At 35.8% G+C, this 57,671-nt stretch carries 45 protein-coding genes (1 of these 45 cut by a window edge); 12 read left to right on the top strand and 33 right to left on the bottom strand.

Going from position 1 to position 57,671, the window contains the following annotated elements; all coding sequences use genetic code 11:
* The 14 genes from CC92_RS22375 to CC92_RS0101005 form a co-directional block, all read right to left on the bottom strand.
* On the bottom strand, window positions 1-47 hold the start of the coding sequence (locus tag CC92_RS22375) for a hypothetical protein (protein WP_155998300.1). 103 nt of this gene lie to the left of the window's left edge; 47 of the gene's 150 nt are visible here — the first part of the coding sequence; its start codon is at window positions 45-47; the stop codon falls past the left edge of the window.
* A gap of 100 nt (window positions 48-147) precedes the next feature.
* Entirely contained in the window at window positions 148-366 is a 219-nt protein-coding gene (gene csrA / locus CC92_RS0101070; protein WP_029502243.1) for a carbon storage regulator CsrA, read from the bottom strand.
* Window positions 360-827, bottom strand: a complete 468-nt coding sequence (fliW, locus tag CC92_RS0101065) for a flagellar assembly protein FliW (RefSeq protein ID WP_029502244.1) — start codon at window positions 825-827, stop codon at window positions 360-362. Before fliW ends, csrA begins: the two co-directional genes overlap by 7 nt.
* 115 nt (window positions 828-942) lie before the next feature.
* The gene (gene flgL / locus CC92_RS0101060; protein WP_029502245.1) at window positions 943-2,475 is read right to left on the bottom strand and encodes a flagellar hook-associated protein FlgL; all 1,533 of its coding nucleotides are present in this window, start codon (window positions 2,473-2,475) and stop codon (window positions 943-945) included.
* A gap of 71 nt (window positions 2,476-2,546) precedes the next feature.
* On the bottom strand, window positions 2,547-4,388 hold the full coding sequence (gene flgK, locus CC92_RS20640) for a flagellar hook-associated protein FlgK (RefSeq protein WP_029502246.1): 1,842 nt from the start codon (window positions 4,386-4,388) through the stop codon (window positions 2,547-2,549).
* A 138-nt stretch (window positions 4,389-4,526) separates the two neighbouring features.
* Entirely contained in the window at window positions 4,527-6,395 is a 1,869-nt protein-coding gene (gene flgK / locus CC92_RS0101050; protein ID WP_029502247.1) for a flagellar hook-associated protein FlgK, read from the bottom strand.
* A gap of 37 nt (window positions 6,396-6,432) precedes the next feature.
* Window positions 6,433-6,948, bottom strand: coding sequence for a flagellar protein FlgN (locus CC92_RS0101045; protein ID WP_051650649.1), 516 nt, complete (start codon window positions 6,946-6,948; stop codon window positions 6,433-6,435).
* Between the two features lie 104 nt (window positions 6,949-7,052).
* On the bottom strand, window positions 7,053-7,322 hold the full coding sequence (gene flgM, locus CC92_RS0101040; RefSeq protein ID WP_029502249.1) for a flagellar biosynthesis anti-sigma factor FlgM: 270 nt from the start codon (window positions 7,320-7,322) through the stop codon (window positions 7,053-7,055).
* 494 nt (window positions 7,323-7,816) lie between these two features.
* The gene (locus CC92_RS0101035) at window positions 7,817-9,076 is read right to left on the bottom strand and encodes a diaminopimelate decarboxylase (protein ID WP_029502250.1); all 1,260 of its coding nucleotides are present in this window, start codon (window positions 9,074-9,076) and stop codon (window positions 7,817-7,819) included.
* A gap of 432 nt (window positions 9,077-9,508) precedes the next feature.
* Window positions 9,509-10,681: a CDP-glycerol glycerophosphotransferase family protein gene (locus tag CC92_RS0101030; RefSeq protein WP_029502251.1), complete on the bottom strand. Its 1,173-nt coding sequence runs from the start codon at window positions 10,679-10,681 to the stop codon at window positions 9,509-9,511.
* 141 nt (window positions 10,682-10,822) lie between these two features.
* The gene (gene tagD, locus CC92_RS0101025) at window positions 10,823-11,209 is read right to left on the bottom strand and encodes a glycerol-3-phosphate cytidylyltransferase (protein WP_029502252.1); all 387 of its coding nucleotides are present in this window, start codon (window positions 11,207-11,209) and stop codon (window positions 10,823-10,825) included.
* Between the two features lie 93 nt (window positions 11,210-11,302).
* On the bottom strand, window positions 11,303-12,316 hold the full coding sequence (locus CC92_RS0101015) for a glycosyltransferase family 2 protein (RefSeq protein ID WP_051650650.1): 1,014 nt from the start codon (window positions 12,314-12,316) through the stop codon (window positions 11,303-11,305).
* A gap of 19 nt (window positions 12,317-12,335) precedes the next feature.
* Complete coding sequence (locus CC92_RS0101010) at window positions 12,336-13,442, bottom strand: polysaccharide pyruvyl transferase family protein (RefSeq protein ID WP_029502254.1); 1,107 nt, start codon at window positions 13,440-13,442, stop codon at window positions 12,336-12,338.
* Entirely contained in the window at window positions 13,442-16,381 is a 2,940-nt protein-coding gene (locus CC92_RS0101005) for a bifunctional glycosyltransferase/CDP-glycerol:glycerophosphate glycerophosphotransferase (RefSeq protein ID WP_029502255.1), read from the bottom strand. The genes CC92_RS0101010 and CC92_RS0101005 overlap by 1 nt, the downstream gene beginning before the upstream one ends.
* A 605-nt stretch (window positions 16,382-16,986) precedes the next feature.
* Between CC92_RS0101005 and CC92_RS0101000 the strand changes: the two genes are divergently transcribed.
* The 3 genes from CC92_RS0101000 to CC92_RS22370 all read left to right on the top strand — a co-directional run bounded on the left by CC92_RS0101000 (window position 16,987) and on the right by CC92_RS22370 (window position 21,679).
* Window positions 16,987-18,915 (top strand): DNA gyrase/topoisomerase IV subunit B, encoded by a 1,929-nt coding sequence (locus tag CC92_RS0101000; RefSeq protein ID WP_029502256.1) that lies wholly within the window; start codon window positions 16,987-16,989, stop codon window positions 18,913-18,915.
* A 268-nt stretch (window positions 18,916-19,183) separates the two neighbouring features.
* Window positions 19,184-21,430, top strand: a complete 2,247-nt coding sequence (locus tag CC92_RS0100995) for a DNA gyrase/topoisomerase IV subunit A (protein ID WP_029502257.1) — start codon at window positions 19,184-19,186, stop codon at window positions 21,428-21,430.
* A 99-nt stretch (window positions 21,431-21,529) separates the two neighbouring features.
* A complete protein-coding gene (locus tag CC92_RS22370; protein WP_155998302.1) occupies window positions 21,530-21,679 on the top strand; it encodes a hypothetical protein in 150 nt (49 codons plus the stop codon).
* 130 nt (window positions 21,680-21,809) lie between these two features.
* Here the strand turns inward: CC92_RS22370 and CC92_RS0100985 are convergent, their stop codons facing one another.
* Window positions 21,810-22,031, bottom strand: coding sequence for a hypothetical protein (locus CC92_RS0100985; protein ID WP_029502258.1), 222 nt, complete (start codon window positions 22,029-22,031; stop codon window positions 21,810-21,812).
* 238 nt (window positions 22,032-22,269) lie between these two features.
* Between CC92_RS0100985 and CC92_RS0100980 the strand changes: the two genes are divergently transcribed.
* A complete protein-coding gene (locus tag CC92_RS0100980; RefSeq protein ID WP_029502259.1) occupies window positions 22,270-24,123 on the top strand; it encodes a hypothetical protein in 1,854 nt (617 codons plus the stop codon).
* Window positions 24,124-24,370: 247 nt separating this feature from the next.
* On the opposite strand, the gene CC92_RS21315 is transcribed toward CC92_RS0100980, so the two are convergent.
* The 4 genes from CC92_RS21315 to CC92_RS0100960 all read right to left on the bottom strand — a co-directional run bounded on the left by CC92_RS21315 (window position 24,371) and on the right by CC92_RS0100960 (window position 27,876).
* Complete coding sequence (locus CC92_RS21315; RefSeq protein ID WP_029502260.1) at window positions 24,371-26,188, bottom strand: trypsin-like peptidase domain-containing protein; 1,818 nt, start codon at window positions 26,186-26,188, stop codon at window positions 24,371-24,373.
* A gap of 80 nt (window positions 26,189-26,268) precedes the next feature.
* Window positions 26,269-26,829 (bottom strand): GNAT family N-acetyltransferase, encoded by a 561-nt coding sequence (locus CC92_RS0100970; RefSeq protein ID WP_029502261.1) that lies wholly within the window; start codon window positions 26,827-26,829, stop codon window positions 26,269-26,271.
* 71 nt (window positions 26,830-26,900) lie between these two features.
* The gene (locus CC92_RS0100965) at window positions 26,901-27,380 is read right to left on the bottom strand and encodes a GyrI-like domain-containing protein (RefSeq protein WP_330372708.1); all 480 of its coding nucleotides are present in this window, start codon (window positions 27,378-27,380) and stop codon (window positions 26,901-26,903) included.
* A 31-nt stretch (window positions 27,381-27,411) separates the two neighbouring features.
* Window positions 27,412-27,876, bottom strand: a complete 465-nt coding sequence (locus tag CC92_RS0100960; RefSeq protein WP_029502263.1) for a methylated-DNA--[protein]-cysteine S-methyltransferase — start codon at window positions 27,874-27,876, stop codon at window positions 27,412-27,414.
* Between the two features lie 301 nt (window positions 27,877-28,177).
* Here CC92_RS0100960 and CC92_RS21310 point away from each other — a divergent pair, with 301 nt between their 5' ends.
* The gene (locus CC92_RS21310) at window positions 28,178-29,383 is read left to right on the top strand and encodes an FKBP-type peptidyl-prolyl cis-trans isomerase (RefSeq protein ID WP_051650651.1); all 1,206 of its coding nucleotides are present in this window, start codon (window positions 28,178-28,180) and stop codon (window positions 29,381-29,383) included.
* A gap of 427 nt (window positions 29,384-29,810) precedes the next feature.
* On the opposite strand, the gene CC92_RS0100950 is transcribed toward CC92_RS21310, so the two are convergent.
* Window positions 29,811-30,959, bottom strand: coding sequence for a hypothetical protein (locus CC92_RS0100950; protein ID WP_155998304.1), 1,149 nt, complete (start codon window positions 30,957-30,959; stop codon window positions 29,811-29,813).
* Window positions 30,960-31,397: 438 nt separating this feature from the next.
* Here CC92_RS0100950 and CC92_RS22905 point away from each other — a divergent pair, with 438 nt between their 5' ends.
* From CC92_RS22905 to CC92_RS0100915, 5 genes are all read left to right on the top strand, one after another.
* The gene (locus CC92_RS22905; protein ID WP_051650652.1) at window positions 31,398-32,567 is read left to right on the top strand and encodes a hypothetical protein; all 1,170 of its coding nucleotides are present in this window, start codon (window positions 31,398-31,400) and stop codon (window positions 32,565-32,567) included.
* A gap of 340 nt (window positions 32,568-32,907) precedes the next feature.
* Window positions 32,908-33,495, top strand: a complete 588-nt coding sequence (locus CC92_RS0100935; protein ID WP_029502268.1) for an RNA polymerase sigma factor — start codon at window positions 32,908-32,910, stop codon at window positions 33,493-33,495.
* Window positions 33,492-34,715 (top strand): hypothetical protein, encoded by a 1,224-nt coding sequence (locus CC92_RS0100930; RefSeq protein ID WP_029502269.1) that lies wholly within the window; start codon window positions 33,492-33,494, stop codon window positions 34,713-34,715. The genes CC92_RS0100935 and CC92_RS0100930 overlap by 4 nt, the downstream gene beginning before the upstream one ends.
* A 435-nt stretch (window positions 34,716-35,150) precedes the next feature.
* Entirely contained in the window at window positions 35,151-35,693 is a 543-nt protein-coding gene (locus CC92_RS0100920; protein WP_029502270.1) for a DUF6323 family protein, read from the top strand.
* Between the two features lie 112 nt (window positions 35,694-35,805).
* Entirely contained in the window at window positions 35,806-36,648 is an 843-nt protein-coding gene (locus CC92_RS0100915; RefSeq protein WP_031420076.1) for a DUF6179 domain-containing protein, read from the top strand.
* A gap of 375 nt (window positions 36,649-37,023) precedes the next feature.
* On the opposite strand, the gene CC92_RS0100910 is transcribed toward CC92_RS0100915, so the two are convergent.
* Both CC92_RS0100910 and CC92_RS0100905 read right to left on the bottom strand, forming a co-directional pair.
* Window positions 37,024-37,686 (bottom strand): PHP domain-containing protein, encoded by a 663-nt coding sequence (locus tag CC92_RS0100910; RefSeq protein WP_029502272.1) that lies wholly within the window; start codon window positions 37,684-37,686, stop codon window positions 37,024-37,026.
* A gap of 87 nt (window positions 37,687-37,773) precedes the next feature.
* Window positions 37,774-38,451, bottom strand: a complete 678-nt coding sequence (locus CC92_RS0100905) for a YoaK family protein (protein ID WP_029502273.1) — start codon at window positions 38,449-38,451, stop codon at window positions 37,774-37,776.
* Window positions 38,452-38,944: 493 nt separating this feature from the next.
* Between CC92_RS0100905 and CC92_RS0100900 the strand changes: the two genes are divergently transcribed.
* The gene (locus tag CC92_RS0100900; RefSeq protein ID WP_051650653.1) at window positions 38,945-39,283 is read left to right on the top strand and encodes a TipAS antibiotic-recognition domain-containing protein; all 339 of its coding nucleotides are present in this window, start codon (window positions 38,945-38,947) and stop codon (window positions 39,281-39,283) included.
* Between the two features lie 44 nt (window positions 39,284-39,327).
* On the opposite strand, the gene CC92_RS0100895 is transcribed toward CC92_RS0100900, so the two are convergent.
* From CC92_RS0100895 to CC92_RS0100860, 8 genes are all read right to left on the bottom strand, one after another.
* Window positions 39,328-40,152 carry a helix-turn-helix domain-containing protein gene (locus CC92_RS0100895; RefSeq protein WP_029502275.1) on the bottom strand — a complete coding sequence of 275 codons (825 nt, stop codon included), beginning with the start codon at window positions 40,150-40,152 and terminating at the stop codon, window positions 39,328-39,330.
* Window positions 40,153-40,260: 108 nt separating this feature from the next.
* A complete protein-coding gene (gene rsmH / locus CC92_RS0100890; RefSeq protein WP_029502276.1) occupies window positions 40,261-41,325 on the bottom strand; it encodes a 16S rRNA (cytosine(1402)-N(4))-methyltransferase RsmH in 1,065 nt (354 codons plus the stop codon).
* Window positions 41,326-41,587: 262 nt separating this feature from the next.
* Window positions 41,588-42,508, bottom strand: coding sequence for a Fic family protein (locus tag CC92_RS0100885; protein ID WP_029502277.1), 921 nt, complete (start codon window positions 42,506-42,508; stop codon window positions 41,588-41,590).
* Window positions 42,509-43,263: 755 nt separating this feature from the next.
* Window positions 43,264-43,683 (bottom strand): hypothetical protein, encoded by a 420-nt coding sequence (locus CC92_RS0100880; RefSeq protein WP_029502278.1) that lies wholly within the window; start codon window positions 43,681-43,683, stop codon window positions 43,264-43,266.
* A gap of 229 nt (window positions 43,684-43,912) precedes the next feature.
* A complete protein-coding gene (locus CC92_RS0100875) occupies window positions 43,913-44,281 on the bottom strand; it encodes a nucleotide pyrophosphohydrolase (protein WP_029502279.1) in 369 nt (122 codons plus the stop codon).
* 25 nt (window positions 44,282-44,306) lie between these two features.
* Window positions 44,307-45,890 (bottom strand): DNA/RNA helicase domain-containing protein, encoded by a 1,584-nt coding sequence (locus CC92_RS0100870; protein ID WP_029502280.1) that lies wholly within the window; start codon window positions 45,888-45,890, stop codon window positions 44,307-44,309.
* A 232-nt stretch (window positions 45,891-46,122) separates the two neighbouring features.
* Window positions 46,123-47,658 (bottom strand): glutamine-hydrolyzing GMP synthase, encoded by a 1,536-nt coding sequence (gene guaA / locus CC92_RS0100865; protein WP_029502281.1) that lies wholly within the window; start codon window positions 47,656-47,658, stop codon window positions 46,123-46,125.
* Window positions 47,659-48,261: 603 nt separating this feature from the next.
* Window positions 48,262-49,911, bottom strand: a complete 1,650-nt coding sequence (locus CC92_RS0100860) for a vWA domain-containing protein (RefSeq protein ID WP_031420074.1) — start codon at window positions 49,909-49,911, stop codon at window positions 48,262-48,264.
* Between the two features lie 682 nt (window positions 49,912-50,593).
* Between CC92_RS0100860 and CC92_RS0100855 the strand changes: the two genes are divergently transcribed.
* Window positions 50,594-51,757, top strand: a complete 1,164-nt coding sequence (locus CC92_RS0100855; protein WP_029502283.1) for an FprA family A-type flavoprotein — start codon at window positions 50,594-50,596, stop codon at window positions 51,755-51,757.
* Between the two features lie 212 nt (window positions 51,758-51,969).
* Here the strand turns inward: CC92_RS0100855 and yfbR are convergent, their stop codons facing one another.
* Genes yfbR through uvrB form a run of 3 tightly spaced genes read right to left on the bottom strand, consistent with a single transcriptional unit; the run spans window position 51,970 to window position 57,441 of the window.
* Complete coding sequence (gene yfbR, locus CC92_RS0100850; protein WP_029502284.1) at window positions 51,970-52,551, bottom strand: 5'-deoxynucleotidase; 582 nt, start codon at window positions 52,549-52,551, stop codon at window positions 51,970-51,972.
* 31 nt (window positions 52,552-52,582) lie between these two features.
* Window positions 52,583-55,426: an excinuclease ABC subunit UvrA gene (uvrA, locus tag CC92_RS0100845; RefSeq protein WP_029502285.1), complete on the bottom strand. Its 2,844-nt coding sequence runs from the start codon at window positions 55,424-55,426 to the stop codon at window positions 52,583-52,585.
* A gap of 26 nt (window positions 55,427-55,452) precedes the next feature.
* A complete protein-coding gene (uvrB, locus tag CC92_RS0100840) occupies window positions 55,453-57,441 on the bottom strand; it encodes an excinuclease ABC subunit UvrB (protein ID WP_029502286.1) in 1,989 nt (662 codons plus the stop codon).
* Window positions 57,442-57,671: the final 230 nt, after the last annotated feature.

The raw sequence follows: 57,671 nt of genomic DNA, 5'->3' as shown, positions 1-57,671 counted from the left end.
TTGTTTAAACAAAACGGGGCTATGACTGGTACAACTATTCCCGTCAAAGCCCCTCCCATATATTAAGGATTTCTATGATACAAATCCTATATAGCAAACCATAGTAAATATAACATAAAACTAAAATTGATGTTCCGTAATATATTACTAAAACAACTTACGCAACTCTTCTAAGGAAACGCTTCCATCAACAGCCTCTTTATTAGATTCTTGTATCTGAAGGTATATTTCCTTTCTATAAATTGGAACCGATTTCGGTGCATTGATTCCTATTTTTACTTGATCACCTTTAATTTCTAATATAGTGATTTCAATATCATTACCAAGCATGATGGATTCGTTTAATTTTCTTGATAAAGCTAGCATTCTCCATCCTCCTTAGCTCTATTTTGAAATATCTCATAGACTGGATATTTAACTATATAATTAGGATCTTCAACTACAACCTGGCAGCCCTTTTTATTTGCTGTATTAATAATAATCGGAGCTTTCAGATTTGATGTCATTTTAGTTAAGTCTGAAGGTACAGTTAACGTCAAGAAAACAACGATGTTTTCTTCTTTGATGTCACCTAATGACACCAATAACTCATCCTCTATAAATGGATTATAATTTTCAAGCACGTAGCTAGGTTGAATAATAGGTAACGCAAGGGATACCTCATCCAAACTTTGCAACCAGGAGATTACACTGCTATTCTCGTCCTCTCCATTATAAAGAATGGTATATCGTTTGCAATTCTCAAATCCAAATATCCCATGTTCAAATGTTAGGATCTTATCTTCTTCTAACTCTATTTCACCAAAGTGCTTTGTTGCTATTACCATAAGTACTCTTCCTTTCTACTTTATAGAAAATCTAATAATGAATTCGTAATGAGCTTATCTATTTCTCTATAGGAAATCTAATAACGAATTCTTAAGAATGAGCTTACCCACTTCTCTATAGGAAATCTAATAAAGAATTCTTTACGATCTTAGCAGCGGCAGACAAGGAAGAATTATAAACGGTTTCCTGCGATTTTAATTTGATTACCGTATCTACAAGATCTGCATCCTCATTCTTTGAAAGTAAATCTTCAAAGTCAACTTGTTCCATCGATAAACGACTTTCCGTAAGCTGGATTCTTGCAGAACGGCTTCCCAAATCAGCAACTGCAACATTGATTATATTCTGCTGTCCTTTCACTTCTGTAAGCGCATTTCCAAATGTTTTTTGCATTACTTCGTCTTTTAGAGTTTTTTCCGTAGTTAAAACCTCTAATGCTTGATTTAATGTTGATTTTTGTTCCTCCGTAATATTTCCGCTTTCTAGCATCTTTTTTACTTCAGTAATTTTTTTCTCAACTTCAATCACATCGTTAACTGCAAATATTATATCATCAATGGTTCGTCCTATCCCATGTGTGATAGAATCGCTACCTTGTGTATTAATTGTCATTGATTGGCTAAAGTTTACTTCATAACGGATTTCCTGGTTCTGCTTTGTAAAAGTACGTTCTTCCAAATCATCACTTGTCAGATCCGTCTGAACACAATCAAAATAATGTTCCGGTTTTAAATCGTTTTTCACAAAGGAATTCTTCTCATAAGTAACTTTAATATCCGCTTTATCACGGAATTCCTGATACACATCCTCCGGTAAAATTAATTCTCCGGTATCCGCTAGAAAATAAGCAGTTCCATCTGGTGGTGTATACGCACCCTCATCTGTAGATAACTTGGATTCAATGATACCACCATATTCAGTATACGTTTTATTTCCTTCATCGTCAAGAATTACATTGCCATCAGCATCTTGCTCTGCAAACTCAATCTTTAACTGACCTTCATCCAAACTCTTGACGTTATTATATGCTAGTCTCATACGATGTGCTGTGATATAATTTGGCTTTTCATCAAAACTGGTGTCCCATGGCGCATCTGGATTATACGAGGATAATTCGAAGGAATTTATCGATCTCTGAATGACATCGAGATTCGTTCCACTTAAATTTTCAGTGATCGTATAATTATAATCTGATGTAGTTTCGGAGAAAACTAAACTAGAATCCGTCTTGTAACCACTAAAAACATATCTTCCAGCATAATTGGTATTGCCTTCTTGATAAATCTGATCCTTTAGCTGCGAAAGATTAACTGCAAGACTGTTTCTATCTTCTTCCGTTAAGGTATCATTAGAACCATTCACACAATAGGTATGAATTTTCGTTAGAATCTCATTGATATTACTCAAAGAGCTCTCCGTTAAATCCATCCACGCTAATGCATCCGGAATATTTTTCTCATAATATTGATTAAGTTCTGTAAGATTGGTTCGAAGTTTCAATGCACGTACAGCAATAATAGGGTCTTCCGAAGGACGCTGAATCTTCTTACCGGTGGAGTATTGTTGCTCTAATTTGGACATGCTGTTCTTATTATTGTTGATATTATAAAGAACATTATTTGTCATCATTTTATTTGTAATTCTCATTCTGTTCTCCATTCCTGCACATGATTTCCGTGCTTCTTTAGCGGAAAGTGCGAAGCTTCCTTTCTACACACTTATGCGCCCATGTAATTAATGAGTTTATCATAAATCTGGTCCATAACAGAAATTACCTTCGCAGATAAGTTATATGCATTCTGATAACGAATTAAGCTCATAGCCTCTTCTTCTTGGTCTACGCCACTAATGGATAATCGTTGATTCTGCACTGCATCTAAAATATCTTTTTGGTTTTGAGCAAAATTACCTGCTTGTTTTGCATCGATACCAATCTCTGCTACTAGAGTCTGGATAAATTGTGCTGGCTTTCCTTGACCAAACATTGTAACGTCATCTTTTAATGCTAATAATTTTTCAATATTATCAGCGTTAGCAACGCCATTTTCTATCGATGAGGCTGTCGCTAATTTTTTAGGATCTGTAGCAACTGCCTTAGTTACACCAAAAGCATCTGCAGTGAGTAAATAATAGGAGGCATAGTTTGGCTCATCCACATAATCCCCAGCATAAGCTGCAGTCTTTGAAGTAAACAGATATCCATTTCCCTCATCCGTTGGTGAATTACCAAAAATAAAGTTCTCTCCTGTTACCACATCTACACCATTAAAGAAATCCAAGCCTTGCTCACCATTTAAATCCTGTCCTGATTTATGAACATCATTAAATGCCTTGGCATAGGTTCTGGCAAACTTATTTAGTTGTGCCATATAGTGTGGGATTCCTTTATATTCTATCTGTTCTCCAATATAAGCAGTTTCTTCCGTCACATCCACTTTAACTTCATCATCAAGAGAAAATTCGTAGATAAATTTTCCAGTGTCTTCATCCTTCGTTACCGCAAATCCATTATAACGGTACTCACGATTACCTACTGTGATAACACCATTGGTAGCAATATTTAAATCTTCCACATTGTTTTTATTCGTTGAAGTTACTGTAATCGTTGTATCACCAGCATTTGCTGTTACTTTTCCTTGATAGCCTTCTTTATTATTACCATCACGTACTTGAAGTAAAGCTTTTAGTGTGCCGCCCATGGTTGGACTATTTAAATTCACAGGTTGTCCATTGCTCCAGCAAACATCATATAAACCATTTGCATCCAACTGATTTACTTTGGAGTCTCTTGGTACAACTTTCAGCTGACTCGCTTGATAGGTATCAACAAGTGTTTGCCCATCTAATTTTACGGTATAACTTGTAACACCGACATTATCACCAACAATTCGCTCAGAAACACTTACTGTTGCAAATCCAGATAATTCTTCTACCATTAAAGCTCGTTGATCGCGAAGGTCATTTGCTATGCTACCTCCAACTTCGATCGTATTGATTTGTTTCGTTACAATAGCAATCTGTTGTGCCAGGGAATTCACACGTTCTACTTGATTCTTAATCTCAAAATTACATTCTTCTTGTAAACGACTTAAACTAGTGGAAAGCGAATTCACATAATCACAAGTACTTTGTGCCATATTAGTTACCTGAGTACGTACCGTTAAGTCCTCTGGTTGCTTACTTAATTCCTGAAGGCTATTGTACATATTATCAAAATTAGTCAAAAAGCCTTCTAGCTTTACTTCATTAAAATAATTCTCAATGGAGGTTAAATAATACTCTTTGGTGGAGTATGCTCCATACATCGTATTATTCTTCATATATTTCAAATCATAGTACTCGTCTCGTATCTGATTTACTCCCATGATATCAACACCAGTACCGACCATACCATAGGAACTATGCACTCGAAGAGCGGTTCCAGCCTGTTGTTTTGCCACTTGTCTTGAGAAACCTTCTGTTTCTACATTGGCTATGTTATGAGCAGTGGTATTAAGGCCTGCTTGAGAGGCATACAAACCGCTATTTCCTATGGAGAGTCCAAAAAATGTAGATGGCATTTACTCACCTCTTTCGTCTATTCGAATCCTGTTAAAAATAACAATTCTCTATTGTTTTAGTCTATCTTTCTCTATTCTTTTATCGCACATGGAAAATATGAATTACTATTTTTCATCACACATTGAAAATTCAAAATACTATATTCTAGTCACAATATGCTCAAGCATCTGATCAATCACATTCATATATCTAGCTGCCGCATTATAGGCATGTTGGAATTTAATTAAGTTTGTTAGTTCATCATCTGAAGAAACTCCAAGTACCGATTGACGCTGATTATCAATGCTTGCGACCATACCTTCCTGGCTCTTTACTATCGTATCATAACGCTCACCAGTAGTAGCAATACTTCCAATGAAGGCATTGTAATAGTCATTAAAATTAGATTTTGTTAATGTATTTGGAGATAGTGTCGCAAACGGTTCCTGCCATGCTTTTAACAACTTTTCAGTCGTCTTTATGTCATAATCTCCAGTGTTTGAGTTCTGACTTAATGGCATCTTTGACTTATCCTCGATCATCTCCTGATTTACTACCAGCTCACCAACTGTATATAAGGAGTAATTATTGTTAGGATCTTCCTTATTGTAAACCTTAGCACGAATAATTTCTCCATTTGCCAAGGTAATGTCTTGATAATCAGTATAGCGTGGCATGGATTTACGACTGAATAATTCTGTCCCGCCTTCTCCATTGATACCAATTGGCGCATTTTCATCATCAAAAATTTTAATAACCGTATCATTTTCGTAAGTATACGTATCTCCGTTCGACAGTTCAATGGTTGTTCCTGCTGCAATCACTACTTCTTTATTAGGACATAAGATATCATTAATCGTAGTTACAATACCATGAATCAATTGATCGTACTGAGCTTGTGTTGACATAACAATGGATGGTTCTATTGTTTGGTTATATGTTTTAACATCTTCTTTATACTCTTTTAATGCAAGATTATATGACTCTTCATTGAGAGTACCAAACTCATCCATATAATCATCTTTGTTCGGTGCTATCGGTATATCCGTAGCTTTTGCAACTTTTGTTCCTCTTGCTAAGATTAAACCTTTTAGAGAACCAATATCAGAATTATCTGCTGAGTTCGGTATTAAATCGCGATTGTATACCTCTACCTTGCCATAAGTTGGCCAAACTGGAATTAGCATCTCTGAATTTTCCATGGTACCAGTGGCATCATTGTTAAACTCCTCAGACCCGAGTTCACGCTCTCTAATTTGTGTTACTGTCATGGTTCCCATATGGTGAGTAACATCTTCTGTTACAAATGGAACTCCTTCCGCATTTACAGTAACTCTTCCTTCCGGATTTTCACGATATGTAATCGTTATCATTTGGGACAACTCATCTAATAATTTATTTCTTGAGTCCCTTAAATCATTCGCATTTTCATATCCATTGCTTTCATAAGCACATATTCTATCGTTTAATTCCGAAATCTTATCTCCAATTTCATTAATACGGGAGACAGTGTTCGTTATTTTCAAATTCAAGTTTAACTGGTAATCCCTAAGCTGCTTGAATAAATTCTCAGAACGCTCAATAAAGCTGACACTCGTTTCCACAAGCGAAGCTCTTTTCACTAAGCTATCCGGTTCCTTGGCAAGTTCCTGTAAGTTATTCCAAAAATCTGCTATGGAATCCTGGAATGCAACCCCTTCAAGCTCACCCATTAAGTTTTCAATCTCGGATACGGTTTCATACTGAGAATCATAGAATCCTCGACGCCCAAGCTCTTGGCGATATGATTTGTCTAAAAAAATATCTCTGACCTGGCGAACAGCTGCTGTTTCTGCTCCAAGTCCCGTTTGCATTGGGGAAATATACGATTGTCCTATGGTACGATATTGAGAAGTCTGTAATACTGTTTGTTGTCTAACATAACCTTCTGTTTCTACGTTTGCAAGATTATGACCTGTGGTATTCAGACCGTTTTGACTGACATTTAATCCAGATACGCCTACATATAAGCTACCCATTAGGCTCATGGAATTTCACCTCTCTTTGCATCATATTTCATACTACCTATTGCTTCGCATCAAACATCCCTGTCTGCGCAGCCGGCATCTCTAATTGAGATGCTCCTTTGGTATAATTGGTGCTCCCCGGTGACATCCTTGTACTCTGAATTAAATTCATATTGAATTCAATCATCTCTAGGGACTGTTGAATTAAAGATTTATTTTTTTGATTAAGTTCTACTAATTGATTCAGTGTTGTTGTCAGAGAATCGTGTATTTTCGATAATTCTTTTTGCTCCTCTGGCTGTTTCTCTAACAGTGCAATAATCGTTTTCATGGTCAGTGTTTCCGGCTTACGATTAATCACCGTCCCAATATTTACAATAACCTCTTCTCTCTTGCGCTCCAGAGCATTCACCTTCTCTACAGTTGTTTGCTCTTCTTCTGTTATCTGCTGCAAGGAAGCGAGGTCATTGTCTATAATCACTCTGGTTTTTTTCGCTGCAATCGGTATCATCTCTTGATATAGCTGTTCCTCTGCGCGAAGAGTAGTTATTAATTCCTGTATCAAGCTTGCCAATTGATTACCTCCGATCTTCCTGTATCTAACAGGCTTCTTCTCGTGTTACTATCCTGCGCATATTGAATCTGTTCGCAATTTCAATATTGCTTTGCCAGAATTCACTACTCAAAGAAGTCCTTTATCATCTTGTCTGCTAAATCCTCGAGGCTAATCTCATAATCACCTGATGCAAGTTTCTGTTTAATTTCTTCTACTTTTTCCTGGCGAATATCTGGTGCAGCCGAAACCGCCTGCTTTGCTATCTGAAAATCCTTACCCATCTGTGAGATTTCTACACTGTCCTTTTTATTTCCATCATATGATTTGGATACTTTTCTTGTATCATTTGCTTTATAAAGTTGATTAATTTTACTTAATGCATCAATTCGCATAAAACTCACCACCTAACTAAGAATACTTGATTATTGAAACACGTTCTTTGTTTCAATAATATAACTTCATTACTACCTTATTTATCGGATGTTTTCTTTTTTACTTAATACCAAGTACTAATAATTTTGTTACTATATTTTTACTTCTAACTGTTAAGTAATCTTTCGTAAAGTAATCGGCTTACACCTTATTATCAGCTATTATATCGTACTAATTCGGAGTTTACATTAGAACTTGTAAAGGAAATTACGGAAATTTTTAGTATCAATCAGATAATCTGACAAGGACTGCTAGAATCTCAATTGATACGACAAAAAAATGGCTACAAGAAACTCTGCCTTCCTAATCCTTGGCAAAATTTTTGTAACCACTTCATTTGATTTGCTTATTGCATTTATAAACGTATCATAGAACTAATCCAATCAAACATCGACTATACTGAATAATCATTATGGCAATAGGATTATTCTTTGCAATTCCAAATATTTAAAACTTATTTTTGCTTTAAGATATCGCAAAAATCAAAAGTTGCAAAATAATCCTCTGCAGTTTCTGCTCTACGAATTAATTGAACCGAACCGTCCTCTTTTAATAAGAGTTCCGCAGATTTTAGTTTCCCATTATAATTATAACCCATAGCAAAACCATGAGCACCTGTATCATGAATCACAAGATAATCGCCCTTGTTAACCTTTGGTAACATGCGGTCAATCGCAAACTTATCGTTATTTTCACATAATGAACCTGCCACGTCATACATCGTATCCAGAGGAGCATCTTCTTTTCCTAGCACGGTAATATGATGATAAGCTCCATACATTGCTGGTCTCATTAAGTTTACCGCACAAGCATCAACGCCCAAATACTCTTTATAAATATGTTTTTCATGAATTGCTTTTGTTACAAGGTGTCCATACGGTGCTAGCATAAAACGTCCAAGCTCTGTAAAAATAGCAACATTACCAAGACCATTTGGAACTAAGATTTCTTCATACGCCTTACGAACTCCTTCGCCAATTACCATAATATCATTTCCCTCTTGATCTGGTAAGTAAGGAATTCCTACTCCACCAGAAAGGTTGATAAATGTAATATTCGCATTGGTCTCCTTTTTTAACTCCACTGCAAGTTCAAACAAAGTCCTCGCCAGCGCTGGGTAATAATCATTGGTAACGGTGTTACTTACCAAGAAGGAGTGGATACCAAAATTTTTCGCACCAAGTTCCATTAACTTTTTGTATCCATCGATGAGCTGCTGCTTTGTAAATCCATACTTAGCATCTCCTGGATTGTCCATAATGCCATTACTCACTTCATAAACACCGCCAGGATTATATCGACAACAGATGGTTTCTGGTATTCCGCACTCTTCTTTTAAGAAATCGATATGAGTATAATCATCTAAATTGATAATAGCCCCTAATTCTTTCGCTTTTGTAAATTCTCCCTCTGGAGTATTATTGGAGGAAAACATAATTTCACTTCCAGTAATTCCAACTGCTTCTGACATCATAAGCTCCGTCATTGAAGAGCAGTCACTACCACAACCTTCTTCTTTTAAAATCTGTAAAATAAAAGGATTTGGTGTGGCCTTAACTGCAAAATATTCTTTAAACCCTTTATTCCAAGAAAATGCTTCTTTTAATCTTCTAGCATTTTCTCTAATTCCTTTTTCATCATAAATATGAAACGGTGTACTATGGGTATTTACAATCTCTTTTACTTTCTCAAGCGTAACAAACGGTTTTTTCATATATACCTCCATTCTCGCGCAAGCTTTTGCGCCTGTATGCTTGTTTCATGGATGATATCGAAACAAACTAAAATTTCATCACTCTTTTCATTAAGACTTATATCAATCACTAAAATCTACGATAGTTCCCAAAAAGAACTAATCCCACTTCACTTTATCCTATTTCGTTATGAAACGGAAATAAATCGACATTATTTAACTATCATTATAAGTGCCTTTTTATCATATGTAAAATAGATTATATTAATATCTACCATTCATTATTCGAATAGTAATTATGAGTCGTCAAAGGAAAGGGACTCTTGTTAAGATTTTTCCTATTTTTAAGGCGTTATAAAGAAGGGACCGCCATAATCGTTATTACAGCCCCTCCTTTATGATAAAGCAAAATCTATTTACTAAGATTTTAAGACATCGTACCTCATAGGATGATTATTTCATCACTTTCGATGCTAGAAGTCTAACCGCACGTTTTGCTGCATTTCCATTCTCAAATGTATGATATTTTTCACAAAATGCTTTGTATTTATCTGTGTAATCCTCAGGATAATAGTTCTTAACCATTGAAACAAGTTCTCTTGAAGATGTGAATAATGGACCAGGAGCCTCTTCTACAAAATCAAAATAGAAGCCTCTGAGTTCTTCTTCATATTCCTTCAAGTCATAAACATAAAAGAGTATTGGACGGTATAAAAGACTATAGTCAAACATAACAGAGGAGTAATCTGTAATTAACATATCCGATACCAGATATAACTCTGAGATATCAACCTCTTGCTCCACTACTCGGTAAAAGCCTCGATACTGCTCCACTTGGAGCTTTTCTCGTACCATATAATGATATTTTAACAATATCACATAGTCTTTGTTTAATTGTTCATAGATATAATCGTAATCAAGAGGAGCGCTAAATTTATAGTTTGCTTTATCGTGATATTCATTATCTCTCCACGTTGGTGCATACAGAATAATCTTTTTATCTCTTGGAAGATTCAGTTTTTTCTTTATCTGATCAATATCATAGGAATTATTTTTTTTAAACAAGACATCATTCCTTGGATAACCATATTCCAAAATCTCCCCATGAAAGTCAAACGCTCTTTGAAAGGTTTCACTGGAGAATGGATTCTGAGAGATAAGATAGTCCCAAGTTGCAGTATTTTTCCTAAACTCTTCATGATATTGCTCTAACGTTTCCTCCCCTGCCATGGATAATGACGTCATATCTAAGGCCAACTTTTTTAATGGTGTACCATGCCATGTTTGTAGATAGGTTACACCCTTACGTTTTTTTATGTAGTTCGGAAATCTTGTATCACTCACCCAGATACCGGCTACAGCTAAGAAATAATAATAACGAAAACGGGAAAGCCTTACTTTCCATACTCTCCCAGGAAGCGGCGTATTGGTATCCTCTAGGATAAATATGCAACGAAATTCTTGGTCGAGACCTTCTCTCACCATTTCTTCATAAATACTTTTTGGATTTCCGCCATAACTTCTCCCTAAATTACTCATAAAGCAAATGGTTCGCTTTTGGAGTGGCATAAATCTTAGGATTTTATATACAGCCAATATCCCTTTTTTCATGATTTTCCGTAGCATTAACACTCCTATTCCTGTGCACGTTTTCAGCGCACACTTAAGTTCACTACTTTCAACTATTTCTTCGATGTCTTTTCGCATTGTCATACGATGTTACTACAGTATACAGTAATGTTGCACACTAATATATCGTATCCTTATTTACTTATGCAAATCATTCTTAATTTTTGTTGTTGAAATTCCTTCTGTTCTTGGAAGATATACGACTTCGCAATAATCCTTTAAAAAGTCAAACTGTCCTTTCCAGTCATCTCCCATAACGAACACATCGACCTTATTATCTACAACATCTTTGATCTTTTGTTCCCAATTATATTCTGGTATTACTTCATCCACGTATCGGATTGATTCGAGAATTATCTTTCTATCTTCATAGCTATGATATGCAGTCTTATGCTTTATGGCATTAAACTCATCTGTGGATAAAACAACAATAAGGTAATCTCCCTGTTCTTTTGCTCTTCTTAGCAGATTAATATGACCAACATGTAACAAATCGTAAGTACCGTAGGTAATTACTCTCTTCATATTATTTGTCCTTCCTTTCTAATTCCCATTCTTGTAGTTTATTATCATCTTTCGCAGTATTCATGCTTGGGGCGTCTGATACATTTTCCGACATCATTTCTCTTTATAGCCCTTCTCCGATTTTGAAGCCTCTAAATCACTAGCCAGAAGCGTTTCGCTTTCCTCTTGCTCTTCCTCTGTCTCAACAATGCTGGCTAGATAAATCGGTCGATTTTTTACCTCAATATAAGTTTTGCCCATATACTGTCCCAAAATACCCATGCAGAATAATTGAATCCCACTTACCATCAAAATAATACATGCTAAGGATGGCCAACCACTTGTCGGATCCCCCCATATGATTGTTTTTATTACAATATAAATAATAGCTAATACGGAAAACCCACAAAAAGCAAGTCCTAATATCGATGACATTGCTAGAGGTGCAGTTGAAAACCCTATGATTCCTTCTAGAGAGTATTTAAATAATTTCCAGAAAGACCACTTGGTTTGCCCTGCTGCCCGTTCCACATTCTCATAAGCAATCCATTTGGTATGAAAGCCTACCCACCCAAAGATTCCTTTCGTAAAGCGATTCCTCTCACTCATGGATAAAACGGCCTTTACCATTTGTCTCGTCATAAGACGATAGTCTACAGAGCCTTCCACAATCTCTATTTTACTTAACTTACAAAGAATATCATAGAATTTTCTAGAGAAAAAGGAGCGAATCTTTGGCTCACCATCTCTGGTGACACGTTTCGCTGCCACACTGTCATACCCCTCCAAGACAATTCCATGATACATCTCAATCAACATCTTTGGAGGATGTTGTAAATCAGCATCCAAGATAGCTACGAAATCACCAGACGAATGTTCAAGCCCAGCATACATTGCTGCTTCTTTACCAAAATTACGTGAGAAGGAGACAAGCTTCACTCGCTTGTCTCTTTCTCGTAACTTTCGAATTACCTGTAACGTACCATCGGTGGAACCATCATTAACAAACAATACCTCGAATTCCACTTCATTTTGTAAGCTTTCTGCGACTCTCATGATTTCCTCATAAAACATCGGAAGAACTTCTTCTTCATTAAAACAAGGTACAACTGCTGTTAACCGTTTCATAGCTACCTCCAAGAATCCGTTACTTTTTTATCTCAAGCGCACGCTTTAAAAAGTCAAGAGAGGATGCTCTTAACTCACGTATTCTCTGTCTTAACGCATCCACATCATCAATCTCAAATTGTTTCATATCATGAAAATCTTCGATATGATATAACAAATGAGATTCTAGTCCAACTGATTTAAGCAAATCGCTCGTTCTTGCTCCAGTACTCGTGTGGAGCATGGAGATAAATGGTTTTTCATAGATTAAAGAAAATACTGTTGCATGAAAAGAGTTCGTTATTACATACTCTGCCTTCTCAATTTCACCTAAAAACTCCGCTGCCGTATCCTCATAATAGGAACCAAGCTCATTTCGAAATACTCCAGGTAATTTTCTTTGAATGATTGGTAGACCGATTGCAACAGATAGACGATTAGCAAACTGAACTAGTTCCTTATTTGCTTCCATCATATAAACCATAATATAGCGACCTTTAAACTGGCCTGGTCTTTTTAACTCTTCATAATCTTTTTTCTCAAGCAATAAAGTTGGATCAAGTACCACTTCTACTGGTTTCTCTGTCAAGGCTTCAATGGCTGGTTGTGCACTAGGCTCTCTAACCGAAATTGCAGTATAGCTTTCAAGGCTTTGGCGGAACTGTTCTCTATATTGAGGTAGGATATATTCTCTTCCTACACTGGCTGCATAAGAGATTTTCTTTGTCCCCGGTTTTGCAAAATCAAGGGTATAGGCTGGATCAAACCCACCCGTATGGTCACTGTTCCATACCTGATCACTACCAGTAATATAGGCATCCAAAGATAAATTAGCATTTAATAGTTCCTCATAAGTCGTATAATCACCAATGAGGTGAAATTTTTCACGGATAAATTTATTATATCGTTTATTTTTATATACCTGCGACTTGATACGAGAACGGTAATCTTTCTTCAGCATATACTTTAACTTTTTTTTCGTGGTATCAAGCTTTGGTGCTACATAGAGCTTATCAATAATATTCGGATGGTAATGAATCACCCCCGGTTCTGTTCCAAGATTTTTTAACACTTTTTGAAGAGCCCAAGTCTGAAGACTCGCCCCATAATTATGAGCGTTATGAAATGTTACAACTCCTACCTTCATTATCTGTCGACCTCCTTTAATAACTCTGGTAACTCAAGTTTTGACTCTTCGCCAATCCATACCTTTACCTGATTTTCTTCAAATACGGATTGATTTAATTTTTGTAATTGGTCGGTACCTGCTACATAATCATAACCATCCAAACGATTTATGAAGTAATCCATAAACTTATGATAGTCTTTGTTCTGTGTATATTTGTCATAATCGAATGCTTTCATATTGAAAATCTTTGCTCCATCAAAGGATTTGCACATATGAAATAAAATCTTATCCAATGAGGATAGGTTAATTACGATATCAAAGTTATTATTTCCAAAATATTTTACTCTTTCACGCTCCGCTAATTGGCGAATTAAACCTTCTGTCCTCTTAGAACTAAATCCAAATTTGAAAGACTTAAGACATGCAATACGGTCTTTGATTGTATAATTAACATCAAACATTAACGGTATATAATTAACTTCTTCCCTTAACTTAGAAAGCATAGAAGTTGCCTTACGAATTGTAGATGCTTTTGCACAAAGGAAGATGTCATAACGGTCGGTATCTAACTCATTTAGACGCTCCATTAATTGTTCCGAGGTTGCATTATTCTTAAGTCCACTTACTAAAATTAATACCTTTTTCTTATTCTCTCTTTGAATAGGTTCTAATGAGAAATTTGGTTCTTTGTTAAGAATTAACGTTTCGCATACCTCTTCCGCAGTATCTGCAGAATCTAAACTGCAAAATTCCTCATGGAACTTTGGATATTTGGAGTCCTTCTTAATTTCTTCTGCCAATTGTTCCACCGTATCCGCAATTGGAAATTCCAAATCATTTAAGTCTAAATACATACCACGATTATTTAAATACTCTTCACGGTCATAGGTAAATAAAATAATCTTCTTTTTAGATACCGCATAGTCAAACATAATACTAGAGTAGTCTGTAATCAACAAATCTGTAGCATTTAAGAAATCATAAGTTTCATATTCTTCTGGAAATGGAACGATATGCGTAAATTCCTCATAGTTTACTTCTGATTTTACAAATGGATGAAGTTTAACATATAGTACTTGATCATCACGAAGTAAAGTATCCAGTTCATAAAAATAGTTCATTAATTCTGAAACTTGTTTCTTATTTTCCTTCTTATTCAATAAACCACGCCAGGTTGGCATATATGCCATAACCTGCATGTCTTCAACTCCAAGCTCACTACGAATTGCATCATATCTCTCTGTATTGAAAAAAGCAGAGTTTCTTGGATATCCTGATAACATAACTTTTCCATTAAATAAAGGCGCAAGCATATAATCCTCCACGAAAATATCTCTGGAGAACTTATTTTGATACAAAAGATAATCTGCTAAATAAAAGTTACGCTGAACATTACCAAGTGCATACTCTCTCTTTGGTACGATACGTCCCATCGCCTTTAGTGGAGTTCCGTGCCATGTATTTAGATAAACCTGTTCTGGACGTTTGATATAATAAGGTGGAAAACTAGTATCTGTAATCAGATACTTTGCTGTTGCAAGAACTTTTAGATACTCCTTGCTATCTGTGGTGATGATATCTACATAATCAATCCCATAGCGTGCAAGTAAAGCACTGTATGCGCTAATATTACCTTCTTTCAGAGTAAGCATAATATGAAAATCACTATATTTTTCATCACCCATAGCCTGTAACATCATAAAGATATTACCAGCAACGTCATCGCCATGCTTTGATTCAAATAACACCTCTTTCTCATTGACACTAAATTTTTCATAGTACATGGTGTATCGAACATCATTTGGAAGATGAAGCAGTTTGATTCCTGGAATTCGGTTATAGATAAAACGAACTTTATTCTTTGATTTTGAGAATTTCTTCCACTTTCCCTTAATCTTATCTCGAATTTTCTTCACCTTACGCATGATTTTGACATAAAACAATGGAGTATACTCACGTATGGTTGCAGTTCGAATCATCTTTCCTCTGCTATTATACTTTCTCATCTTTGCTCTAGCTGCACCAGATGCAGTATATAATAAATAACGATTTTCTCTCCACTTTGGAAAATTCTCTTCAAAGAAATCATTACAATTATTAATCATTTCTTTCTTTATATCTAATTTTCCTTTTGTTGCATAATCAAAAATAGCATTATAGCGAACTAAAATATGTCGTACACAAATATATTCAATTTCTTCTTTAAATTCTTCATAATTGCCCTGTTCCTTCATCTGCTTTAAAAAAAGCCTTAATGCAGTAACAATATCTAAGGTCCCCTCACTAAAATTACTAAGGAAACTGCCTTCACTGGCTCTACGGTAATTATAAAGTCTGTCTTCAATGACTCCGATACTTTTTGCCTTTGTCATCAAACAGTACATAATTGCAAGATCTTCAAAACGTAATTTTTCTGGAAAACGTATCGTATCAAATAAACTTTTTCGATAAAGCTTGTCCCATGGGAATGGAGAAATATGTGTCAATTCAAACTTTGTTTCATGAATGTCAAAATTTCTACCAATCACGATTTCAAAAGCTTTTCCCTGTTTCACGGTAAGCGTCTGTTTCTCTTCGTTTTCATAGATATCGTTATAGCGGCAGATAACAACATCATTATTATCTTTTGCTGCTTTTTCATATAACTTTTCACAGATTTCAGGTTCTACGAAATCATCACTATCTACAAACAAAAGGTACTCTCCAGATGCACGATCAATACCATAATTTCTTGCATGGCTAACGCCGCGATTCTCTGTGGTATATACGTGTATCCACTCTGGATACTGCGCCTCATATTCCTTTAATATACTTAAACTATCATCCGTACTTCCGTCATTCACCACGATAAGCTCAATATCCTTCATGGTCTGTGCAACAATACTATCCAAACAATTGCGCAAATAACGACTTACGTTATAAACCGGCATAATTATACTAACTTTACATTGTGCCAATGGAATTTCCTCCTCATTTCAAATCTATTCTATGTTATCGGTTACGAATTTCTGTAGAAAGTTCGTATTTCCTCTATACATCCCTACGATACGACTACAAAGATTTACATTGAACTCATTATATAACCTTTGTAAACCTTATTCAATAGGAAATCTAGGCGTTTTACTTACTCGTAGGTGCATTATTATTTTTTTAAGGGGTGTCTTTCTTCTATTATTTACATACTTTTTCCTTTTTAACGAAAAATGTATTGCTTCCTCTCATTTATAATACCTTTCTATCCTCCTCACATTCATCTTTGCTATAGTATCATATATTTTTTTTAATATATCTGGTAAGTTTAGGTTACAATAAAACCTCGATAACACCATAAGCCACACTTACTTTGCTTGATAAGAACAGATGTTTTATGCTATAATACTAGGATACGGATGTGATTACACATCTCATTTTTCGTTATAACTTCTCTCTTCCTGCTGTTTTGATTAAAGAATCAGATGCGAATAGGTTTCGCCCCTATTTTTAATCACTTATATCACATGAAGTTAGGGATTCGATATATTTTATAAAGTTATAGGAATATAGATATAGAAAGGAATTTACTATGGAGCAATACAATGGCAGTCAAATTGTAGTACTAGAAGGATTAGAAGCCGTTAGGAAACGACCTGGCATGTACATCGGTAGCACTGGAACGAGAGGTCTGCATCATCTTATATGGGAGATTCTTGATAATGGTATTGACGAACATCTAGCTGGTTTTTGTGACCAGATTGAGATTACCTTACAAAAAGATGGAGGAATCTCTATCGCTGATCATGGACGAGGAGTTCCTGTCGACATCCATCCAACAAAAAAAATTCCAACTGCAAGAGTAGTCTATACCATACTCCATGCTGGTGGCAAGTTTGGCAGTTCCGTATACAAAGTATCCGGAGGCCTTCATGGTGTAGGTGCCTCTGTTGTAAATGCACTTTCAACCCGTATGATAGTTGAAATCAGACGCGAAGGAAAGATTTACCGTGATGAATATGAAAAAGGTGGACATCCATGCGTTGAACTAGAAAATGGTATGTTACCTGTTGTCGGAAAATGTAATAAATCAGACACTGGTACCAAAGTAACCTTTTATCCAGATCCAACTATTTTTGAAACAGTAGAATTTAAAGCAGAAACGATCACAAAAAAGCTAAAGGAAATTGCCTTTCTAAATAAGAATCTTTCCATTGTATTCTATGATCAGACTACAGGTTATAAGAAAACTTATTGTGAGGAGTTTGGTATTAAAAGCTTTGTTTCTTATATCAATAGAGACACTTCCGTAATTCACGAAGAGCCCATCTATATTGAAGGAAAGAGTGGGGATATTGAAGTTGAAGTTGCTCTTCAGTATACGAATAGTTTTTCAGAGCAAATCAATGCCTATTGTAATAGAATCAATGTTGTTGATGGTGGTACCTTAGTGACCGGTTTTAAAACTGCTCTAACACGTGTGATGAATCAATACGCAAGAGAACTTGGCGTACTAAAAGAAAAAGATGAAAACTTTGATGGAAAGGACATACGTAATGGACTTGTTGCCATCATTTCAATAAAGCATCCTGACCCTCAATTTGAAGGACAGACCAAAACCAAACTAGGTAATACCGATGCAAAAAGCGCAGTAGATGATGTATTTGCAGGGGAAGTAACCAGATATTTTGATAAAAATGTGGAGATTTTAAAAGCTATCTTAGAGAACTCCATGCGCTCCTACACGGCCAGAAAAGCCAGTGACAAAGCACGTAGTGCAGTGTTAAAGCAATTAAATGATGTTGACACGAAGAGTAAACTTGCTTCCTGTTCTTCCAAAAAGCCTGAAGAATGTGAAGTATATATCGTCGAAGGTGATTCTGCGGGTGGTACTGTAAAAACAGCAAGAAATCGTCGTACACAGGCGGTTCTTCCACTTCGCGGTAAGATTATTAATGTTGAAAAAGCAACGCTCGAGAAAATTTTAGTAAATAACGAAATTAAATCCATGATTGCTTCTTTTGGTTGTGGAATTGGTGATGACTTTGACCTTTCCAAATTACGTTATGATAAAATTATTATCCTAACCGATGCTGATGTCGATGGAGCACACATTAGTACCTTACTTCTTACTTTTTTCTATCGCTTTATGCCAGAACTCATTATGGAAGGCAAGGTATATCGCGGTCTTCCACCACTATATCGTGTGGAATATGAAACTACAGAAGGAAAAAAGAAAAAGAAATTTGAATACATCTATAATGATTTTGAATTGGACAAGTTCCGTAAAACAACAAATCATAAAATAATTCATATTCAACGATACAAAGGACTTGGTGAAATGGATGCAGAACAGCTATGGGAAACAACGCTAAATCCAGAGACAAGAGTATTAGCTCAAGTCTCTATCACAGATACTGTCGATGCAGACGAAACTACGACATTACTAATGAGTAATAATGTACCTCCACGCCGTGCATTTATCATGGAAGAAGCAAAATATGCAAAACTTGATATTTAAGTAAAATACCATTTCATTCAGATAACGTTAGGAATACTACTTATCGCAAGTTTTTGCACTTCTTACTTATAGCATACAATGGTTGTTAGATTTAAAAAAAGAATAATTTTAAACTCTTGATTCATCCGTGTGCTAAGTCACACGATTGGGAGTTATCTTAATTAATATGTGTGCAAAAGCACGCAAATTGGAATTAGGTTGAAAAATAGAAAATGATTTATCAACCTCCAAATTTTATGCATGCTAGAGCATACGGATTGGAGTTAGAATGAAAAAAGAAACGGAAAATATAATACAGTTGGATTTTTCTGAAGAAATGAAAACCTCATTTCGCAACTATGCGATGAGTGTTATTATTGCTAGAGCCATACCAGATGTTCGTGATGGTTTAAAACCGGTTCAGCGAAGAATCCTTTATTCGATGATAGAACTTGGACTTGACCCAAAGAAACCACATAGAAAGAGTGCCCGTATTGTCGGTGATACCATGGGTAAATATCACCCTCACGGTGACAGTTCCATCTACGATGCACTGGTGCATATGACAGAGCCTTATTCCATGCAAATTCCTCTTGTCGATGGCCATGGTAACTTTGGTTCCATAGACGGTGATGGTGCAGCGGCAATGCGTTACACAGAGGCACGTTTATCAGATGGTGCAATGACTTTACTTGATCACCTCGATAAAGGTCTGGTTGAATTTATACCAAACTTTGATGAAAGTGAGAAAGAGCCTACTGTCTTACCAGCGATGCTTCCGAACTTACTGATTAACGGAACTACTGGTATTGCAGTTGGTATGGCAACCAACATTCCGCCTCATAACCCAGGCGAAGTTATTGATGGTGTGATTGCCTATATTGACAATCCCGATATTACTAATGAAGGGTTAATGAAATATATACCAGGACCCGACTTCCCGACCGGCGGAACCATCATTAATAGTGAAGATATTAAGAATATTTATGAAACTGGCGATGGCCGTCTAAAAGTTCGTGCAAAGACTGAAATCGAACCTGGTGAGAATGGTAGAAAAAACATTGTTATAACAGAAATTCCTTATACCATAGCAGGTAATAAAACTAAATTAGTCGAAAGTCTTGTAGATTTGATGAAAGATAAAGTTTTCGACGAGATTTTTGACGTTAGGGATGAATCCTCCAAAGAAGGAATTCGTATTGTAATTGAAGTAAAAAAAGACCGTGATATCGAAAATCTCTTAAATGGTCTTTACAAAAAAACTGCAATGGAGGATACGTATGGTGTAAACCTCTTAGCAGTAAAGGAGCAACAGCCAATTGTATTTCGCTTAAAGAGTTTGATTGGTGAATTTGTATCCTTCCAAGAAGAACTCTATACAAAAGAATACGAACATCTACTAGATAAAGCGAATAAGCGTCTAGAAATTGTAGATGGTTTAATTAGAGCAACCGATGTCATTGATTTAATCATCGAAATCCTTCGTGGTTCCTCTTCCATTAAACAAGCAAAGGATTGTTTAATCCACGGAAATACTACTGAAATTAATTTTAAGACAGAAGCTTCTAGAAAAAAAGCAGCAAAACTCGACTTTACAGAACGTCAAGCCGATGCGATTCTTGCAATGCCATTAAGTAAATTAATTGGGCTTGAAATACTTAAACTACATGAAGAGAATAAAAATTTGTTGGATAGTATCGAACAATATCAGCAAATTTTAGGAAGTAAAAAAGAGCTCTTTAAAGTCATCAAAAGTAATTTAAAAGAATGCAAAAAGCAATTTAACACCCCTAGACATACTATTCTTACCAATATGGAGATTTCAGATTATGTTGAGGAAGTCAAGGTAGAAGATATTTATATCTTAATTGACAAATTCGGCTATACAAAATCCGTTGATAACACCAGTATTTCCCGTGTTTCTGAGGACAGCTTAAAAGACTTTAATCATATTGTTAAAATGAAAAATACCGACCGATTATGTCTATTTACCGCACAAGGTAATATGTATCAAGTAAAAGCAGAGAAGATACCGAAGTGTAAAATTAAGGATAAAGGTACTCTAATTCATAACTTATGTAAAGTAGATAAAGAAGATATCCTTCTCTACATTGCTTTTGAAGATTTATTTGAATCACAACTACTGTTTACCACGAAAAATGGATTTATAAAATTAGTATCTGGAATTGAATTTGAAACGAATCGAGCTATGATTTCTGCAACAAAACTGGAAGAAGAGGATCAAGTGATATCCGTTCTTTGTTTAAGTGCCCATACAATTTCTAATCCAGATTCCAAAGTAATATTGTTGACAGAGGAAAGTCTTTCTCTTGGATTCCCGTTATCTGAGGTTTCAGAATTAAAGAAGACCAGTAAGGGAGTTAAAGGTATCACCTTGGAAAAGAAGGATAAAGTCGCATTTACTACTGTTGCCCTTCCTGAGACCGAAAACTTCAAATTTAATGGAAAAGAACTCTCAGCTAAAAAAGTCCGCAATAGAAAACGTGGAGCTAAGGGCCAAAAGGCTAATTTGTAATATCAATACGGAATGTGATTCCTATGCTATTGTTATTAGAATAAATCTTTTCTTATTGGAGAATAATTCTAAGGTAAATCTTAACATAGGAGGTTCCACATGAAGGATTTTATGGCCTATCAAATGGCAAGTATCACAGAAGAATGCAGACAGAAAATTACCGATTTAGAATATGAAATAAAAAATAAGTTCGGCAGTGATGTCGTCTTAGTAGCATATGAAGAAAAAGAAGCAAGTGTAACTGCTTAAAAGGAAAGTATAGCCTATAAAGAAGAGTGCTAAAAAGGCTATTCTACACTTAAAAGACGAGGAACTTAAAAAGTGTACGCCATAAAAGATTTCTACCTTTTTTGGCGTACACTTTCTTTCTGCTTATTAGCTAATCTCCTTTGCTACTTAGGTGATTGCTTCTTTCCTCATAAAAAATGTTGTTATCTGGAGCGCATTTATTATTTGGACCGTAGCTAGAGCTTTGCTTTATCATCATACCAGAATCCTCTTTTACATGATTTGTACATTCCGATGGGGCTTCCTTTAAATTAGGATGTGTTTTCATAAGCTCTTCCACCTTAGCACTTAACTGCTCTTTCCGATTTGACATGAAAAATTCCTCCTTTCATCAAGTAAGACAGAACACTGTCTTTCTGCTATGAATAAGATCTTTTCATCCAATAGGATTCCTGTTTATCTCATATTGGATAAATTGAATGCTCAATAATAAGCGATTCTAAAATTAGTATTCGAAAATATACGAAAATCATACACAATGCTTGATAAAGAGACCATCTTAGGGTAACATTAAAGTATTACAATAAGACTGTATTTATCGGAGGCTACCAATGAGAAAACAACTTGGCTCACTCATCTTTGCTCTAATATTATCAGGTCTGGTTCAAGGCTGTTCCTATGAACGAGATGCTATTTCATCTACTATAAATCAGGAAAACTTAGAATCAACCAATGTTAATGAGTCTCCTTATCTAACTATGATACCAACTCCAACAATTGCTGTAGAGTACTCAAACTATCTTGTTCCTGAGCTTACCATTTTACCATTGGAAGAATATGATATAAACGAAATTTTAATAGCGATTGATTGTGGTTTCATACCAGAAGAAATTCAGGGAGATTTTGATCAGTTAATTAGCACAGAACAATTCTTGCAGCTCTTAACTCAGCTTATTCATGCAAAAGGTGGTATCACAGAAGATATCTTTCTCCCTAAGGAAGAGGTAGTAAACGAACCGATTACTAGATTAAAAGCCTCAACTTACCTATATGAGGCAGCTTATGCAATGAAGCATCAGGTAAATAATGCTATTTTATCAAACTATTCCTATGATTCGAATGCAATCTCACCATTAAACCTAAATGCCAATAGCTTTTCTGATATAAAATCTCTTTCCTTAACCAAGGAAGAAGAAACAGCACTTAATTATGTAGTAAATCAATGTGATCTTATTAGTGGTTATCGACTTATGGAATATACACCTGATTTTCGTTTTCGGCCAAAGGATGCCTTATCAAGAGCGGAAGCAATTTTGGCGGCTTATCGATTGTACAATTCCATTCCAGATGCTCCGAATATGATATCTCTTGAAGAAGTTTCTACCCATACCATTCCAGAAGATTTATTAACAAAAGACAGTTCTCTACCTGATTTAACAATAGAAAGTGTTCCTTCTTATCAAGGGATTAGACTAAAACATACCTCCTCTTATAATAGCTTAAGTGCTAATTTTTGTAAGACTGATATCGAATATCTAGCAGAACAAGGTTTTAATTTCTTCCAAGCATACATAACTGCAAGTTCCTTCGCTGCCCCATATTTCAATGATGTTAATCCGAATCTCATCAATGAGGTATGTTTAAAGCAGTTAGATCAGCTCATCGCATGGGGTATCGAATATGATGTCCATATCAACTTATGTATTGATGGACTTTTAGGTCACGGATTATCTGTTCTAAATAGTCCAGATGAAACCTCAGAAGTCTTTCTTCTCGATGATGTGGAGGCACTTAATCGAACCGTACAATTTTTTAAACTACTCGAAACACGTTACGCTAATGTACCAAATGAGTTTTTAAGCTTTCAGTTGTTTGATCAACCTGAATTTACAACTTCTATAGAAATCAAAAATTATGTCTTACCAATTGTAAGAGCCATACGTAGCATTAATCCAGATCGCGTTATCTTTTATGATGTTATGGACTCCCCTGATCGCCAAAAACCATTAACTCTTCTTGCAAAAGAAAGAGTGAGTTTTCTTTACTCCCTGACTCAAGAACGGTTTGAAAATAATATAGCAACAATCAGTGAATTCTTACAAGATGAAAATCAGATGGAACATTCAACATGGAGTAAACTCCTTTATCAAGATGTTTCTAAGATAGCACAAAAATACAACGTTGGATTTATGATTCATGGAATTAATACCAATGGGCTGTCACCTCTTTACGTAGAGCATAGATACCTAAACACACTCCTAGATGGTATTCATGAGAACGAACTTGGTTGGTGCTTTGGTGAATTTGGCGGTATTGGAGCTACTGTCTTAAATGGTGATAAATATGATGCTGAGTATATTTGGGATGAAGAGCACAACTGGTATGTTGACGAATCCTTATTAGAATTATTAAAAGAGTACCAGTATCAAACGGATGCTCAGGAAATGCATACAATCACTAAGTAAACTATTGGACAGAAACACTAGCAGATCTAAAAATAGGGTGATTTTATCAATAAATAAGAAGGTATATCACTACAAAAAACTCTTTGTAACTATTTCTATATAGATGTGGTTAAGGCACTATTAATAAATAAAAATCCTAGAAATACAGTTTAGGCAGGGCATACCACCTTCACAGTTTTTCTAGGATTTTTATTTTGCTATCTTTCCCATAGCCTATCCGTTGCAGAATTGACAACTAGAGGTAGCATTATTTTTTAATAGTAAGAACATAAGGTATTGTTGCTATAGTCGCACTATCTTCATAGAAAGGAGTCACGTAATACGTTCCTGCTTCCAATTCTTTCGTAATAAAATATAGATAATAATCTTCGTAAAGATAGCCTGTACTAGAATCTAAAGGCTCTTCTAATGTATTATCCCAAATTCCAAAAACAAAATTCTTACTATTTGGAATTTGGTCTTTTGGAATAAGGAAAACGATACTAACCTTTGCCGCGTTCGAAAGAGTAAATCTATAATAATCTAATTCAGAAGATTGAATAGAACCACTGACTATGTCGCCATCATTTATTTCCTGACAATTGTCTGACGTTCCACTGACACTTACATCTTCTAAAATAATCTTTTTCTCACCTTCCTCACTAATATCTTCTGGAGGTAGCTTACTTAAATACTCTTGATAATAATCTTCAACTGTCCATCCTCCATTTATAACCATATAATTTAGCTCTTCTAAAGCGATTGCAAAATTTAGATTCTGACCATTTTCATACTGCCAGGTATTGATTCCTATCACTTCACCATACTCATTAATCAGCGGTCCACCGCTATTTCCATTTGTTATTGCAGCATTTGTTTGTATGTAATGGATATCGTCCATTCGTCGATTCGCATTGGTTACTATTCCATTCGTAAATGTATCCGTTAGAACGCCTAAGGAACTACCAATCGCATAAACAGATTCTCCTGGAGTTACACCATGTTGATTTTTCTTTAATGGCTCAATCGGAACTGGGACACTAAGCACTACCAAATCAAGATATTCATTCGTTGATAATATATACTTAACATCGTACGAACTTCCATCCTTAAAGTTTACCTTAATGCTTTTTGCACCTTCAATCACATGAAAATTTGTCACAACCTTTCCCGTCTCATAAAAAAAACCAGAACCAATCCCAGTGTCTGTAATTATCTGAACTGTAGCAGCAGAGCAAGATTGATAAACCTCTTTTGCTGTCAGCGACTTTGATTCCTTATTTGGATCTACAACTGTTACCTTAATCTCCGCTTTACTAGCATCGGTGGAAGTAGTCAATGTAATAGTGGAAGTTCCAACTTTCTTTGGAGTAATATATAAGCTTGCGTAATTATTCCCAGAACTATCTTCATGATTTAATTCAATGTTATCATTATCACTTACATAGGTGATTCTCTCATCCTCAGCCCAGTCATTTAGGTAAATTGATATTTCTGTCTTCTCATAGCAAACAATCTGACGTGTTGGTATTTTAAAGCGATTTGTACCAATGCTAACATTGCAACTATAACTCTTACCAGCTACAGTAGCTGTTATTTTAGTTGTCCCCTCAGCTTTCCCAATTACCATACCCTCTGCGGTTACTTCGGCAATGTTTCTTTTGGAACTTTTCCATGTGATTTTATTTTTGGTACCTATAACTTCTAACTTCTCTGCTTCACCAATCTCTAGCTGTAATGTCTTTTTGCTAATGATTGGGTCCTTCACAGTCACCGTACAGCTATACTTTTTACTGTTAAGAGTTGCAGTAATTTTGGCAGTCCCTTTACTTACTGCACTTACCTTGCCACCAGAGGATACTGTTGCCACCTTTTTATTACTAGATATCCAAGTCACCTTTCCTTTGATGTTATTTACTTTTAGCGTATCGGCCTCTCCAACGTATAATGACAACTTATCTTTATTTAGTTTAACAGTTGTTGCTGCTAGCGCTACATTCGCTTCCATCCCAACAAAGAGAATTGGTGTAAAAAGAAATGTAAAAATTAATATCTGTCTTATGATCCACTTGTTTATTGATTTCATAAATATATCCCCCTTATATTAAATTCTCTCCACATCTAAGAATTCTTTGTATTTTATGCTTACTTATCACTCTGTTATTCTCAATTCTTTCTACCCTCTTTTAGCTTGGTAATAGGAATGAAATCTTTTGGCTTCGAAGGATGTTCCTCTAAGATTTTTTCCATCCAGACCATATCATACCAACGATTTAGCTTATAACCACACTTTGTAAAATGAGCTACTGTTTTATATCCAAGATGCTCATGAAAAGCAATGCTATCTGGATTTGGATAAGCAATACAAGCATTCATATTAATGATATTTTGCCTTTTCACTATCTCTTCTAATTCTAAATACAATCTCTTACCAGTACCACTACTTCTTTGATTTTGTTTGATATAAATTGTTGTTTCTACTGCCCAATCGTAAGCAGCGCGCTCTTTAAAAGAAGATACATAGGCATACCCTATAATCTCTTCCTTTTTTATTGCCACCAAATAGGGATATCGAGTCAAAATCTTAGCAATTCTATTCTCAAATTCCTGAACCGTTGGCACGGTGTATTCAAATGTTATAGCTGTCTCTCTTACATAAGGTGCATAAATTTCTAGTAGTTTTGGTGCATCTGAGGTTGTCGCCATACGTATCGTTACTTCTTCCATTGAAACCTTCCTTTCTGCCTCTGCAAGGACTTAGTTTCTTTGTAAAGTCCTATTGATGTAACCTTATGTTGTTATAATCGTCTTACTGGATAAAAGAAATACAGTTGACCATTTTCTTCCGGGCAAAAATAGTCAAACGCTGCACCTACTAAAGAAAGCCCACTTTCTTTTATATATTCTAATCCTCTTACAAATGCTTCTCTGGAATCTCCTATTACCTTTCCATATACATATTCATAAGATGGTACTGTCCATTTCACCCATCCACTAGGACAAATAGCATCCTCGGTAACTTGAGCGCCTGCAAGATAAAGGCCCTTGGTGAAGTTGTCCTCCCAAGGCCTATAAGACCTAGTAGAATCACTCATGAGCCCCCAAATACCAAGCAACACCCCACTCTCATCCTTTAGAGCAAGATGCTCTATCTCTCTAAAATTTCCATTCGCTTCTTCCCATAATTGCTTAATAAATCCTTCCCCATCCTCTGTGGAACCTTCTTTTCCAATCACAGAAAAGGAAGGCATCTGACATTTCTCAAATTCCATACCCATACAATTTACTCCCCCTTTCAATTTATCATACTTATGTACTAGCTTGATTTTCAATCTTTAATAACATCTCTTTCACAGGAATACCAGCTCCAAAACCAACTAAAGAACCACTAGCTCCTATGACCCTGTGGCAAGGCACGATTATTAAAATAGGGTTATGATGATTGGCACCACCCACCGCTCGTGCACCTTTTGGAGAACCGATCTGCGTTGCAACCTCTCCATAACTTCTTGTCTCCCCATAAGGTATTTTCCTTAATTCCTCCCAAACCTTTATTTGAAAGCTAGTACCTTCTAATCGAATTGGTATATCAAAGGTGGTTCTTTTTCCTTCAAAATACTCCTGTAATTGCAGATAGGTCGTTTTTATCAGTTCAGTTTCTCGTATCTGTTCTGGCTCACTTCCTTCAAATACCGATACACCAACTATCCTATTTCCATCCTCTACTATTCGTAATTTCCCTATCTTTGTATTGTAGTAAAAGACATTACTCATATCATCCCCCTAAATCAATTATGATAAATCAATTGGACATTTATTTCATATTTTCTTACAGTTCTTACCTTTTCTTATTATAGAATAGTTCCTATACGAATAGCAATAAGAACCTTACTCTTAGCTATAAATTTTTAGTTTTACATTTCCAGACATTTTTATAAAATTTGTTATAAAAAATTCACACATCATACATAAATATTTGGTATAATGACAAGTACAAGTATTTCATACCTTGTCCCGATTCTTAAAAACCAGAAGGGGAGTCCGTGTATGAAGGGAAGCATAAAGGGAGGATAACATGGAAAAAGAAAAAGAACCCGTAATGAGTTTGAGCAAGGAAAGAAAGATTGCTCGTAAAAAAGAAATTGAACAAATGAAACGTAATGCCGTAATTTCAAAGATTGTATCAATCTGCGTTGTCGTGGTATTATGCGTTGGTCTAGTATCCTATATCGGATATAGCATTTATCGTAGAGCAACCAGAGTTACACCTAACAGCAATTACAGCTCACAGTTAAATGACAATGGTTTTATTGATGGTGTGGAAGCATCCTCTTTACTCAATTTAGTTGATTATAAATCAATCAAAGTTCCACTATCAGAAGTAGAATATAGTGATGAATCTGTTGCAAAAGATATTGAAAAAGCCGTAGAAGCGAAAAAAACTTTAAACAAAGAAACAGATGCTGCTATTGCAGATGGTACCATTGTTAACATAGACTATGTTGGAACTGTTGATGGTAAGGAGTTTGAAGGCGGTAATACAAACGAAAAAGGAGCCGACTTAAAGATTGGTTCTAACACTTATGTTGATGATTTTGAAAAACAGTTAATTGGTCATAAGATTGGTGACGAGGTCACTGTTAATGTAACTTTCCCAGATGACTATGAAAATAAAGAATTAGCAGGAAAAGATGCAGAGTTTAAAGTTGTAATTAACGGAATTTATGATGTGCCTGAGTTTACAGATGCATTTGTAAAGGAGAATTTATCCGAGTATGCATCTAATGTAGAAGATTACAAAAAATACTTAAAAGATACAAATTATGCTAGTAACCTAACTAAATATATTGAAACATATTTAGCAGATAATACTACCGTAATAAGCTATCCAGAAAAGTATGTGAAACAATTAAAGAGCATCATGAAATTTGAAGAACAAAGCTATTATGAGGCTATGAATCAGTATTATCTTGAGAATTTAGGTACTCAGGCATTCAGAAGCTTTGAAGAATATACTGGTATGTCTGAATCAAAATACGATAAGTACTTAACAGAACCAGTACAAAAGCAAGTAAAAGCTAATTTAATTTACCAAGCTATTCTTGAAAAAGAGGGTATCTCCGTTTCAGAAGCAGATTATATATCTTACTTAGAAACTCAAGGTAAGACAAAAGAAGATTATGACAAGGAAGTAGAATCCTATGGTAAGGGTTTTGTTATTCAAAAGATGGTGAAGATCAAGGCTCTTGAATTAGTTAAAGGGATGGTTACTGTAGAATAAGGAAATAGAAGAGGCCAGCATAAAGATTATTGATAATATGTCTTTCATCAAACTCTTAGGTCACTATGTTTTTTATTAATTGTAACATATAACGCTTAGGTTACTTTGTTATTTAATAATCACTAACTTTAGAAGCAAACCCCTTTTGTTAGACAAATATATATATCTAACGAAAGGGGTTAATATTATGCAGTAAAATAGAGGTGCTACACCTAGTGTAACAGCTCTATCTCTAATTTCTTTTATTTCTATGGGTCGCTACTTGAAAGTATTCGTCGTGACTTTATCGCTTTCTGTTTTCTGCATTAGTTTCTTGAATTTATTAGATTATTTTGGAACTTTTCATATAGATCACCTTTTCATGGTTGATTTTCCACTGATGTATCCTACTGCTATCTCATGATTAGGATCAGAGATGGCTGTGATTTCATTCCTCCATTTTTTCTGGTTCATATACTTCACCATTTTCCTCAAATGTTAATATGTAATCAACCTCCGCCTCTTGCTTACAAGCAGCAACTTTTTTAGCACGATAGAATACCTCTTTATATTGCTCCAGTGAGGCAGTATTTTTCTTTATGTACCTTTCATAAGTAATTAAGGTCCGAAGGATAGGAGTACATAATTTCTGGCTCTTAAGTCTCTCTACCACATTACTATAAAAGGTTTGAATCGTATCAGTATCAGCCTGCCGAAGAATTAATAGATAGAGTCGTTCACTGTTAATCCTAATTTTCTTACCAAGTAGCATATCCTGATAGTATTCTTCCATCCTCATCAGTAACTCTTCCGCCTTATCTATCTTTCTTTCCTTTAGATATTTACTATAGAGTATCCATTCCAGATAATAATTAATAGGTTCAGACCATATAGCATTTTCACTAAGTTTCAGATAATTCTCACTGATATCTTCTAGTTTTTTCCCTTGAGAAAACCATGCATTACATTCTAGTTGCTTAAAAAAAGCTTCCTTTGCTGTTTTGTCTCTTATTATAGCTAAAATATTTGCACCATCATTATTGGTGCCTGAAAGTTGTAATGGAACTAAATTAAGTACCGTTAATATCATCCCATAACAAAAGAAAACAAACCACATAATTTCAAGTAGTGACGTTGATACAAAAAAATAAAGCAAACCAGAAAATATTGCCGCTAGAAAGGTAGCTATCCCACCACCTGCGTGATAAATAAGACACGGAGAATCCAGACTCCAATTAGAAGGAGGTATCATCAAGCATTGACCACTTGAACCTGGTACATATCTTTTTTCAATGACGTATTCTTTATCTTTTTTTATAATGCAATATGAAAAAATACGAAATGATTGGAAACGATAAGACGTTATAATACCTCCAACCAAATGTCCTGCTTCGTGTATTATTATGAATAAAATACCTGCCAACCATATAAAAAAGATTGCAGAAAACCAGAAGTTTGAATTCTGTTTAGTAAATAGAACTCTATTGGTTATTAGCCCAATGCCAACTCCTAATATCGTACAGGTAATGAAATAAATGATTCCGCTTTTTATCTGTCTTTTATCCCTTGTATTACGGCGTATAAATAGTTTTTCCACATATTCTTTCGTCCACAAAGGCTTATCTTTAATGAAACACACCTCCAAACTTATTTTTCTATTACTTAAATCACATAACCTTTTTATGCTTTACGAGTCATAAACTCTTGGATGTATTCTCCACTCTTCTCCTATATATATACCTAATTACTAGCTAGTATGCGTGTATTGTCCACACCTGTTCCTAATGTTACATGGTTTGTTTCCTTAGCCATGTACTTTATTGCACTTCTTGGTAATTTTCTTGGTGTCATTGTTGTTGATAAAATGTAAATATTTTTTATTTTGATGCGATAAAATAAGTTTCTCATGCGTTATATCTATAGAAACAGCAAAGAGGCAGTCTGCAGACTATGATCTTTACATTTCATTTAGTTGTAACAAGAAAAGCACGCTTTGCGAGCTTAACCTAGTAATAAATCAGGAGGATTATCAAATATGAAAACAAAAACCGTAAACAAAAAATTATTATCCATTGGAATTATCACAACTACCCTTTTCGTTCTAGTTATGTTTGCTATTTACTTGTTAGCACCATCTCGTTACCTCGCCCTTGATATCAACCCAAGTGTTGAGTTTCGTTTAAACCGCTTAGGTCAGGTAGTATCAGTGCATGCAGTAAATGAAGATGCTAAAGTTTTACTAAAAGATTACCACATCAATGACCATTCCTTAGAAGCAGTTCTTGATGATATTTCAATTCTCTTAGTAAACGCTGGCTATCTCGGAAGTCACAAAGAAAATGACATCTTAATTACCGTAGAGAAAACAAGTGATTCTACAGAAATTTTATCTAAAGTAAATGCAATCATCGAAAAAGTATTGAATCAGAACCAGATTTCAGCTACTATTTTAACCCAAAGTATTGATATTAATCAGGATTTAACACTAGACGCAAATCAAAACCAAATCTCAGCTGGTAAGATGGCAATTATTAAGCGTTTACTTGCACAGGATCCTTCTTTAACACCAAAGGAGTTATCAGAAACTAAATTAAGTGATTTGCTAGCATATGCAGTCCAGAATAACTTAACCATCGAAGAGTTAGCTGACCAGCTTGATGATCTGGATGATCTTTATGGCGATGATATCGTAGAGGCTTTGGAAGAAAGTATCGATGACCTTGAAGACATGGAAGATGCTAATGTAGATGATGAGGACAATGTTGATAATAAGGACGACTTTGATGTAGATGACATGGACGACTCTGACGTGGATGACATGGACGACTCTGATGTGGATGACATGGACGACTCTGACATGGATGACATGGACGACTCTGATGTGGATGACATGGACGACTCTGATGTGGATGACATGGACGACTCTGATGTGGACGACATGGACGACTCTGATGTGGATGACATGGACGACTCTGATGTGGATGACATGGACGACTCTGACGTGGATGACATGGACGACTCTGATGTGGATGACATGGACGACTCTGACATGGACGAGAGAAACTACTTTGATAATAATAACGGAGATGACTCTGACATGGATGACATGGACAACTTTTACGATCACGATGGAGACGGCTCTGGTGTTGACGATAAGAGCGACTTTGATGATAATAACGGAGATGACTCTGACGTTGAGGACTAAAGCACTCTTTAATGAATACAAGAGCAGCTCTGATATTAATAATGGGGATGACATTGCTGACAAAACGGCTTATAATTTAAATACAATCAAAATCGGGATGCTATATCTAACAATAAAACCAGGGAGAAAACAAACTCCTTGGTTTCCAAAGAAAAAACTATATCATCTTAAAAATGAATCTGTGTGCTTCAAAGCACGTCTACAATAACGAAGAAGAGGAAGAAGTATAATTATCATTGAAACAGTATTCTAAGCACCTTATTCCATTCCTCGCTTTCTTATTGTACTAATCCATAGATATCACGAAGCAACTCCGATTCATAGAAAGGAATATAAGTATATGCTGTTTACTATGATTATCGATGGGGAACCAACTACCCCTCGCCCAAAACAATGTAAAATTGAAGAATCTCTGTTTCAAAGAATAGGGAAAGATGACCGTGATGCCTTTGAGGAGCTATATCGCCTTACAGAGAGAGCTGTCTATACTTATGTCCTTTCTATGGTCAAAAATGCCGATGATACTTGTGATATTGTACAGGAAACGTACTTAAAGATTCGTGCCAGTGCACATCTTTATATTCCGCAAGGCAAACCTCTAGCATGGATTTTTACGATAGCTCGTAATCTAACGTTAAGCTATTTTCGAAGCCGTAAGCCTATCATCGACATAGGAGAATGCTGGGAAGAGGATAATGTCACCTATTCTTATGTACAAGATCCTACAGACCGCATAATTCTAAAGAGTGCCTTAGAAATATTAGGGGAAGAGGAAAGAAAAATACTATTACTTCATGCTGTTTCCGGTTTAAAGCATCGTGAAATTGCAAAACTTTTCAAGCTTCCACTATCTACAATACTCTCCCGCTATCAGCGTTCCATACAGAAACTAAAAAAATATCTCTCGGAAGGAGGTGTGTTTGATTGAAGCAACAGGTCATTACATCCTTACAACAAGCCATAGAGTCGCTACCTCACCCTTTAGTGGAACAATTGGCAACTTCTCCTGTTATCAAGTTGACAGAACATGACTTTATAACCCGCCAAGAGCTAACAAAGAAAAAATCCTTCTTTTCATTTAGAAAAATTGCAATTGCCTTTTGCTGTCTCTGCATAATATTTGCAGCCACAATAAACCTTTTACACACAGGCAGTCAAACTCCTTATAGTTTTCTTACTTTAGATGTAAACCCAGGTTTTGAAATCCTTTTAAATCATAAGAATGATATTATTTCCATACAGGGTATTAATGAAGAAGCTAAAGTATTGCTAAAAGATTCTTCTTATAAAAGCTCCTCCATTCAGGATACCTTAAACGATTTAATATTACGATTAGTGGAAGCAAACTATATCACCATAGAACATAATACCATATTATTAACCATTCAATGTAAGGATGAATCTTACCTTGATGAACTTGAGAAGAACCTAACTAATACAATTCAATCAACCTTACACCAAGAAAACATATCTCCAAACCTTGTAATCCAGAAAAAGAAAGAAAATGCTCCTACTTCTCTTCCAAGCAAAGATATTACCTCAGGGAAGCAATACTTTATTAATTCCATCTTATCCAAATATCCAGAACTATCTGGAGAAAAGCTAGAATCTCTATCCTTAGATGAGTTGTTGACTCTGTTAGCATCTGGTTCCTTGCCAGCGTTATCTGATAAAGTAATCCTACCATCAGAAGAAGACGATAAGGATGATATCTTAGATAGCACGGATGAAAAAGAAGATGAGGAAGAATTCGAAGATAACGATGAGGAAGATTCCTCCGATGACGATGATCGAGAAGACAATACAAAAGATACTGATAATGATTCTGAAGACGACTCCTTTGATGACGATGATTTTGACAATGAAGATACAACAGAAAATGATGCAGATACTAGCACTTTTGATGAGGAAGATGAGGATTCCGAGGATAAAAAAAAGGAAGATACCAGAGAAACAGAAGTTGAAGAGGATGAGGATATCAATACAAATGTGAACGATGATGTCGAAGATTCTATTGAGGATACCAGTATTCAAAATGATAACGGTATACAAGATGAAGAAGAATCAAAAAATTATTATGATGAAGATTCTTCCACCGATTCAGAACATAACTCAGATATTGATTCAGATTCCAATGATACGAATTAGGCTACTAACTCTTCTGATAGTTTAGAGGAATAAAACAAAAAAAGTACGCTTCGCGAACTTTTCATTGTCATGAATAAAGAAGGCTACTATAAAATAATAATCCTTAAAGACATTAGGATTACCATTTTGAAGTAGCCTTTTTCCATTGTTCCCTAATAACATTTACTATCTCTTTTATCGAAGAAACTATATAGCTACATAAAATACTCTTCTATCTTACTCTAAGGTAACTTACTACCTATCTGTTCTTTCAACCGTATTACGAGAAGAATATTGCAAAAATCACATTATTTAGACATAAAAAAGGAGAGTTTAAATTGACTTTTAACTCCCTTTTTCTATATATAGCATACCATAAAACCAACATTTTTTCAAGACTTGTAATGATTTTACAGTAGCCGTATAATGAGCTACTACAATCGAAAGGAGTGTTCTATGGATAGTAATCTTTTTGAATTAATTCTTTTGCAAAATAAGAAAAATGAGCTAGCAACACTGATATCCTGCAATGATAAAACGGAGCAATTTGGTTTAACTTTAACGAAAGAGGATGCAGAAGAACTTATGGTTTGCCGAAACGAAAGCCTTAGAAAACACAAGCGAGTGGAATTTAATAATGGTATCTTAGACAAGCTAATTTTCGCCTTTTGCGATTCGCAGTACATGAATCAAGACAACTACGTAGAACTCTTAGAAGAACTCCAGGATGTCTTCTATGAATTTAAGAATGAATCCGAAGATAAATTAACAGACGATGAACTCATCACTTTTATGAAAGAACAGTTTGAATCTGTCTGTTTCGGAGACATTGAATACCTCTCCGGTACCTGTCTTGAGAGATTTTGTACCGCTATTCGAGCTGGATATGAAGGTTATCAAAAGACTGGTGGATTTCATGAATACGAACAATTTTCTGAAGAAGCTAGATGGGATAAAGACCTCTACCTCGAAGTATTAAGGGAGTTATGCTGGAGATAACCTTGAAATTAAATCACCTATCTTCAACACCTTAAACAATAAAAAGTACGCTTCGCGAACTTTTCCTTGTCATGAATTAGATGCGCGCTAATGCACGCAGATGGGAGTTAACATGGAGTATACAATAGAAGATTTGCTACCCATTGTGGCGAAATTAACCGAGAAATATACCTCAAAAGAAAGCAGTTCTGTGACATATGAAACAGCAAGAATGCTTATGGAAACTGTTATTTACTGCATAAATGAAGCGGAAGCTGAGTATGATTCTTCGATCGTAGATGAGAAACAGCCTAACCTTTCCTTGTTATATGAACGAGGTTTAGACCTTGTGATAGAAAAGACAAAAGAAGCAAAGAATCTCTATGATCGCATCATAGATAACTTCGAAAACTATGGCTGTGTAAATTACAGTGATACTATCCTAAAAGGTATGCCTGCTTTCTTCACATGTTATGATGCCAAATTTCATCCACAAAACCATATTCTCACACTAGACTATCCACTCATCATAGATTTACCTAACCTATGCGGTATTGACTTGATATTAGCATATTTAAAAGGTGTCCTCCTGGAAAAACACTTCTTACATTGTTTTGACCGATTTACAATAAGAAATCTATTAATAAATATAATACCAGATTATCAAACACTATACTTTGATAACCTATCTTACCCTGTCTTATTAAATGCAGTAGGCCGCAGCATTGTCAAAAAACCATTAAAAACTCTACTGTTAAAATATAGCGACTGTGATTTGATCAAAGCTTATTTTAATGGAGACGATGTTTATGCAATGGAGCAGAAGATAAAACTATTAATTCAAACCATAGTTTCACCTCTTGGAGATGATATCGCACAAATTTATTTTACTAAGGCAGCGAAGGATTATGCAGCAAGAATTCAAATGGGGATACAATATGGTACTCTCGATCGGATATTTCTTTGTACGGTGTGATTACGAAATACTAACATGCTATTTATTTAGAATGTGTTATCTTATGTATCTTTAATAATATAGTTAATCCCCTTGGAATTAGTAGCTTTCATCATTTCTACTAAAGTAGCTCACTGATAAAGAAGTGACGTTTTTCATCACATCCTTATCAGCGAGCTGTTTTGGGTTTACATTATTAAGATATTGGCTTTTAAGTACTGATTTTGATAGCGGTTTTAGCCCCTCTGCTTATTCAGCTTATTCCATCCAATCAATAATAAACTCATAAAAACTAAGGTAATGATAAATAGAATAACTGTGAGATGATCTAGCATCCCATTTATGTATTATATAGTGGAAATCTCAATTACTAATAGTAATTATAGATGTCGTTCCCTATTTGCAAATTAATCCATACTCTCTGGTAAGCAAAGCATCTCTTAATTCCTTCTCAGTGTAGAGCTTTTGAGGGAATATCATCCCTCCAAATGCCAAATCTCCCAGTTGATGATAATCACTGCCAGAAGTCTTAATTAGATGAGGATATTGATTTGCAAAATCCATAGCAAGGTGGTTTCTGCTATCATGACGTGGATTTCCGTTATAAACTTCAACTCCATCCAGATACTGATGATCCTCCTGCGTACAATAACCTCGATATGGATGAGCCTGAACCACAATTCCTCCTGCTCCCCTTACCTCTTGAAGTAATTCTTTCATCGACAAGGTATAGAGTTTTGGATATTCATAAAGAAATTCTGGTTCTAGCCCGTAAAGTAAAAACTCATTCCTTGATCCCAGAAGGCATGCTTCAATTCCAAAAAATACAGTAATCCCTATCTCTTCCCCCTGATCTTTTGCAATTTTGTAACCGGTTAAATATTTTGCTACTTTCTCCCGGTCGCTTCCTATAAAGCCACTCAAGACATAATCATTAAAATGGTCTGTTATTACAATCCCATCGTAGAATGCTTTTTTATACTCTCTTACACCAGCTGCTGCCCTTACCATCGCACAAGGACTGACCTCACTTGTATGCATATGCATTTCGACCTTCATAACAACCTCCAATCCCGCGCAATTACACGCATATTAGTTTATGAGAAAATGAGTACGACCACTTTAAAAAGTTCACACTCTATAATCTCAATCCATTGCTATATTCTCTTCCTTATAAAAAAACATCATGATAAAACCAATGAGCAGGAATAAAGTGCTGATAATAATGGCTTTTTCTTGTAATAACCTAACACTTACATTTCCAAGAATAGCACCTATTACAAAGAAGCATATGATTGTAAAATACAATATTCCTCGTAATGCCGCTTTCTTCTCTTTTGTATACAGAAATTCACAGATAGCATTCGTTGCAGAACGCAGATTTCCAATACACATTGTAGTAGCGGCCACATTGCCGTTGATTTTTCGAAAGCTTTCTACCTGGATTCCACAAGCAAACGAAGTAATGCTATTCGCTAATAGGTTTAAACTCTGCGGCAGAAAGCCGACAAGAAGCAACACGGCAGCTTCAAAGAGAATTGTAATCTGCCTCCAATGAATCACCTTCTTATCTTTTCGATGCAACTGTACCATATTGGTAAGTGCCAGTCCTAAAACAAATGCTAAGATCGGACAAAGATACTTAAGTGCAAGTTGCCAATTTCCTTCGGAAAGATTGACTCCACATAATAATATATTACCGGTCTGCGCGTTCGCAAAGACCTTTCCTCTACATACATAAGAGTATGCATCCATAAATCCACCCGAAAGTGCTAATATTATCCCTAGTTGTAACGATTCTGAAATCTGCTTCTGCTTTTTCATGCTGACCATTCCTTTGACTTCTTGCTTTTGATTTCTTGCTTTTGGCTCCTTGCTTTTTACATTTCTATGTATCATCTAATTTGGTTAGTGCTAATGAATAAATCCAAATTTTTTCTTTGCATGTATCTATCAGGAGATAGTAGCTGTACATAACTCAGTACCCTTGATTTTTCTTATTCCGTGAATCTCCCTTATTTTATTATATATTCATCATACTTTCAGGTAAGCTAAATAAAAATACGCATACTACCATTTTCTTAACATAAGAAATGATTTCTTTTCTTTCTATACTTATAAATATAGTGATTTAAATATAGTGATTACTATCACATCTTTTCTTATATAATAGAATAATGAAATCACCAACTGCTGTCAATATAGGATAAATAAATGAACTGGCTGTTTCTCTCCTATCCTATGCGAAAATATTAAGGAAGTAACCTATTGAACCTTACATAGGCAGGTGTAATTATATTTTTATAATACAGATGCTATGAAAGCCAATCTTAACAACTTTCCTGAGACAATGGAAAAACTTCAAAATATAAAGGAAAATAGCAACGAATATATTACTAAGTCAAAAGAGTTAATGCAAAAGCTTACAGAAAACTTAACCCGGGATGTAACATCTCGGGAAGTTCAAGAATTAGTAAAAGAAATGATTTCGTTAAGTAGCGAGGTTACCAAAGGAATCGATATGGGCAGTAATTATTGGGATATGGTCATAGAAGGGTATCTTCACAATGAACAGATGATACAGATAAATGATAACTTATATGGAGTAGGGGCCTCTGTGTTTATTGGAAGGGCACTGACGGAGTATTTTAAGTAGTGTTTTGAAAATAGTGCTGGGCATGTTAAAAACCGTTAGATTTTCTAACGTTGTTTTTTAACATGCCCAGCACTATAGATAATAGCTGCAAAAAGAATCAATAGGAAATAAACAAGAATATCCCAGACATCAATTAGAGGCTCCCCGATCTGCTTTAATAATATAAAATTGATTCCAAAGGACAATGGAATTCCAAGTATCAATGCAAGCGAAGCAGATCGATATCTGGACCACTTGGTTTTCACTAATAATCCATATACAATCCACAGATATAGGAAAGAGGCGATGGAAACAGGAATACCAATAAGCATAATGAGACTATCTATCCCGATTATCTGCTCCAACACATAAAGATAGGGGATAGTGAAAAGGCTTGTACTAATTAAGGAGATAAAAACTCCCCTCTTTCTCCAAATAACCGCAGGAATAGCAAGTAACCACACATAAATCATGGAACTGATGGGATACCATGACCAAGTTATTTTACCTGTGATAGCAAAATCGCAGATAAGACAAACCATAGTCCCAAGAACGAAAAGAGAAGTTATCGTTACTGCAAATGCTTTTCGGATATCCCGTGATTTACGCTTTGTTACTTTATCTGCATACTGGATAGTAGACTCAACAATCAAATCTGCATCAGTCGCCGAAGACATAGGTGATTTTTCTCCATTTAATAATTCACTCGTAGTCACTCCCAATAGGTCTGATAGTGTAGATAATAACGAGATATCTGGGCAACTTAATCCTCGCTCCCATTTGGAAACAGCTTTATCGGTAACACCTAGTTTCGCTGCCAGCTCTTTTTGTGTTAGCTTACTCTTTTTACGCTGTTTGAGAATTAATAATGCCATTTTTTCATTATCCATCTTAACGTTTCCTTTCCATTCGCTTATTTACACTATCAGTATAACGTCATATAAACAAACATTTCAACCGACCATTGGTTGAAAATGCAAAGTAAACCAATGGTAGAATTACGCTTTAATCGCCCATCTCATCTTTGTAGAACGGGCACGTGGATTTCTATTACACTCTTCCGCCGATGGACGAATCACTTCTTCTGAAACCTCGCTGTAGATACCTTCTCGTTGTAAATTCTTAAAGGATTTCTTCACTAGCCTATCCTCTCCTGAGTGGAAGGTTAAGATTGCAACCCGCCCTCCTTTTGCTAATACATTCGGGAGCTTTTCTAAGAAACTGTATAATACTTCATATTCGTTATTCACATCAATACGCAATGCTTGAAAGGTTCTTTGACAAGTCTTCTTAATAGCTTCTTTTCGTTCCTTTTCCGGTATGAAAACTAGAACTTTACTTATAAGATCACGAAGTTTCGACGTTGTATCAATCTTATTTCCTCTTTTGATTTCATTTACAATCGCTCTTGAGATTTCTTCTGCATAAGGTTCATCCGAATTCTCAATTAACATTCCCTGTAACTCTGTTTGTGAAATGGCACTTAAACGTTCTGCTGCTGAAATTCCTTTCTCAGGATTTAATCGTAGATCCAGTGGCCCCTCTGTCTTAAAAGAAAATCCTCTGTCTGGATTATCAATCTGCATTGAGGAAACTCCTAAATCCGCCAATACAAAATCAAATAGTCCTGCTTCTTTCACAATCTCATCTATGTTAGCGAAATTAAGCTGTTTGATGGTTAGAATCTCAGGACCAAATCCAAGGTTTAGAAGGCGCTCTCTTGTTTTCACAATCTCAATCGGGTCAACATCAAGTGCATACATATGGCCTTTGGATTCTAGACATTTTAACATTTCCCTCGTATGACCGCCATAGCCAAGGGTTGCATCTAATCCTTTTTGTCCTGGTTTAATTTGCAGAAACTCTAAGATTTCATTCACGCAGATAGAGATGTGCATACCAGCTGGGGTACTGCCCTTTTGAATTACTTTTTCGATGGTGTCTGCATATTTTTCTGGTTGTCTTTCTTTATATTTTTCCTTATAGGTTTTTGGGTGAGTTCCTTTGTAACGGACACGGCGCTTGTGGGGTAGTTCTTGGGTGTCTGTGGGGTGTCCTTTCATAGAGTGTTCTATTAAGGGTTTCTCTTTCTCAATGATGGGGTGTTCTGTTAGGAGTTTCTCTGTTTCTGTTAGGCGTTTCTCTGTTTTGTTTTTATTTTGATTTGTCATAATATCTCCTCTTCGTTTCATAGAATCTTATTTTTCTATCACTATTACTTAATTCTTTCATAGAGTTCTTATTTCTCTCATAGAGTTCTTATTTCTCTCATAGAGTTCTTACTTGCCTATCACTACTAAATTTATTTCTATTCATAAATCTATTCTATCCCAAAATTTCTAAATATCTATCTAGTTCTTCTTCCATATAATCAGCAAGCATATAAATCATTTTACCAGTATTATTCTGTTCATCAAAGTCAGCAAAACATTCATAATATCGTTTTCTATCCGAAAATTTCACATTAATTGGTGGAAAACCCTGCTGCATCAATTCTAAGTTCATTAATAATCTTCCTGTACGTCCATTTCCATCGATAAATGGATGGATTCGCTCAAATTCCATATGAAACCTTGCCAGTCGTTCAATCAAATGGATCTTATTGACTCTCATACCATCTACCCTCATTAACTCTTCCATCTGTACTGGTACTAAAAATGGCTGCGGCGGCATATGTACAGAGCCCATAATACTAATCGGTATCTTGCGATACGCACCACGATCATGAGGTCTATCTATTAAGATTAAGGAATGAATTTCTTTTACTACCTTTTCTGATATTGGAACTTGTTTTGAAACCAGTTCTACAACATATAAAAATGCTTCTTTATGGCCTACTACTTCAAGATGATCTTTTAATGGCTTTCTATCAATTGTGATACCTTCCAGCACTAACGCTGTCTCTTGTAAAGTTAAGGTATTCCCCTCTATCGCATTCGAGTTGTAAGTAAACTCGATTAAAAACTCTTCTCTTAATCGTTCTAGTTCCCCTTGTGTAGGAGGTCTTCTTTTCTGTAACTCCGCTTTCTTTGCATCTATTCGAGCAAATATTTCCCTAAATTCCGTCGGAATGTCTTTCCCCCTTAAAGTTCTTCCGTCCACTGGTTTTAGAGTATCAACAGGTATTCTATAATTTTTTCCGTCTTTTCGAATTCCAGAAATTTTTCCTTCCGAACACAATACTCGAATTCTTCGGTCACTGATATGCCATTTTAGGGATGCTTCTTTTACTGACATGTATTCCATTTATCTCACCTTCTTTCTTATATTGTAACATTCTTTTATACTTGCAATTTGCTTTATACATGCATTCTTACATTCTTTTATTTGTATCTTCTTTTATTCATATCTTCTTTTATTCATATCTACTTATCAACTTTTCTTGATTTCTTTTTTTCTTTATTTCTTCTTCACTTCTATTCTTCTTACTATAACAGTTTATCGGAATATTATCAATTTTTATCTTGAATTATTATTATCTATTATTCCTATTGAGAACTAAACGTAATCAATTATACATTAAATAAATTTAAAACCATATATTCTTAAGCAGTTTTCTATTCTTAGATAATTCATGAATAATTTAAATTTATCTAACAACCATACACTTTATCTATTAACCAAAGAAAAGCAGGAATCTTTAAGATTGATTCCTGCTCGTATATATAAAATGTCATCTTTTGTGCAATTGATTACTTTATAAGCTTTACTTTCCTACTTATAGGCTTTACTTTCTCACTTATAGGCTTTACTTTCTCACTTATAGGCTTTACTTTCTCACCTATCGCTTTGTTTTCTTTCTAAGACATCTCTTTTTTCATAGAATTTTATTATCTTTTTTAAAGGAAGTTTTATATCGTATGCGTTGTATTAAATTTATTTTACATTCAAGAAACTTAATCCGTGGAAAGTACTATATCAGTTCACATTTTTTTCTGTTTTACAAACTATAAAATCAGTACACTTATTGTTGACTCATCTACATTTACAGATACTAAATTCTAACGTTTGTGATTCTTGTCCATACCTTTACCTTTAAACAAAGGGTATTCACCACTTTCCTTTATCTTTTGATATTTTGTTGCATGATTTGCTTTGTAATTATCAACATCCGATCGATCAAGCAATTTTAGCTCTACTAATCTATCGAGAAGTTTGTTGTGTTCATTTATTTCATTTTCCAGTAAGGTATACACTTCGTCTTTTTGCGTTTGACTTAAAGAATTCCATCTTTCTCTTGCCGCTTTCATTTTCTTATCAAATTCGGCTTTTTTATCTTTAGTTTCACTACCGTCAGTATTAATTTCTGTTTGTGTTGTTGATTCCGTTTTTGTTTCGGCTGCTAAGGTTGTAATTGGGTTAAAACTTGCAAGTCCAATCACTCCGGCAATAGCAAAACTACTTAATTTAGCTTTGTTCATTTTGCACTTCTCCTTCCCAAAGCAATAAGTGCACTGATTTAGGAATAGTGTTCCCTGGAGATGTGATTAATTTGTGAACTTTTTGAGTTTAAGAAAATTACATGGATTATATCTTTAGATCAATCTTAATAATTCTTTTCTTGTAACACCTTATGCATTCATTTTTCAGTTAAAGATCGAATCAATAAACAAAATATAGTTAATTCTATAGAGCCTGTCCATTTTTAGTTTATCTTTCATATTCTGTATATTTCAAATTACTACCCTTTGCTTTTTCTACCGGATATTTTAAAGCATTCTTTTTCATTTTTTCATATAGTATTTCTGCCAAATCCATATTATTACGCTGGGCAAACCGAAGAATAAAAAAGAATGTATCAGCTAACTCTTCCTCTATACTACATCTTTTTACAGAGTCATTCAACATGTTCATCATATCTTCTTCACTTTTAAATCGGAATAAATCTAGCAATTCATTTGCCTCTGTTGATATTCCTATTGCAAGATCTTTGGGATTGTGGAACTGATCCCAATCCCTCTCTTCGCAAAAACTTTGAACCTTATCTTTTAAAACTTTAATCGATACATTACTCTCCATTTTCATACTCCTTATTATAAGAAAACTATATTACTTCGATGAACTTCTCCAAATATTCTTTTAAATCATAATTACATACATATAAGTATGTACCTTTTATTCCGCGGGTCATCAAAACATAATAAATATCCTTTATGTACCTTAATAAATCATCATAAGAAGCGGTATGCTTTCCATTTTTGTCAAAGTAATGTTTAGAATTAATCGCAACTTGTTCAGTACTTTTATCATAATAAATATCATTTCCTAAAATCACAAACGCATAATTCAAGTCATATCCTTGGATAGAATGAATACAGCCAACTTCATCAATCGCGGTGTCACAGTGTACCCAACCCTCTGTGCGGTTGTTCCACATTTTTTGCATTCCCTCTATCTCTATATCCTTCTTTGATTTATCCTCTTTACTAATCCATTCCCATGCATACCCTGCAAGCATACGAGATAACCCTTCTTCTGCATCCTTTTGCCTCATTAATTTTTCAAAATCAGAAAAATTAGTTATCATCTTAAATTCATAGTTGTCGAATAGTTTCTTTACGGATACAGTATTATAAAGAATAGATCTAATATACCCAATATAATCATTTCCACCTTTAACACGCATCTGCGTTAATAATCTAAAATATTCCGTTATCCTATTTCGTCGATCTTTCAGCATCTTATCATTAAATCGAACTTCATCAATACCAGAAGGTCCAACCACCTGCATCTTATCATAAAAAATGATTGGACACTCACATTGCGCCAAAATCCAATCTAACTCGTCGCATTCTGTTGTCATTCCAAGTCGTTCACAACTCTTTTTAAATGAGCCCCGATACGAAATATTCTTATATTGGTGTAAACGATGAGCCTCGTCTACCAATAATATATCATATCTAGACTTTGTGACATCAGATGGTGACAAAACATCCGATGCTTTTAAACCATATATACTTCGAAAAAGTTTTTTAATTGTCAGTCGTAATGATGTCTGAGGAATAACAATTCCAATCTTTTTATTGCAGAACTCTTCACTGTCCTTTAAATACTTCATAAGATAAATTGCCACAATAGTTTTACCACTACCAGGCATCCCATTAATAACAATCGATTGATTAAGGTTTTTCTTAAGACGCCCAAGTATGCTTTCAACAGCTTCTCGCTGATCGTCGTTTAATTCCTTAAATGGTGAATATTTGAACAAGTCTGAATTCTCAATTTCTTCTAAGGAGCGTCGCACCAATTTTTCTTTTTGCAACCGCCTCCATAACATTCTGAACTTCTCGTCATATGTTTTCTTTTCATAATACTCTTTATCTGCTAATCCAGCATTTTTATTTGTTATTTCATACATCTCATCAGCTGCAATATATTGAATTAGCTTTGATTCATAGTCAAATGTAACTGATTGATTAAAAAAATTGGCGTATATAAAATGAACTTTATTAAATATCATTTTCTCTTCTATACTTTTGTGCTGAGACATTCGCGTTAAAACATGATTCGACTCACCGATATACGCCTGCTTTCCATTTTCCAAAATATAAAGCATTGGCCAGTTTCTTAAATAGTCTTCTTGTCCAAAGTTCTGATTCTTAAAATCACCTTCTGTAATTTTATACACTCTATCTCCTCCGGTAACTTAATTTGCTTAGCTAATGTAATTATAAACAAAATTATACAATTAAAGCTTCTGTTTTACAACAGGGAGCTAACTGAGTTCCTTATATGTAATAGATAATATTAGTTATAACTTAAAAGTACCTCTTCAATAAAAATTTGAAGAGGTACCATTATTTATAATGTGATCAATATTTACTCGTAACTACTGCTTGTTCGTCATACATGTACTTTGGCTATTCAAACTCAATCGTTGCCGGTGGTTTCCCCGTACAATCATAAAGTACTCTATTAATACCCTTAACTTCATTCACAATACGACTTGAAACCTTACCTAGTAACTCCCAAGGAAGTTCAGCAAACTCCGCTGTCATGAAGTCGGTGGTTGTAACTGCACGAAGTGCAATTGCGTAATCGTAAGTTCTCTCATCACCCATACATCCAACAGACTGCATGTTTGTTAATGCCGCGAAGTACTGGCCGATGCTGCGGTCAAGACCTGCGTTTGCGATCTCCTCACGGTAGATAGCGTCTGCTTCCTGTACTAGCTTAACTCTCTCAGGTGTAACTTCACCGATAATACGGATGCCAAGTCCTGGTCCTGGGAATGGTTGACGGAATACTAATTTTTCAGGAATTCCAAGTTCTAAACCAGCCTTACGAACCTCATCTTTAAAGAGAAGGCGTAGTGGTTCTACGATTTCCTTGAAATCAACATGCTCTGGAAGACCACCTACGTTATGATGAGACTTAATCACAGCAGATTTACCAAGACCGGATTCAATAACGTCTGGGTAGATAGTTCCCTGTGCTAAGAAATCAACGGTTCCGATCTTCTTTGCTTCTTCTTCGAATACACGGATGAATTCCTCACCAATAATCTTACGTTTCGTTTCTGGATCTGATACTCCAGCTAATCTATCATAGAATCTTTGTTGTGCATTAACACGTACAAAATTTACATCAAACTGAGTAGTAAAGATCTGCTCAACTTCGTCACCCTCGTTCTTACGAAGTAAGCCATGGTCTACGAAGATACAAGTTAACTGCTTACCAACAGCCTTAGAGATCATAACTGCAGCTACGGAGGAGTCTACACCACCAGATAATGCACAAAGCACTTTCTTATCACCGATCTTCTCACGTAATGCCTTGATGGATTCCTCGGTAAAGGATGCCATCTTCCAGTCACCACTACATTCACATACTTCATATAAGAAGTTACGAAGCATCTTAGTACCTTCTTTGGTATGAACTACTTCTGGGTGGAACTGTACTGCATAAAGTTTCTTCTCTACCATCTCAACTGCTGCTACTGGACAAGATTCGGAACTTGAAGTAATTACAAATCCTTCCGCAGGAGTCTTAATATGGTCAGTATGGCTCATCCAGCAGATTGTATTTTCTGCAACGTCTTTGAATAATTTTGAAGTGGTATTCACCTTAATCTCTGTTTTACCATATTCTCTTACCTCAGCACTCGTTACAGTACCTCCAAGAAGTTGAGTCATCAGCTGGGCACCGTAGCAGATACCAAGTACCGGAATTCCTAACTCAAAGATACCCTTATCACAGTGTGGAGCATCTTCTGCATATACGCTTGCTGGTCCGCCGGTAAAAATAATACCCTTTGGATTTAATTCTTTTATCTTTTCCAAACTGGTGTTATAAGGCATAACTTCACAGTAAACATTACATTCTCTGACACGTCTTGCAATCAGCTGATTGTACTGTCCACCAAAATCAAGTACAACTACCATTTCCTTATTCACAATTGCTTCCTCCTAATATGCTTTCTCTATCAAATTTAACTTCTATTATAGAAACACTCGAATATACACCTGCTTAGTCAGCTAGATATTTGTTCCAAGAATGACGCGGGAAGAAATATCCAGGTAAAGGAAAATTTATTCCTCTCACACACACAAGCAACACAAACAATGCATAAAAATCGGACGAAGAAAACGAATTTCAATGGATTTCATCTTCATTCTACTAATATGAAGTTTATATTTTCTTAGGCGGCGTCTTCTGACACCTTAGAAATGCTCTTCACACTTATTTCCCAATCTCAAACCATTATTTGTTACCTTCTTATGTTTCCATAAACCTTCAAAATCTATGTCACTCATTTTACAACATTTTTTGCAAATGTTCTAGTATAAAAATATTTTTCCACAGAATCAATAATTTTCATACCAAAAGCACACAGCACTTCGACATAATTTTGGTGATATATAGTCGGTGATTAATTTCTAACATTCTTTTTTCGCTCACAACCCGCTTTTGCTCCTCGCAAAAACGGTTCACTCGAAACAATGTTGAAATTTTTAATCACCGACTATATAGCAGCATTTTTATAAGTGTTAGGAAGACTAATCCGCCTTTGAATAGATTTCGTTTGCTGTCTTTACCAGCTGATAAAACTCTGCGCGATATTCATCTTGTTTATAATCAGTGCTTTCTAATCTAGATAGAACCTTTGCAAATGCCGCATCTCCCTTATACTCGCTATCTTTTAATAACAAGCCAAATTCTGCTACTGCGGAAGCAAATGCCAAGTTATTGGTCAGAGTGTCCGCTAATCCTTCTTCTCCTACCGGTTCTGATATAAGAATTGATTTTTGCTCCCCAGGTTTTTTATATCGAATATTAACAGTTAATAATTCATCCACCAGATTCGTCTGTTCTGTTGTCTGATATTTTAACTCTGTCTCTGGAATCTCCATCTTGGAATCCGTCAACACAAGTTCATATAGCACGGTTACCGAATGTCCCGCTCCTACTTCACCAGCGTCTTTGGCATCATCGTTGAAATCCTCAGTAGCAAGTCTTCGATTATCATATCCTACCAGACGATACCCTTTTACCTTTGCAGGGTTAAATTCAACCTGAAATTTTACATCTGAAGCAACTGTAAGTAAGGTGGCACCCATTTCCTCCACTAATACCTTTCTTGCTTCCATTAAGGAATCAATATAAGCATAATTTCCATTTCCATGGTCAGCAAGAGCTTCCATCTTGTTGTCTTTGATATTTCCAGTTCCAAAACCAAGTACGGAAAGTGCAACACCGCTCTTTCTCTTCTCCTCAATTAAATTAGTCAGCTCGCTCTCACTAGTGATACCAACATTTAAGTCGCCATCCGTTGCTAAAATCACACGGTTATTCCCACCCTCGATATAATTCTCCATTGCGATCTGATAAGCTGTTTCAATTCCTTTGCTTCCATAAGTCCCACCACTTGCTTCTAACTCGGTGATCGCTGTCTGGATTTTTTCCTTTTGGTCACCTTTCGCTCCGCTTAGCACAACCATATCACTTCCAGCATACGTAACAATAGAGATACTGTCTTTTTCAGTGAGATTTTCTGTTAATATTAAAAATGCTCTCTGAACTAATGGTAATTTATTCTCGTCCATCATCGACCCTGACACATCGATTAAAAATACTAGATTCGCAGGTGCGCTCTTTGAAAAATCTACCTTTTCTGTCTGGATTCCAACTAAAAATAATTTGGTATCCGGGTTCCAAGGGCAGTCAGAAAGCTCCGTCGTCACACCAAATGGTGATTCTCCGTCTGGTTGCTTGTAATCATAATTAAAATAATTAAGCATCTCCTCGATTCTTACCGCACCAGTATCCACCATTCTGCCTTCTTTTAACATACGGCGAATGTTACTATAAGAGGCCGTATCCACATCTGCGGAAAAAGTGGAGAGTGGCTGATTTTTCGTCGATTGATACCTCTGTTCTTCCACTTTATTGTATTCTTCAGTTGTAAAGTCCAAATTAACACTGCTATCCATATCTGCTTTACCAGAATCATAAGCTTTTGCTTCCGATTCCGAAAAGGTGTAATTTTTACTAGTCGAAGTATCAAATAGAATATCGGAAGCCATGTTATTCGACTCCTGCCCAGTAGACTTATCCATTTTACTAGCACATGCCATGATATTTGGCAATATTAACACGGTACACAGTATAAGTGCCATTCTTTTTAAAACCCTATTCCTTTTTTTCATAATTCCCGCTCCTCTCCAAACTAAGAAATCATTCTTACACCACCAATCCAAGCACATCCCTATATGGAACAAATGATTACTCTTTATAAAACACTTTAGAAAGCCCTCCTCTAGCTATAAAATGCTAGATTGTTATGAATTAATAGCGCCAGTCATATTAAGTTAATTTTTTATCCTTAGTACCATCGCGATTACTTATTAGACGATGACTATTTACATTTTGTTCCATAGACACCTGCCCTTCATAAACATAAATAAGCCCTTTCATAAACATAAATAAGCCCTTTCATAAACACTGAATTTCATATTCATTTCCCCAGCAAAGAGCAGCAGGTTTTTCCTTCCAATACGCATTTCTAACTTAAAAATAGAAAAATTCTATTCTTACGTTGTAGACCTACTTCATAGTTTAATATTCATTAAGTATTTCTATTTTATTATATAGAACTAAATACACAAAAATTTACGATACATATTCCGTATTTTTTGGTAAAAATAACACATTCATTGAAAGAAACCATAGTATTTTGCTATGTTTGACTATTTACTTTTAAGTTAGATATGATACAATTTAATTAGACTATAAGGTATTGCGCTGTTTTTGAAATACATATTGTCAGCGCTTTCATTACCCTTTGTAATTAGATGTAATGTCATTATATATTTTGTTAGGAGGCTACTTATGAACAAAGTTGAATTGAAACCAGGGATCTACGATGTCGGAGCAATTGATTGGAACGTTCGTTCCTTCCATGGCTATACCACAAATCGTGGAGCAACCTATAATGCATATTTAATTATTGACGAGAAGATTGCTTTAATTGATGCAGTTAAGGTGGGCTTCACAGAAGAATTATTAAATCGTATCCGCGAAATCATAGATCCAGCCAAGATTGACTATGTTGTTTCTAATCACGTGGAGATGGACCACTCTGGTGCTCTTCCTGGTGTTATGGAAATAGCAAAAAATGCGACCCTCGTTACCTCATCCCCAAATGGCTTAAAAGGCTTAATGGCTCATTATGGTAAGGATTATAACTATCTACCTGTGAAAAGTGGTGATACTCTTTCTCTTGGTAAACGTACGTTATCCTTCCTTGGAACTCCAATGCTTCACTGGCCAGATAATATGGTAACTTATTGTCCAGAAGAGAAGATTTTATTCTCCAACGATTGCTTTGGACAACACTATGCTACAAATAAACGCTTTGATGATGAAGTGGATTATGATAAAGCAATGCAGGAAGCATTGAAATACTATGCTAATATTCTTCAACCATTCCAACTTCCAATGAAGAAAACTCTACCTTTAATTGAAGGTTTGGAGTTAGATATGATTGCACCAAGCCATGGTATTATCTGGAGAAGCCATGTTAAGGATATTATTAATAAGTATCATGTATGGTCAAGCGATGAAAATGAGAAAAAAGCTTTGGTTATATACGATTCCATGTGGCATTCCACTGAAAAGATGGCTTTATCCGTGGTGGAAGGATTTTCACGTAAAGGGCTTACTACGATGCTTTATGACTTAAAGGAAATTCATATCTCCGATATTATGTCCGAAGTATTAAAAGCAGATTACATTGCAGTTGGTTCTCCAACCCTTAACCACTGTATGCTTCCAACGGTTGCTTCCTTCCTTTGCTACTTAGAAGGTTTAACATTAAAGAATAAGAAGGCCTTCGCATTCGGTTCTTATGGTTGGGGCGGACAAAGCGTACCAGCAGTTCATGATAAGTTGGCATCTTTTGGTTATGAGATGGTATTAGATCCAATTAAGATTAGTTATATCCCAACCCCAGAACAGTTACGTGAGATTGAGGATAAAGTTGCTGCATTATAATCATTCGAACATGTAAATAATGTGATATCTATCAACATAAAGTTAAAGGACAATGTCAGATACTCTGCTGTTACGCAAGAATATCTGACATTGTCCTTTTCTTTCATTCGATTTTCTTTTACTTGATTTTCTTTTACTTAATTTTCTTTTACTTGATTTTCTTCTACTCGATTTTATTCACCGATTTTATTTCACCGATTTTTTCGCTCGTTTTACCTTAACTCATCCAAACTCTTTTCATAAGAAGGCAGATATTCGGTCATAAAAACTTCTACCTCCGGTAACTCCATTCTCTTTAATGCCTCTTCAATACTAGTTTTTGCTTTTAAAAATTCTGTATTACCAGTCTTTTCTTCCTCCATGCACTTAATGAGGGCGGATAATTTATCTGCTCCTTTTACGAGCTTCCACAGATAACTTTCTTCCTCTGCGGCAAAGAATATGCTTTGATATTCTTCTCTGATATCTTCTGGCAACATGCCAAGGAGCTGGTTTGCTGCATTTTCTTCAATTTTCTGAAATGCTCCTAAGATATCTCGATTATAATACTTGATAGGAGTTGGCATATCTCCTGTAATTATCTCGGTAGCATCATGATATAAACCTATCAATGCCGCTTTTTCTGCATTTAAGTCTTTCTGAAACCTCTTCCTTCCAATCACAGCAAGTGCATGAGACAGCATACTAACCTCAAGAGAGTGTTCACTAATATTTTCAGAAATTGCATTTCTCATCAATGCCCACCGTTCAATATACTTCATTCTTGACATCATCGCATAAAAATGATACTCCATATCTATTCCCCGTTCTTCCCCTTCTACTAACCTACCCTCTAACCTCTTCGAGATATCTCTTTATATAATAACCCGTATATGACTCTTTCACCTTAGCAACCTCTTCCGGGGTTCCCTTAGCAATCACCGTACCGCCTTTATCTCCACCTTCTGGTCCGATATCGATAATATAGTCCGCAGTCTTAATTACATCGAGGTTATGCTCTATCACTACAACCGTATTACCACCTTCGGATAGTCGTTGTAAGATGTCCACTAACTTATGAACATCTGCGAAGTGAAGACCCGTGGTTGGCTCATCTAAGATATAGATTGTCTTTCCGGTACTACGTTTGCTTAGTTCTGTTGCTAACTTAATACGCTGTGCCTCACCACCAGAAAGAGAAGTGGAAGGATGGCCAAGCTTTAAGTAAGAGAGTCCAACATCATTCAGGGTTTCTATCTTTCTCTTGATCGATGGCACATTCTCAAAGAATTTCACCGCTTCTTCTACTGTCATATCAAGAACATCATAGATATTCTTTCCTTTATACCGAACATCTAAGGTCTCACGATTATAGCGTTTACCTCCACAGACCTCACACGGAACATAGATATCCGGTAAGAAGTTCATCTCAATCTTAATGATACCATCACCGCTACAAGCTTCACAACGTCCGCCCTTTACATTAAAACTAAAGCGACCCTTACTGTATCCCTTCATCTTTGCATCTTGTGTCGCTGCAAATAAATCACGGATTTGATCAAATACACCAGTATAAGTAGCAGGATTTGATCTAGGAGTACGTCCGATTGGTGACTGGTCAATGTTAATAACCTTATCAAGCTTATCTATTCCTATCATATCGTCGTGTTTCCCCGGAATACAACGAGCCCTGTTTAAATCTCTTGCCAAACGTTTATATAAAATCTGTGTCACTAAGGAACTCTTACCAGAACCAGATACCCCTGTAACACAGGTCATGACTCCAAGAGGAATATCCACATTGATATTACGAAGATTATTCTCTTTTGCACCCTTAATCGTTAAGTAACCAGTTGGTTCTTTTCTCACCTTTGGTACCGGAATCTTAATTCTTCCGCTTAAGTAAGCACCAGTAATCGAGTTTGGATTGTCCATGATTTCCTGTGCAGTACCTACCGCTACTACCTCACCACCATGCTCTCCTGCGCCAGGGCCGATATCTACAATACAATCTGCTGCAAACATCGTGTCTTCATCATGCTCAACTACAATCAGCGTATTTCCAAGGTCTTTCAGATGCTTTAAGGTCTTTAAAAGTTTATCATTATCTCTTTGATGCAAACCGATACTTGGCTCGTCCAAGATATAAGCAACACCTACTAAGCCTGAGCCAATCTGAGTAGCCAGACGAATTCTCTGTGCCTCTCCGCCGGATAATGTTCCTGTTGCTCTGGCAAGGGTTAGATAATCAAGACCTACATCCATTAAGAATCCGATTCTGGCACGAATTTCTTTTAATACCAGCTCACCAATCTTTAACTGCATTGGTGTTAAACTAAGGTTGTTCATGAATTCGTAAAGTTCTCGAATGGATAAACCCGTAACATCTGCAATATTCATATCACCTACGGTAACAGCAAGTGCCTCTCGCTTCAGTCTCTTTCCCTTACAAGCCTTACATGGAGTGGTATTCATAAATGTCTCGTATTCTGCACGTTGTGTCTCTGAACCAGTTTCACGATATCTACGTTCCATATTTCGAATTAATCCTTCGAATGCCACATCGTAAACACCTACACCACGCTGTCCTTGATAGTGAACCTTTACAGTCTTACCATCCGTACCATGCATAATAATATATTTTATCTTATCAGGATAGTCACGATATGGTGTACTTAATTTAAAATCATACTCTTTTGCGAGTGCTTCCATCGTAGCCCTTGTATAACTTCCTTTATCAGTTACGGATGCCCAGCCCATTGCAGCAATCGCGCCATCATCGATACTTAGTGAAGTATCTGGAATTAATAATTCTTCTGAAAATTCCATCTTAATACCAATACCATGACACTCTGGACACGCTCCGAACGGATTATTAAAGGAGAAAGTTCTTGGTTCCATCTCTTCCATACTGATTCCACAATCCGGACAGGAAAAACTTTGAGAGAATGTTAACTGCTCCCCTCCGATAACATCAACGATAAGAAGACCATCACTTAATTTTAGAACACTTTCCACAGAATCCGTAAGTCTCTTTTCGATTCCAGACTTTACAACGATACGGTCTACCATTATCTCGATATTATGTTTTTTATTCTTTTCCAGTTTAATCTCTTCGGTCAGCTCATATAGATTTCCATCTACCATTACACGAACATAACCGCTTTTTTTAGCCTGCTCAAATATTTTAACGTGCTCACCTTTTCTACCACGTACTACAGGGGAAAGAAGTTGTAATTTCGTACCTTCTGGTAATCTCATAATCTCATCTACCATCTGGTCAACGGTCTGTTTCTTAATTTCCTTCCCGCAGACAGGACAATGTGGAATACCGATTCTTGCATAGAGCAAACGGAAATAATCATAAATTTCTGTCACTGTTCCAACCGTAGATCTTGGATTACGGTTTGTTGATTTTTGGTCTATGGATATCGCAGGAGATAATCCTTCAATACTTTCCACATTCGGTTTCTCCATCTGACCAAGGAACTGTCTTGCATAAGACGATAACGATTCCATATATCGTCTCTGCCCCTCTGCATAGATTGTATCAAATGCAAGAGAGGATTTACCGGAACCGCTAAGCCCCGTAAGAACAACAAATTCATCTCTTGGTATATCAACACTAATTCCCTTAAGATTATGTTCTTTGGCACCGCGGATTTTGATAAAGTGTTTATTATCAGCCATCGTGTTAACCTCTATTCTAATTTCTATTAGTCTAACTCATTAATTTGCTTCTTTAATTCTAACAATTTATCACGAAGCTCTGCTGCAAGCTCGAAATTCAATTCAGCTGCTGCCGTATGCATCTCTTTTGTTAATTTCTTCGCTACCGCTTCTAATTCCTTGCGGCTCATAGATTCGTAGTCCTTCACATTCATATCATACATTTCTTTGCTTACTTTCTTAGAAATGCTGATTAGTTCACGTACTTTTTTCTTTATTGTCTGAGGTGTAATGTCATGTTTTTCATTGTATTCATCCTGAATCTTACGACGACGCTCGGTCTCTCTAAGTGCCTTATCCATCGAATCAGTAATTCTGTCGGCATACATAATAACGCGACCTTCTGCATTACGGGCAGCACGTCCAATTGTCTGAATCAATGATGTTTCGGAACGTAAGAATCCTTCTTTATCCGCATCAAGAATCGCAACTAAGCTAATCTCAGGGATATCAAGACCCTCACGTAATAAGTTAATACCAACTAATACATCAAACACATCCATACGCATGTCACGGATAATTTCTGAGCGTTCTAGTGTATCAATATCCGAATGTAGATATTTTATGCGGATTCCTAACTCTCTCATATAATCCGTTAAATCTTCTGCCATTCTCTTGGTTAATGTCGTGATCATAACCTTATTTTTCTTCGCTGTTTCCTTATTTACTTCAGAAACCAAATCATCAATCTGCCCATGTACTGGTCTAACTTCAACAATCGGATCAAGCAGACCTGTTGGTCGAATAATCTGCTCTGCACGTAGTAACTCATGATCTTTTTCATATACATTTGGTGTAGCAGAAACAAAAAGCATCTGATTAATTTTACTCTCAAATTCCGTAAAGTTTAAAGGTCGGTTAGCCTTCGCAGACGGTAGGCGGAATCCATAATCCACCAAGGTACTCTTTCTTGACTGGTCACCTGCATACATTCCTCGTACCTGCGGGATGGTAATATGCGATTCATCCACAATGATTAAGAAATCATCTGGGAAATAATCAATCAAGGTATGAGGTGTACTCTCTGGCGTCAAACCTGCAAGGTGCATGGAGTAGTTTTCAACTCCTGAGCAAAAACCAGTTTCTCGTAGCATCTCAATATCAAAATGAGTACGCTCCGAGATTCTCTGCGCTTCTAAAAGCTTGTCCTCACTCTTAAAATACCGGATCCGCTCCTCTAACTCTGCCTCTATATTAACAATAGCCTTCTCAAGATTCTCCTTGGATACAACATAATGAGATGCAGGGAAGATAACCATATGCTCTAACGTACACTTAATCTCACCAGTTAAAACATCTATCTCCGTAATACGCTCCACCTCATCACCAAAGAATTCAACTCTGTATGCCAGATCTGATCCAGTAATCGGGAATATTTCAACAACATCGCCACGAACACGAAACGTACCTCGCTTAAAATCCATATCATTTCTTGTATACTGAATCTCAACAAGACGACGAAGCACATCATCACGATCTTTTATCATTCCCGGACGTAGGGAAAGTGTCATGTTTTGATAATCTACCGGGCTACCTAGTCCATAAATACAAGATACCGATGCAACAATAATTACATCACGTCGTTCCGTTAATGCTGCCGTCGCCGAATGACGCAGCTTATCAATTTCATCATTGATGGCAGAGTCTTTCTCTATATAAGTATCAGTTGATGGCACATAAGCTTCTGGCTGATAATAGTCATAGTAGGAAACAAAGTATTCCACTGCATTCTCTGGAAAGAATTCTTTAAACTCACCATACAGCTGTGCTGCTAACGTCTTATTATGTGCGATGATTAACGTAGGACGATTCAACCTTTGAATGACATTCGCCATTGTAAAGGTCTTACCAGAACCGGTAACGCCTAGTAAGGTTTCAAACTGATTTCCTTCTTCAAACCCCTTAACCAAAGCTTCTACCGCCTCAGGCTGATCTCCAGTCGGTGCAAATTCCGACACTAATTTAAAATGATCCATGTTTGCCTCTCCTGTCTTCTCTCAGTCCATACTAATTCTTAGTCATTATATCATAACCATATTTTAGATGCAATATTTTTCGAATGTCTGTTCGAATCTTTCCATCCTAAATTTCTAACAAGAAATCGATGTTTGTTCTCAATATTTTCACCTGAAATATACAAAGAATGTAAAATAAATTATAAATTGTAAAAAATATCTTTACTTTTGAATTAATATTTATTTAATTT

It is taken from the genome of Lachnoclostridium phytofermentans, from assembly GCF_000733755.1.
In the GTDB taxonomy this organism is placed as follows: Bacteria; Bacillota; Clostridia; order Lachnospirales; family Lachnospiraceae; genus Lachnoclostridium; species Lachnoclostridium phytofermentans_A.
Note: the sequence above shows the minus strand (reverse complement) of the source record. Positions and strands in the feature narration are given on the sequence as shown.

Bases quoted from the DNA above. Each gene is read 5' to 3' on its own strand.
- csrA (WP_029502243.1), bottom strand. From the start codon at position 366: ATGCTAGCTTTATCAAGAAAATTAAACGAATCCATCATGCTTGGTAAT.
- fliW (WP_029502244.1), bottom strand. From the start codon at position 827: ATGGTAATAGCAACAAAGCACTTTGGTGAAATAGAGTTAGAAGAAGAT.
- flgL (WP_029502245.1), bottom strand. From the start codon at position 2,475: ATGAGAATTACAAATAAAATGATGACAAATAATGTTCTTTATAATATC.
- flgK (WP_029502246.1), bottom strand. From the start codon at position 4,388: ATGCCATCTACATTTTTTGGACTCTCCATAGGAAATAGCGGTTTGTAT.
- flgK (WP_029502247.1), bottom strand. From the start codon at position 6,395: ATGAGCCTAATGGGTAGCTTATATGTAGGCGTATCTGGATTAAATGTC.
- flgM (WP_029502249.1), bottom strand. From the start codon at position 7,322: ATGCGAATTGATGCATTAAGTAAAATTAATCAACTTTATAAAGCAAAT.
- CC92_RS0101035 (WP_029502250.1), bottom strand. From the start codon at position 9,076: ATGAAAAAACCGTTTGTTACGCTTGAGAAAGTAAAAGAGATTGTAAAT.
- CC92_RS0101030 (WP_029502251.1), bottom strand. From the start codon at position 10,681: ATGCTACGGAAAATCATGAAAAAAGGGATATTGGCTGTATATAAAATC.
- tagD (WP_029502252.1), bottom strand. From the start codon at position 11,209: ATGAAGAGAGTAATTACCTACGGTACTTACGATTTGTTACATGTTGGT.
- CC92_RS0101015 (WP_051650650.1), bottom strand. From the start codon at position 12,316: ATGAAACGGTTAACAGCAGTTGTACCTTGTTTTAATGAAGAAGAAGTT.
- CC92_RS0101010 (WP_029502254.1), bottom strand. From the start codon at position 13,442: ATGAAGGTAGGAGTTGTAACATTTCATAACGCTCATAATTATGGGGCG.
- CC92_RS0101000 (WP_029502256.1), top strand. From the start codon at position 16,987: ATGGAGCAATACAATGGCAGTCAAATTGTAGTACTAGAAGGATTAGAA.
- CC92_RS0100995 (WP_029502257.1), top strand. From the start codon at position 19,184: ATGAAAAAAGAAACGGAAAATATAATACAGTTGGATTTTTCTGAAGAA.
- CC92_RS22370 (WP_155998302.1), top strand. From the start codon at position 21,530: ATGAAGGATTTTATGGCCTATCAAATGGCAAGTATCACAGAAGAATGC.
- CC92_RS0100985 (WP_029502258.1), bottom strand. From the start codon at position 22,031: ATGTCAAATCGGAAAGAGCAGTTAAGTGCTAAGGTGGAAGAGCTTATG.
- CC92_RS0100980 (WP_029502259.1), top strand. From the start codon at position 22,270: ATGAGAAAACAACTTGGCTCACTCATCTTTGCTCTAATATTATCAGGT.
- CC92_RS21315 (WP_029502260.1), bottom strand. From the start codon at position 26,188: ATGAAATCAATAAACAAGTGGATCATAAGACAGATATTAATTTTTACA.
- CC92_RS0100970 (WP_029502261.1), bottom strand. From the start codon at position 26,829: ATGGAAGAAGTAACGATACGTATGGCGACAACCTCAGATGCACCAAAA.
- CC92_RS0100965 (WP_330372708.1), bottom strand. From the start codon at position 27,380: ATGGGTATGGAATTTGAGAAATGTCAGATGCCTTCCTTTTCTGTGATT.
- CC92_RS0100960 (WP_029502263.1), bottom strand. From the start codon at position 27,876: ATGAGTAATGTCTTTTACTACAATACAAAGATAGGGAAATTACGAATA.
- CC92_RS21310 (WP_051650651.1), top strand. From the start codon at position 28,178: ATGGAAAAAGAAAAAGAACCCGTAATGAGTTTGAGCAAGGAAAGAAAG.
- CC92_RS22905 (WP_051650652.1), top strand. From the start codon at position 31,398: ATGAAAACAAAAACCGTAAACAAAAAATTATTATCCATTGGAATTATC.
- CC92_RS0100935 (WP_029502268.1), top strand. From the start codon at position 32,908: ATGCTGTTTACTATGATTATCGATGGGGAACCAACTACCCCTCGCCCA.
- CC92_RS0100920 (WP_029502270.1), top strand. From the start codon at position 35,151: ATGGATAGTAATCTTTTTGAATTAATTCTTTTGCAAAATAAGAAAAAT.
- CC92_RS0100915 (WP_031420076.1), top strand. From the start codon at position 35,806: ATGGAGTATACAATAGAAGATTTGCTACCCATTGTGGCGAAATTAACC.
- CC92_RS0100910 (WP_029502272.1), bottom strand. From the start codon at position 37,686: ATGAAGGTCGAAATGCATATGCATACAAGTGAGGTCAGTCCTTGTGCG.
- CC92_RS0100905 (WP_029502273.1), bottom strand. From the start codon at position 38,451: ATGAAAAAGCAGAAGCAGATTTCAGAATCGTTACAACTAGGGATAATA.
- CC92_RS0100900 (WP_051650653.1), top strand. From the start codon at position 38,945: ATGAAAGCCAATCTTAACAACTTTCCTGAGACAATGGAAAAACTTCAA.
- CC92_RS0100895 (WP_029502275.1), bottom strand. From the start codon at position 40,152: ATGGATAATGAAAAAATGGCATTATTAATTCTCAAACAGCGTAAAAAG.
- rsmH (WP_029502276.1), bottom strand. From the start codon at position 41,325: ATGAAAGGACACCCCACAGACACCCAAGAACTACCCCACAAGCGCCGT.
- CC92_RS0100885 (WP_029502277.1), bottom strand. From the start codon at position 42,508: ATGGAATACATGTCAGTAAAAGAAGCATCCCTAAAATGGCATATCAGT.
- CC92_RS0100880 (WP_029502278.1), bottom strand. From the start codon at position 43,683: ATGAACAAAGCTAAATTAAGTAGTTTTGCTATTGCCGGAGTGATTGGA.
- CC92_RS0100875 (WP_029502279.1), bottom strand. From the start codon at position 44,281: ATGGAGAGTAATGTATCGATTAAAGTTTTAAAAGATAAGGTTCAAAGT.
- CC92_RS0100860 (WP_031420074.1), bottom strand. From the start codon at position 49,911: ATGAAAAAAAGGAATAGGGTTTTAAAAAGAATGGCACTTATACTGTGT.
- CC92_RS0100855 (WP_029502283.1), top strand. From the start codon at position 50,594: ATGAACAAAGTTGAATTGAAACCAGGGATCTACGATGTCGGAGCAATT.
- yfbR (WP_029502284.1), bottom strand. From the start codon at position 52,551: ATGGAGTATCATTTTTATGCGATGATGTCAAGAATGAAGTATATTGAA.
- uvrA (WP_029502285.1), bottom strand. From the start codon at position 55,426: ATGGCTGATAATAAACACTTTATCAAAATCCGCGGTGCCAAAGAACAT.
- uvrB (WP_029502286.1), bottom strand. From the start codon at position 57,441: ATGGATCATTTTAAATTAGTGTCGGAATTTGCACCGACTGGAGATCAG.